General features: G+C 74.6%; 50 protein-coding genes and 1 pseudogene (1 of these 51 running past the window's edge). 24 read left to right on the top strand and 27 right to left on the bottom strand.

The genetic code is table 11. The features are described from left to right. Positions 1-195, bottom strand: the beginning of a protein-coding gene (locus ACIQ9P_RS15075; RefSeq protein WP_402355086.1) for an FAD-dependent oxidoreductase. 681 nt of this gene lie to the left of the window's left edge; the window shows 195 of its 876 coding nt (coding positions 1-195); its start codon is at positions 193-195; its stop codon lies beyond the left edge, outside the window. Between the two features lie 122 nt (positions 196-317). After that, positions 318-821: a hypothetical protein gene (locus tag ACIQ9P_RS15070; RefSeq protein ID WP_402355084.1), complete on the bottom strand. Its 504-nt coding sequence runs from the start codon at positions 819-821 to the stop codon at positions 318-320. Positions 822-1,147: 326 nt separating this feature from the next. Here ACIQ9P_RS15070 and ACIQ9P_RS15065 point away from each other — a divergent pair, with 326 nt between their 5' ends. Then, on the top strand, positions 1,148-2,809 hold the full coding sequence (locus ACIQ9P_RS15065; protein WP_402355082.1) for a hypothetical protein: 1,662 nt from the start codon (positions 1,148-1,150) through the stop codon (positions 2,807-2,809). Positions 2,810-3,455: 646 nt separating this feature from the next. Continuing rightward, positions 3,456-4,103 carry a PhzF family phenazine biosynthesis protein gene (locus ACIQ9P_RS15060; RefSeq protein ID WP_402355080.1) on the top strand — a complete coding sequence of 216 codons (648 nt, stop codon included), beginning with the start codon at positions 3,456-3,458 and terminating at the stop codon, positions 4,101-4,103. A gap of 12 nt (positions 4,104-4,115) precedes the next feature. Here ACIQ9P_RS15060 and ACIQ9P_RS15055 read toward each other — a convergent pair whose 3' ends face one another. The 4 genes from ACIQ9P_RS15055 to ACIQ9P_RS15040 form a co-directional block, all read right to left on the bottom strand. Then, entirely contained in the window at positions 4,116-4,757 is a 642-nt protein-coding gene (locus ACIQ9P_RS15055; protein WP_402355078.1) for a VanZ family protein, read from the bottom strand. A 311-nt stretch (positions 4,758-5,068) separates the two neighbouring features. Next, positions 5,069-5,473 carry a hypothetical protein gene (locus ACIQ9P_RS15050; RefSeq protein WP_402355076.1) on the bottom strand — a complete coding sequence of 135 codons (405 nt, stop codon included), beginning with the start codon at positions 5,471-5,473 and terminating at the stop codon, positions 5,069-5,071. Next, on the bottom strand, positions 5,470-6,984 hold the full coding sequence (locus ACIQ9P_RS15045) for an ATP-binding protein (RefSeq protein WP_402355074.1): 1,515 nt from the start codon (positions 6,982-6,984) through the stop codon (positions 5,470-5,472). The genes ACIQ9P_RS15050 and ACIQ9P_RS15045 overlap by 4 nt, the downstream gene beginning before the upstream one ends. An 89-nt stretch (positions 6,985-7,073) precedes the next feature. Then, entirely contained in the window at positions 7,074-7,751 is a 678-nt protein-coding gene (locus ACIQ9P_RS15040; protein ID WP_045938110.1) for a response regulator transcription factor, read from the bottom strand. Positions 7,752-8,430: 679 nt separating this feature from the next. On the opposite strand from ACIQ9P_RS15040, the gene ACIQ9P_RS15035 reads away from it, so the two are divergent. Next, entirely contained in the window at positions 8,431-9,045 is a 615-nt protein-coding gene (locus ACIQ9P_RS15035) for a SigE family RNA polymerase sigma factor (RefSeq protein ID WP_402355821.1), read from the top strand. A gap of 258 nt (positions 9,046-9,303) precedes the next feature. Here the strand turns inward: ACIQ9P_RS15035 and ACIQ9P_RS15030 are convergent, their stop codons facing one another. The 5 genes from ACIQ9P_RS15030 to deoC form a co-directional block, all read right to left on the bottom strand. Then, the gene (locus ACIQ9P_RS15030) at positions 9,304-9,942 is read right to left on the bottom strand and encodes an ATP-binding protein (RefSeq protein ID WP_402355072.1); all 639 of its coding nucleotides are present in this window, start codon (positions 9,940-9,942) and stop codon (positions 9,304-9,306) included. Positions 9,943-9,989: 47 nt separating this feature from the next. Next, positions 9,990-10,433 (bottom strand): hypothetical protein, encoded by a 444-nt coding sequence (locus ACIQ9P_RS15025; protein ID WP_402355070.1) that lies wholly within the window; start codon positions 10,431-10,433, stop codon positions 9,990-9,992. 332 nt (positions 10,434-10,765) lie between these two features. Beyond that, positions 10,766-11,668, bottom strand: a complete 903-nt coding sequence (locus ACIQ9P_RS15020; protein ID WP_402355068.1) for an aldehyde dehydrogenase family protein — start codon at positions 11,666-11,668, stop codon at positions 10,766-10,768. Beyond that, positions 11,661-13,175, bottom strand: a complete 1,515-nt coding sequence (locus tag ACIQ9P_RS15015) for an aldehyde dehydrogenase family protein (protein WP_402355067.1) — start codon at positions 13,173-13,175, stop codon at positions 11,661-11,663. Before ACIQ9P_RS15015 ends, ACIQ9P_RS15020 begins: the two co-directional genes overlap by 8 nt. Positions 13,176-13,180: 5 nt before the next feature. After that, positions 13,181-14,173: a deoxyribose-phosphate aldolase gene (gene deoC / locus ACIQ9P_RS15010; RefSeq protein WP_402355065.1), complete on the bottom strand. Its 993-nt coding sequence runs from the start codon at positions 14,171-14,173 to the stop codon at positions 13,181-13,183. A gap of 134 nt (positions 14,174-14,307) precedes the next feature. Here deoC and ACIQ9P_RS15005 point away from each other — a divergent pair, with 134 nt between their 5' ends. After that, on the top strand, positions 14,308-14,991 hold the full coding sequence (locus tag ACIQ9P_RS15005) for a PH domain-containing protein (protein WP_402355063.1): 684 nt from the start codon (positions 14,308-14,310) through the stop codon (positions 14,989-14,991). 66 nt (positions 14,992-15,057) lie between these two features. Here ACIQ9P_RS15005 and ACIQ9P_RS15000 read toward each other — a convergent pair whose 3' ends face one another. From ACIQ9P_RS15000 to ACIQ9P_RS14990, 3 genes are all read right to left on the bottom strand, one after another. Then, a complete protein-coding gene (locus ACIQ9P_RS15000) occupies positions 15,058-16,758 on the bottom strand; it encodes a phospho-sugar mutase (protein WP_402355061.1) in 1,701 nt (566 codons plus the stop codon). A 451-nt stretch (positions 16,759-17,209) separates the two neighbouring features. Beyond that, on the bottom strand, positions 17,210-18,031 hold the full coding sequence (locus tag ACIQ9P_RS14995; RefSeq protein WP_402355059.1) for a purine-nucleoside phosphorylase: 822 nt from the start codon (positions 18,029-18,031) through the stop codon (positions 17,210-17,212). A gap of 140 nt (positions 18,032-18,171) precedes the next feature. Further along, on the bottom strand, positions 18,172-18,609 hold the full coding sequence (locus tag ACIQ9P_RS14990; protein WP_030393425.1) for a gamma-glutamylcyclotransferase: 438 nt from the start codon (positions 18,607-18,609) through the stop codon (positions 18,172-18,174). 78 nt (positions 18,610-18,687) lie between these two features. On the opposite strand from ACIQ9P_RS14990, the gene ACIQ9P_RS14985 reads away from it, so the two are divergent. Continuing rightward, positions 18,688-20,142: an NAD(P)H-quinone dehydrogenase gene (locus tag ACIQ9P_RS14985; protein ID WP_402355057.1), complete on the top strand. Its 1,455-nt coding sequence runs from the start codon at positions 18,688-18,690 to the stop codon at positions 20,140-20,142. 236 nt (positions 20,143-20,378) lie between these two features. Beyond that, positions 20,379-21,359, top strand: coding sequence for a DeoR/GlpR family DNA-binding transcription regulator (locus ACIQ9P_RS14980; RefSeq protein WP_402355818.1), 981 nt, complete (start codon positions 20,379-20,381; stop codon positions 21,357-21,359). Between the two features lie 187 nt (positions 21,360-21,546). Here the strand turns inward: ACIQ9P_RS14980 and ACIQ9P_RS14975 are convergent, their stop codons facing one another. From ACIQ9P_RS14975 to ACIQ9P_RS14950, 6 genes are all read right to left on the bottom strand, one after another. Continuing rightward, positions 21,547-23,319, bottom strand: a complete 1,773-nt coding sequence (locus ACIQ9P_RS14975) for an acetyl/propionyl/methylcrotonyl-CoA carboxylase subunit alpha (RefSeq protein ID WP_402355055.1) — start codon at positions 23,317-23,319, stop codon at positions 21,547-21,549. A 251-nt stretch (positions 23,320-23,570) separates the two neighbouring features. Then, a complete protein-coding gene (locus tag ACIQ9P_RS14970; RefSeq protein WP_402355053.1) occupies positions 23,571-24,410 on the bottom strand; it encodes a hypothetical protein in 840 nt (279 codons plus the stop codon). A 348-nt stretch (positions 24,411-24,758) separates the two neighbouring features. After that, the gene (locus ACIQ9P_RS14965; protein ID WP_402355051.1) at positions 24,759-25,358 is read right to left on the bottom strand and encodes a nucleoside triphosphate pyrophosphatase; all 600 of its coding nucleotides are present in this window, start codon (positions 25,356-25,358) and stop codon (positions 24,759-24,761) included. 44 nt (positions 25,359-25,402) lie between these two features. Then, positions 25,403-25,528, bottom strand: a complete 126-nt coding sequence (mmpB, locus tag ACIQ9P_RS14960) for a morphogenic membrane protein MmpB (protein ID WP_255360215.1) — start codon at positions 25,526-25,528, stop codon at positions 25,403-25,405. Between the two features lie 396 nt (positions 25,529-25,924). Beyond that, positions 25,925-26,146: an acyl-CoA carboxylase subunit epsilon gene (locus ACIQ9P_RS14955; protein WP_402355050.1), complete on the bottom strand. Its 222-nt coding sequence runs from the start codon at positions 26,144-26,146 to the stop codon at positions 25,925-25,927. Positions 26,147-26,181: 35 nt separating this feature from the next. Next, positions 26,182-27,771: an acyl-CoA carboxylase subunit beta gene (locus tag ACIQ9P_RS14950; RefSeq protein WP_402355048.1), complete on the bottom strand. Its 1,590-nt coding sequence runs from the start codon at positions 27,769-27,771 to the stop codon at positions 26,182-26,184. Between the two features lie 242 nt (positions 27,772-28,013). On the opposite strand from ACIQ9P_RS14950, the gene ACIQ9P_RS14945 reads away from it, so the two are divergent. From ACIQ9P_RS14945 to ACIQ9P_RS14905, 9 genes and pseudogenes are all read left to right on the top strand, one after another. Then, entirely contained in the window at positions 28,014-28,913 is a 900-nt protein-coding gene (locus ACIQ9P_RS14945; RefSeq protein WP_402355046.1) for a biotin--[acetyl-CoA-carboxylase] ligase, read from the top strand. A gap of 276 nt (positions 28,914-29,189) precedes the next feature. Then, positions 29,190-30,341: an adenylate/guanylate cyclase domain-containing protein gene (locus ACIQ9P_RS14940; protein WP_402355044.1), complete on the top strand. Its 1,152-nt coding sequence runs from the start codon at positions 29,190-29,192 to the stop codon at positions 30,339-30,341. A 601-nt stretch (positions 30,342-30,942) separates the two neighbouring features. Then, positions 30,943-32,100, top strand: a pseudogene (locus ACIQ9P_RS14935) (diguanylate cyclase domain-containing protein); the annotation flags it as partial. An 896-nt stretch (positions 32,101-32,996) separates the two neighbouring features. Further along, positions 32,997-33,779, top strand: a complete 783-nt coding sequence (locus ACIQ9P_RS14930) for a hypothetical protein (protein WP_402355042.1) — start codon at positions 32,997-32,999, stop codon at positions 33,777-33,779. A 251-nt stretch (positions 33,780-34,030) separates the two neighbouring features. Further along, entirely contained in the window at positions 34,031-36,061 is a 2,031-nt protein-coding gene (locus ACIQ9P_RS14925; RefSeq protein WP_402355040.1) for a hypothetical protein, read from the top strand. Continuing rightward, complete coding sequence (locus tag ACIQ9P_RS14920; RefSeq protein WP_402355038.1) at positions 36,058-37,893, top strand: hypothetical protein; 1,836 nt, start codon at positions 36,058-36,060, stop codon at positions 37,891-37,893. Before ACIQ9P_RS14925 ends, ACIQ9P_RS14920 begins: the two co-directional genes overlap by 4 nt. A gap of 57 nt (positions 37,894-37,950) precedes the next feature. Further along, complete coding sequence (locus ACIQ9P_RS14915) at positions 37,951-38,631, top strand: VWA domain-containing protein (RefSeq protein ID WP_402355036.1); 681 nt, start codon at positions 37,951-37,953, stop codon at positions 38,629-38,631. Position 38,632: 1 nt separating this feature from the next. Continuing rightward, complete coding sequence (locus tag ACIQ9P_RS14910) at positions 38,633-39,688, top strand: protein phosphatase 2C domain-containing protein (RefSeq protein ID WP_402355034.1); 1,056 nt, start codon at positions 38,633-38,635, stop codon at positions 39,686-39,688. Continuing rightward, positions 39,685-41,280 (top strand): hypothetical protein, encoded by a 1,596-nt coding sequence (locus ACIQ9P_RS14905; protein WP_402355032.1) that lies wholly within the window; start codon positions 39,685-39,687, stop codon positions 41,278-41,280. The genes ACIQ9P_RS14910 and ACIQ9P_RS14905 overlap by 4 nt, the downstream gene beginning before the upstream one ends. A 20-nt stretch (positions 41,281-41,300) precedes the next feature. Here the strand turns inward: ACIQ9P_RS14905 and ACIQ9P_RS14900 are convergent, their stop codons facing one another. Both ACIQ9P_RS14900 and ACIQ9P_RS14895 read right to left on the bottom strand, forming a co-directional pair. Beyond that, entirely contained in the window at positions 41,301-42,029 is a 729-nt protein-coding gene (locus ACIQ9P_RS14900; protein ID WP_402355030.1) for a Crp/Fnr family transcriptional regulator, read from the bottom strand. A 5-nt stretch (positions 42,030-42,034) separates the two neighbouring features. After that, entirely contained in the window at positions 42,035-42,526 is a 492-nt protein-coding gene (locus tag ACIQ9P_RS14895; protein ID WP_402355028.1) for a Pycsar system effector family protein, read from the bottom strand. A gap of 381 nt (positions 42,527-42,907) precedes the next feature. Between ACIQ9P_RS14895 and ACIQ9P_RS14890 the strand changes: the two genes are divergently transcribed. Continuing rightward, on the top strand, positions 42,908-43,162 hold the full coding sequence (locus ACIQ9P_RS14890; protein ID WP_402355025.1) for a hypothetical protein: 255 nt from the start codon (positions 42,908-42,910) through the stop codon (positions 43,160-43,162). Between the two features lie 12 nt (positions 43,163-43,174). Here the strand turns inward: ACIQ9P_RS14890 and ACIQ9P_RS14885 are convergent, their stop codons facing one another. Continuing rightward, positions 43,175-43,783 (bottom strand): TetR/AcrR family transcriptional regulator, encoded by a 609-nt coding sequence (locus ACIQ9P_RS14885; protein WP_402355023.1) that lies wholly within the window; start codon positions 43,781-43,783, stop codon positions 43,175-43,177. A 142-nt stretch (positions 43,784-43,925) separates the two neighbouring features. Here ACIQ9P_RS14885 and ACIQ9P_RS14880 point away from each other — a divergent pair, with 142 nt between their 5' ends. Continuing rightward, the gene (locus ACIQ9P_RS14880; RefSeq protein ID WP_402355021.1) at positions 43,926-45,125 is read left to right on the top strand and encodes a macrolide family glycosyltransferase; all 1,200 of its coding nucleotides are present in this window, start codon (positions 43,926-43,928) and stop codon (positions 45,123-45,125) included. Positions 45,126-45,175: 50 nt separating this feature from the next. Here the strand turns inward: ACIQ9P_RS14880 and fdhD are convergent, their stop codons facing one another. Continuing rightward, positions 45,176-46,000 (bottom strand): formate dehydrogenase accessory sulfurtransferase FdhD, encoded by an 825-nt coding sequence (gene fdhD / locus ACIQ9P_RS14875; RefSeq protein ID WP_402355019.1) that lies wholly within the window; start codon positions 45,998-46,000, stop codon positions 45,176-45,178. Positions 46,001-46,176: 176 nt separating this feature from the next. Here fdhD and hutH point away from each other — a divergent pair, with 176 nt between their 5' ends. Then, complete coding sequence (hutH, locus tag ACIQ9P_RS14870) at positions 46,177-47,760, top strand: histidine ammonia-lyase (RefSeq protein WP_402355017.1); 1,584 nt, start codon at positions 46,177-46,179, stop codon at positions 47,758-47,760. Between the two features lie 57 nt (positions 47,761-47,817). Here the strand turns inward: hutH and ACIQ9P_RS14865 are convergent, their stop codons facing one another. Next, positions 47,818-48,249, bottom strand: coding sequence for a hypothetical protein (locus tag ACIQ9P_RS14865; protein ID WP_402355015.1), 432 nt, complete (start codon positions 48,247-48,249; stop codon positions 47,818-47,820). Between the two features lie 263 nt (positions 48,250-48,512). On the opposite strand from ACIQ9P_RS14865, the gene ACIQ9P_RS14860 reads away from it, so the two are divergent. Further along, positions 48,513-49,382, top strand: a complete 870-nt coding sequence (locus tag ACIQ9P_RS14860; protein ID WP_402355013.1) for a MurR/RpiR family transcriptional regulator — start codon at positions 48,513-48,515, stop codon at positions 49,380-49,382. 24 nt (positions 49,383-49,406) lie between these two features. On the opposite strand, the gene ACIQ9P_RS14855 is transcribed toward ACIQ9P_RS14860, so the two are convergent. Continuing rightward, positions 49,407-49,886: an SRPBCC family protein gene (locus tag ACIQ9P_RS14855; RefSeq protein ID WP_402355011.1), complete on the bottom strand. Its 480-nt coding sequence runs from the start codon at positions 49,884-49,886 to the stop codon at positions 49,407-49,409. Positions 49,887-49,995: 109 nt separating this feature from the next. Between ACIQ9P_RS14855 and ACIQ9P_RS14850 the strand changes: the two genes are divergently transcribed. After that, a complete protein-coding gene (locus tag ACIQ9P_RS14850; protein WP_360011220.1) occupies positions 49,996-50,346 on the top strand; it encodes a hypothetical protein in 351 nt (116 codons plus the stop codon). 7 nt (positions 50,347-50,353) lie between these two features. On the opposite strand, the gene ACIQ9P_RS14845 is transcribed toward ACIQ9P_RS14850, so the two are convergent. After that, positions 50,354-50,926 (bottom strand): Uma2 family endonuclease, encoded by a 573-nt coding sequence (locus ACIQ9P_RS14845; RefSeq protein WP_402355009.1) that lies wholly within the window; start codon positions 50,924-50,926, stop codon positions 50,354-50,356. Positions 50,927-51,108: 182 nt separating this feature from the next. Between ACIQ9P_RS14845 and hutU the strand changes: the two genes are divergently transcribed. The 4 genes from hutU (at position 51,109) to hutI (ending at position 56,658) form a co-directional block, all read left to right on the top strand. Next, the gene (hutU, locus tag ACIQ9P_RS14840; protein WP_402355007.1) at positions 51,109-52,794 is read left to right on the top strand and encodes a urocanate hydratase; all 1,686 of its coding nucleotides are present in this window, start codon (positions 51,109-51,111) and stop codon (positions 52,792-52,794) included. Positions 52,795-52,823: 29 nt separating this feature from the next. Then, positions 52,824-54,008 (top strand): allantoate amidohydrolase, encoded by a 1,185-nt coding sequence (locus ACIQ9P_RS14835; RefSeq protein ID WP_402355815.1) that lies wholly within the window; start codon positions 52,824-52,826, stop codon positions 54,006-54,008. Continuing rightward, a complete protein-coding gene (locus ACIQ9P_RS14830) occupies positions 53,999-55,375 on the top strand; it encodes a formimidoylglutamate deiminase (RefSeq protein WP_402355005.1) in 1,377 nt (458 codons plus the stop codon). The genes ACIQ9P_RS14835 and ACIQ9P_RS14830 overlap by 10 nt, the downstream gene beginning before the upstream one ends. A gap of 113 nt (positions 55,376-55,488) precedes the next feature. After that, entirely contained in the window at positions 55,489-56,658 is a 1,170-nt protein-coding gene (gene hutI, locus ACIQ9P_RS14825) for an imidazolonepropionase (protein WP_402355812.1), read from the top strand. The last annotated feature ends 184 nt before the right edge of the window (positions 56,659-56,842 follow it).

Raw genomic sequence — 56,842 nt, 5'->3', positions numbered from 1 at the left:
CGCCGCGACGGCGTCGGCGAAGGCGGTGCCGGTCGCGAAGCCGAGCACGTTCTGCACCGCCGGGACGCGCCGCAGGGTGGCACCGGGCTCGCGCCGCTCGACCAGGGCCGACCGCAGTCCGACGCTCGCCGCCATCACCGCCGCCGCGCAGCCCGCGGGCCCGCCGCCCACGATCACCAGGTCGTAGGTCTCCACGGTCCGCCCCCCTCCGTCGTCGGCGGCCGGAATCCGGCCGCACCGCGCAGCGTAGTGCGGACCGAGGAGGGCGGACGGGGGACCGGCCGGCGCCCTGGTGAGTGGCGCCCGGCCGGTGGGGATCAGCCCTGCGGCGGGGCCGGCGGCTGGTACGGCGCGGCCGGGGCGACGGGGGCCGCGGCCTGGTACGGCGAGGCGGGCGCGGCCGGGGCGGCGGCCTGGAACGGAGCGGCCTGCTGCGGGTACTGGCCGCCCTGGGGGTACTGCGCACCCTGCGGGTACTGGCCGCCCTGCTGCGGGTACGGCGCGTTCGCCTGGTACGGCGCGGCGGCGGGCGCGGCCGGCGCCTGGGAGCGCGCGACCAGTGCCTTCACCGCGTTGGCTATCAGCAGCACCGGCAGGATGAACGCCTTGAAGAAGAGCGTGTAGGTGCCGCCCTCGAAGACGAACGCGAGGTAGTACGCGTAGCCGGTGAAGCCGAGGCCGACGAGCACGTTGAAGAGGCGCCAGCCGATCTTCAGGCCGCCGAGGTTGACGGCGCCGATGACCAGCAGGGCGATGCCGCTGACGGCCAGCAGGACGACGTACCAGGAGAAGAGCGGTTCGACGTCGAAGTCGAGGTTCACAAGTGGTTCCTGTTGTTGCCGGGACGGGACGGACGCGAACGGGCGGCCGCCGGGGGACGAGTGGGGACAGTACTGGAGCGGGACGACATCCGTCCTCACGATTTCGTCACGGTGTCATCGCCGAATCCGCCCGGCGAACCTCCCTTCCACCCCTTGAAAACCGCTCAGGAAGCGTCCGCGCGTTCGGATATGATGCGCCCGTCGCTGGTGGTTGGGGGGCGAAGCAGCGACCCGGGTGAGAGTCCCGGAGCGGCCTCCCACCTCGGCGAAACGGCCCGCCGCCGGGTTTCGTCGGGTTCACCCGCCTTTCCTCCGTGAGGTCTCCCTTGCGTACTCAGCACCGCAGATCCCTGGCCCTCGCCGCCGCCGCCACCCTGGTCTCGGGCGTGGCCCTGACCACCGCCCCCGGCGCGGCCGCCCTGCCACGCTCCGAGGGGACCGGCGGTGCGGTCCGCAGCGCCCTCGGTGGGGTGGGCACCCCGGGACCGGTCGGGACCCAGGAGCGGCGCAGCCCGGTGACGATCACCGTCGCGGGCTTCCCCGGCACCCTGACCGGCGGCGGGCCCGCCGCCGAGTTCACCGCCACACTGCGCAACTCCGCCGACCACGCGGTCGACGTCACCACCGGCTTCGTCGTCGCGAACGTCGATGCCGGGATCCACGAGAACCAGCTCACGCTCGACCACCAGTCCCCCGGCGCGGCCTCGTGGAAGGCCGCCGCCCTCGTGCCCGGCGCCGGCGTCGGCGCGACCTGGAACCTCGACACCTTCGCCACCCGGCTGAGCCTGCCCGCAGGCGCCTCCGCGACGTACCGGCTGCGGCTGGGCGTCACCGCCGACGCGCCCGCCGGCCGGGCCACCGGCGGCTTCAGGGCGGTGGTCTCCGACCCGACCCTGCCGCCGGAGACCCGGATCACCGAAGCGGCGAGCCCGCAGCGGGAGTTCACGGTCGCCGCGGCCGGCTCCACCGGGGCGCCGACGACCGCCCCCGCGCCCGGTGTGCCCTACCTCGGTCTGGACGCGGTGCCCGGCGCCTTCACCGCGGGCGCCGAGCCGAAGCCGTTCCGGCTGACGCTCACCAACCGCAGCGGCAAGGACGTCGCCTTCCTGCCCGAACTGACCTTCCGGGGCAAGGCCCTGCCCGCCGCCGAAGCGGTCAGGCTGGAGTTCCGGGCCCCCGACGGCGAGTGGCTGCCGGCCGTGGACAGCGGCCAGGGCGCGCCCGGGCGACTGGCCCTGACGCTGCGCACGGGCGACCGCGAGACCTCGCTGGTACGGCTGCGCGACGGTGAGTCCCGGACGCTGAACGTGCGGCTGGCCTTCGCCCAGGACACTCCGGCCGGGGTGCTGTCGCTGCTGCCGACCGGGAACAGCCTCCCGGCGGCCGGGACCGGCACCGGGGTGCCCGCCGCCGGTTCGGCGGTCGACATCACGGTGGCCGCCGCGGCCCCGGCCACCCCGTCCGCCGCGCCGAGCAGCGCGCCCGCCGAGGCCGGCGGCCCGCCGTCCGCCCCGGCGGCGCCCCCGGCGGCCGAGCCGGCGGCGCCCGCCCCCGCCGCGCCCGGGGTCGGACTGGCGGCGGTCACACCGTCCGCCGACCCGGGTGGCACACCGGCGGCCGTCCCGGCCTCGGAGGTCACGCCGACGCCGTCGGGCGCGGCCGCCGCCCCGGCCCCGGCGGTCACGGTGACCGTGGCGGCGCCCCCGGTGCCGTCCGTGGACCTCGCCTCGACCGGCGGCTCGTCCACCAACACCCCGATGGCGATCACCGGCGCCACCTCGATCGCGATGGGCATCGGCACCCTGGTCGTGGCGCGTCTCCGGCAGCGGAACCGCCCGGCGGCCGCCCGGACGCCGCTCCCCGCCGGGGGCCCGGGCGTGGGACCGCACCCGGCGACGGGCGGTCCGGGCCCGCGTCCGCCGGCGGCGCCGCCCGTCCGGCCCGCACCGGGCCCTGCCGCCGGCCCGGCCGGTCCGGCGGCGCGCTGAGCCGGACGGACCGCCGGTCGGGCCGTGTTGGTCCGTGCCGAGCCGGACGGACCGCCGGTCGGGCCGGGAGCGTGCCTGGGTCGGCGTGACCGCCGGGCCCGCCCGAGCGGAGCGGACCGTCGGACCGGGTTCGCTGTCGGACGGCTGCCGCTGCCCGCCGGCCCCGCGGCGCGCCGGGCCGATCGGACCTGCGGGTCCGGCCGCTGCGACCGGGCGGGCGCGACCGTCGCGCGGGCCCGATCGGACCGGCCCGGCCGGCGTGCTCGGCCGCTGCCCCGCCAGTAGCCGTGCCCGGGACCGGCCCGCAGCCGGTCCCGGGGCGATCCGGATCCCGGCCCGTGACGGTTGTGGCTGTCCGGGCCGTGTCGGGTCCTGCGCCCGGCCGCCGGGGCCGCAGCCGGTCCCGGGCGGCCCCCCGTCGTGGCGGGTGACGGTCGCCGCTCCGGCCTGGGCCCGCGTCGCGCCGAGTCGGCCGGATCCGTGGGTTCGGCCGGGGGCGTGCGCCGGTGCGACCGCCCGGTGGGCCCGAACGGTCGGGGCCGGGGATCGGCCGGCCGTTCCCCGGCGGGTGCGGCCGCCCCCGCCGGGAGGGTGCCAACCGGTCCGCGTGCCGCGCGGGCCCGATCGGACGAGGAGTGACCGCGACATGGCCGACCACGAGGTGCTGTACGTGTTCTGCGACCCCGACGGCGCGCACGGGAACGCGCTGGGCGTCGTCCGGGACGGCGCGGCCGTGCCCGCCGAGGCGGACCGGCAGGCGATCGCCCGGCGGCTCGGTTTCAGCGAGACCGTGTTCGTCGACGACCCGGAGCGCGGCGCGATCGACATCTGGACCCCGACGCTGCGCCTCCCGTTCGCCGGCCACCCCTGCGTCGGCGCCGCGTGGCTGCTGGGGGTGGACCAACTGGTCACCGCCGCGGGCGTGGTCGGGGTGCGGCGGGACGGGGGGCTCACCCGGGTCGCGGCTCCGGCCGCCTGGGTGCCGCCGCGCACGCTCCGCCGGTACCCGACGGCGGCCGAGGTCGACGGGCTGGCGGTGCCGCCTCCGGGTGAGTGGATCTACGCCTGGGCCTGGCAGGACGAAGCGGCGGGCACGGTCCGCGCCCGGGCCTTCCCCGGTCGGGGCGACGGCATCGACGAGGACGAGGCGACCGGCGCGGCCGCGCTCCTGCTGACGGCCGAGCTGGGACGGGGCCTGACGATCACCCAGGGGATCGGCTCCCGGCTCGTCACCGGGATCCCCGGGGAGGGGCTGGTCGAGGTCGGCGGCCGGGTCCGTCGCGCGGACCGGTGAGGCGAGGGACGGTCAGCCCCGGCGGGCGGGGCCCGACGAGCCGAGGCTGAGCAGCGATTCGGCCTTGCGTCCGTGGTGCGCGGCCGGGGCGGCGGCGGTTCTGGGCGGGTGGTTGTCCGGTACGGCGCCGCCCGTGGCCGAAGCCGAAGCCTGGGCCTGGGCCTGGGTCGAAGCCGAAGCCTGAGCCGGTTCCGGAACCGGGACCGGGTCCGGAACCGGGCCGGGGTCCGCCGGAGGAGCCACCGGGTCCCGGAGGATCGCGCCGCGCCGCAGGAGCAGCACCCGCCCGGCCGGGACCAGGGCGAGGTGGGTGGCCGCGACGCCGACGACGGCGAGCAGTATGTGGTCGACGTTGAGCACGTGCCCGGGCGTCCACGAGGAGAGGAACTCCAGCGCCGTGGCCAGCAGCGCCGAGGCGCCGGTGGTGCGCAGGAAGGACGGGAACCAGGGGCTCCCGAGCCGGCCGCCGGCGAGCGGGAGGAGGACGCCGAGCGGGGCGGGCAGCAGCAGCTCGTCGAGCAGCTGGCCCACGGAGGAGAAGCGGAGTGAGGCCAGTGGCGTCAGGTTGGCGTCGTAGACCCAGGCCACCGGCAGTGGTCTCAGGACCAGCCAGCCCATCAGCAGCAGGTGGAGGGAGAGGCCGATCAGTCCCACCGCCCGTAGTCGACGCCGGTGGCGCTGGACGGCCGTCGCCCGTCCGCTCTCGGTCCGCACGTCGGCACGCGCTTCGCGTGTCGTGGTGCCATCTCGCTGCACGGGGGGAAGGACGTGCACCGGCGGCGTGACGGTTCCACGCCCGGTGCGAAGTTTGCGTCGCACGCCGGGGGCGCGTCCGCGCACGAGGACGGAACACGGCCCGGAACGGGGACGGAACGCGGGGCGAAACGCCTGGTGGCCCCGCCGGGGCCCCGCTCCGGCGGGGCCCCGGACCGGACCGGGGGCCCGGCTCCGACCCCCGGCGTCCCCTACCGGCAGGGCGGCGCCGTGGTCGGGGCGGAGGGCGACGGCAGCGCGCCGAACACGTTGTCCGCCGGAGCCGTCGGCGTCGCCGGTGACACCACGGAGGGCGAGGGCGACACCCCCGGCGGGACGGCCGTCGGCGCCGGGCGCGCCGAGGCGGCGGCGGACGCCCCGGGGGTCGGCGTTCCGTGCGCCGCCGCGGCCTGCGGCGGGCCGCCGGCCGCCCCGGACGGTGTGCTCGGGGCCGTCGGTATCCGCGCCACCGTCGGGCAGGCGGTCCGGCTGGCCGGCGCGCCCGCGTCGACCGGGACGGCCGTCGGACGGATGCCGCAGCCGGTGGCCAGCGCGGCCAGCCCCAGCAGCGCGGCGGCGGCGAACGGGCGCCGCAGCGGGCTCGCTCCTCGGGTCACCGGGCACTCTCCTCGGCGGTGTCGGCGGACGGCGGCGGAGGCGGCTGGGTCACCGGCAGGGTCAGCGTGAACACCGCCCCCACCTCGCCGTTCGCGGCCGTGATGGACCCCCCGTGGATCTGCGCGTTGGCCATCGCGATGGACAGGCCCAGACCGCTGCCCTCCGAGCGCGCCCGCCCCTTGTCGGCCTTGTAGAAGCGGTCGAAGACGTGCGGCAGCACGTCCTCCGGGATGCCGGGACCGCTGTCCGACACCGCGACGACCACGGTGTCGCCCTCCCCGCGCACCCGCACCTTCACCGGCGAACCGCCGTGCTTGAGCGCGTTGCCGATCAGGTTGGCGAGGACGACGTCCAGCCGGCGCGGGTCGACCACCGCCAGGATGCCGCGCGGGGCGTCCACCTCGACCGCGTCGTACCAGGCCCGGCCGTCGATGCAGGACATGATCAGGTCGGAGATGTCCATCTCGTCGGCGACGAGCTTGGCGGTGCCGGCGTCGAAGCGGGTCACCTCCATCAGGTTCTCCACCAGGTCGGAGAGCCGCCGGGTCTCGCTGACCACCAGGCGCACGGCCGGTTCGATCATCGGGTCCAGCGACTCCGCCTCGTCCTCCAGGATGTCCGTCACGGCGGTCATCGCGGTCAGCGGCGTGCGCAGCTCGTGCGACATGTCGGCGACGAACCGTCGGCTCTGCGCCTCGCGCGCGCTCAGCTCCTCGACCTGTCCGTGCAGCGACTCCGCGGTGCGGTTGAAGGTCCGGGCCAGGTCGGCGAGTTCGTCCGAGCCCTCGACCTCCAGCCGGGTGTCCAGATGGCCCTCGCCGAGCCGCCGGGCCGCGTCGCCCAGCCGCTTGACCGGCCGCAGCACGGTCGCCGAAGCGGCCTGCGCCAGCAGCGCCGAGCCGATCAGCGCCAGCAGGGTGGCGATCGCCAGCGACCAGCCGAGCGTGTTCAGGTCGGCCCGCTCGTTCTCCAGCGACTTGAACATGTACGCGGTCGGCCCGGTCGTCACCACCTTGGTGCCACCGATGACGAACGGCCGCCCGTCGAGGTTCTGCCGCTGCCAGTACAGGTGGTAGGTGTACGGGTTGGACTCGGTGAGCTCGCGCGGCTTGCCGACCGCCGTCCGCAGCGGGGCCGGCACGGTGGCGATCGTGAACTGCGCCGAACTGGACGAGGCGACGCAGTTCGGCAGCGCGGGATCGGCCACCACCACGTCGTAACTGAGGCCGGAGCTGGCGACGGTGCTCGCGAGCGTGTTCAGGTCCTCGCAGGTGGCGTTCAGCGGCAGGTTCGACACATTGCGGCTGAGCGAGACCCGGAAGTCGTTCAGCGCGGTGTCCTGGGCCCGCTTCAGCACCGCGTCGCGATTGAGCCAGTACGCGATGCCGGACGCCGAGACGGCGGTGAGCAGCGCGACCGCGGCGAACACCGCGATCAGCCGCACGCGCAGCGAGCGCAGCCGGCGCCACGGGCCGGAGGAGAACCGGGCCGTCGTCTGTTGGTCAGTCACAGGAGCCTGTCGTCACGGAAGTCGTCGGCGCGCGGGGCGGGATATCGCCGGCGCGGAACGGAGGCGGGCGGGTGCGTCGGCCGGGCCGGTCACGCCGGCGGGTCCAGCCGGTAGCCGACCCCGCGCACCGTGCGGATCAGCGTCGGCGCCGAGGGCACGTCCTCGACCTTGGCCCGCAGCCGCTGCACACAGGCGTCCACCAGCCGGGAGTCGCCCAGGTAGTCGTGCTCCCAGACCAGGCGCAGCAGTTGCTGCCGGGACAGCGCCTGCCCGGGCCGCCGGCTGAGCTCCAGCAGCAGCCGCAGCTCGGTCGGGGTGAGCTGGAGGTCCGCGCCGTCCTTGGTGACCGTCATCGCCGCCCGGTCGATCACCACGGTCCCGTACACGGAGGAGTCCGAGCTCTCCCGTTCGCCGCGCCGCAGCACGGCCCGGATCCGGGCGTCCAGGACGCGGGGCTGCACGGGCTTCACGACGTAGTCGTCCGCGCCCGACTCCAGGCCGACCACGACGTCGATGTCGTCGGACCGGGCCGTCAGCAGGACGATGGGCAGTTGGTCGGTGCGGCGGATCCGGCGGCAGACTTCGAAGCCGTCGATTCCGGGCAGCATGACGTCCAGCACGATGAGGTCCGGCCGCTGCTCCTTGAAGAGCCTCAGGCCGTCCTCGCCGGACGCGGCGGTGGCCACGCGGTGGCCCTGGCGGGTGAGGGCGAGTTCGAGGCCGGTGCGGATGGCGTCGTCGTCCTCGATCAGAAGGAGGAAAGGCACGGCCTCATTCTGGCTCACCCGGAGCGGTGAATCACCCCCCACCGTCCGCCCGGGGGCCGCACCCCTCCCGCGCGCCGCACGGCCGGGAACCGGAACGCCCGCCACCGGCGTCCGTCAACGGCGGGACAGCGCCCGGGACGAAAGCCCCGGCCCTGTGACAGCCCTGTGACAGTCGACGGACAGCGCCATCACAACCGGCGGGCAGGATTTTCCATGTCGCCGCAGGACAGCGGGCCCATCGGCCCACTGGACGGCGGCAACGGAACCGCTCGAACCGAACCAGAGGGGGCGCACGATGAACGCCACGCTTCAGACCCGGACCAACCCGGCCGTCCTGACCGCGCGTTCGTCAGCGACCGCCCACCGGAGCCGGTTCGAGGCCGGGACCGAGGAGACCTCGGGTGCCGTGATCGCACGGGGGTGCGCGCACGGCACCGGTGGAAACACTGTCGCCCGCCGGGTGAGCGGCGGCGGCAGGACGGGGGAGATGTACGGAGTCGGTCGACGGGGGAACGCGGCCGACTCCGCCGCGACCTTGACGCTGCGGGGGATCCTCCCCGTCCGCGTCGAGGGCGCGGACACCCCGGCGGGGAACCGGGGCATCGCGGGAACGGGCCTGCGGAAGGCCGACTCGGGGGAGTCGGCCGGCCGCGAGGCCGCCGGTGCGACGCTGCTGCGGTTGAACCCCGCGGCGGCCCGCACCACCGAGCAGACGGCCGGCGGGGCGGCGTTCACCGGGGCCCAGGGGGAGCACCCGGCGGTCGCGGAGGACCACATCACGGAGTTCACCGCGTACGTGCGGGAGCGCCGCGCCTCCCTCTACGCCACCGCGTACCACCTGACCGGTGACCGCTACGAGGCCGAGGACCTGCTGCAGAGCGCGCTCTTCAGCACCTACCGGGCCTGGGGCCGGATCACCGACAAGGCCGCGGTCGGGGGCTACCTCCGCCGCACCATGACCAACCTGCACATCTCCGCCTGGCGGCGCCGCAAGGTCAACGAGTACCCGACCGAGGAGCTGCCGGAGACGGTCGGCGACACCGACGCGATGGGCGGCACCGAGCTGCGCGCCGTGCTCTGGCAGGCGCTGGCCAAGCTGCCGGAGAACCAGCGGACCATGCTGGTTCTCCGCTACTACGAGGGCAAGACCGACCCGGAGATCGCCGGCGTGCTCGGCATCAGCGTCGGCACCGTCAAGAGCAGCATCTGGCGCGCGCTGCGCCGGCTGCGCGACGACGAGCAGCTGAACACCTCGGGCGACACCGTCCGGGCCTTCGGCGAGCTGGTCGCGTAACGCGACCGGGACAGGGACTCCCGTCGGGGGACGGGTAGCAGGACGGACGCGGAATCGGCGGCGCCGGCTCGGGGGAGCGGCGGCGCGGGGGGACCGTGACCGTCCGGGGTAGGCGGCGGGCCCGGTGCGGGGGAGACGCACCGGGCCCGCCGTTCCGCGTGTCCGGGCGGGTCCGGGCCGTTCTCCGGGTCCTTGCTCCGGGCTGCCGTTCCGGGCCGTCGCGCGGGCCGCTGCTCCGGGTCGTCGTTCCGGCCCTGCTCAGACCGCCGAGAGCTCCCCGGCGCGGGCCGCCGCGCGGATCCGCCGCTCGGCCTCGGGCCCGGCGCACGGACGCGCCCCCAGCGCGACCTGGCGGCCCACGATGCCCCGCTCGGCCCGCATCAGCCGCCAGCCGCGCCGCACCAGCACGGGCAGCGACTTGCGGCCCTCGCGGACGTCCCGGCGCAGCCGCCACCAGGCGGTCGTCAGCGCGCCGTTGCGCAGGCACAGCGCGTCGCCCAGCAGCTCGGCGGTGGCGCAGTCGGCCGTGATCTCGGCCGCGAAGATGCCCTCGGCGACGAACGCGGTGGCCCCGTCGAGCTCCAGCACCCTGGTGGAGACCCGGCCGTTGTCCGGGATCGAGTACACCGGCACCTCGGCCCGGCCGGTGTCGCACAGGGCCCGGATGGCCGCCAGGGCCTGGTCCCGGTGCCAGGACAGCGGGGAGTCCCAGTCCACCGCGCCGTCGGGCAGCAGGGGCAGGGTGGGGTCGTCGCCGTCCTTGTAGAAGTCGTCGAGCTGGAGCACGGGCAGGCCGCTGCGCTCGGCGAGCGAGGACTTCCCGGAGCCGGAGGGCCCGGAGAGCAGGACCACCCGGGCAGGGGCTATCGACACGGGGTTCAGCGGGGAGTCACTCACGGGACACCAGTCTGACGCATCGGGGCCCGATGCCGAAACCCCGCGGATCACACCGTCCGCGCGGCCGCCGGGGCGAGGAGCGAGGCGTGCAGCAGCGGCAGGTACCGGCTGTCGACCTGGAGGTACACCGGGTGACCGGCGCCGGGTGCCCGGTACGCGGTGGCGGCCCAGTCCTGGTCGTGCCAGGCGTCCGGCTCGGGGGCCTCGAAGGTGCCGCCGACGGCCAGGTCGAGCGGTTCGTGGCCGCGCGCGGTGAAGGCGACGGCCGTGGCGCCGGGGGTGAGCCGCAGGTGCCCCGTGACGTATCCGGGCCGCCCGTCGGCGTGGCCGCCGGACTGTTCGCCGGACCGGTCCGGGCCGGCGGAGCGGGCCGAACAGGGGATCCGGACCGGCCGCCCGGCGGCCAGCCGGCGCCTGGTGCGGGCCACCCGCAGGGTGCGCAGGAACCCGTCCGCGAACAGGGCCATCAGCTCGCCGACCAGCTCTCCCACGGACGTTCTCCCCCTCGGTGCGCGGTGTCGCCCCAGTCTGCGCGGCCGCCCCGGGGACCGGCAGCGTCGAACGGCTCGACCGGGCGCGACGAAAGTCGACGGTCGCGGCCGCCGACGGCGGCCCGGCAGCGGTGGACCCGGCCCCGGACGGGCCCCGGGCGGGCCGCGGAGCGGCCCCGGACGTACGACGGACCCGCGCCAGGGGGGGAGAGGCGCGGGTCCGTCCTGTGACCGTCCGGGCCCTGGGGGGGTGAGGGCACGGGGGACGGCCAGTCTGTGGAGTTGTCACCGACTCGCGGTCACGGAGCGTAGCCGCTCCGGGGATCCGGCGGTCAGATACCCATCGGGTGCCAGACCGTCTTGGTCTCCAGGAAGGAGAGTAGCCGGTCCGTGCCGGGAGCCTTGGTCCAGTCCTGCGCGAACGGGTCCGGCTCCGGGCGGAGAACCCTCTTCAGGGTATCCGCGGCCAGGGCCTCCAGGCCGCCCGCCGCGCCGGGACCGTCGGCGGCGATCGCGCCGGTCAGGTCCAGCGCGTTGACGTCCTGGTGCGAGGCCAGGGTCGGCGCGATGTCGGCGGTCCGGCCGGACAGGATGTTGACCACGCCGCCCGGGACGTCCGAGGTGGCCAGCACCTCGCCCAGGGACAGCGCGGGCAGCGGCGCGTCGGCCGCGGCCGCCACCACCACGGTGTTGCCCGTGGCGACGGCCGGGGCGATCACCGAGACCAGCCCGAGCAGCGAGTGACCGTAACCGGCCTGCGGCGCGACGATCCCGACCACGCCGGTCGGCTCCGGGGTGGAGAGGTTGAAGTACGGACCGGCGACCGGGTTGGCGCCGCCCGCGATCTGGGCCACCTTGTCGGTCCAGCCCGCGTACCAGACCCAGCGGTCGATCGCGGCGTCCACCAGGGCGGCGGCCTTCTTCGCGCCGACGCCCTCGGAGAGCGCCACCTCGGCGGCGAACTGCTCCCGCCGGCCCTGCAGCATCTCGGCCACCCGGTACAGCACCTGGCCGCGGTTGTACGCGGTGGTGCCGGCCCAGCCCTTGACCGCCGCGCGGGCGGCGACGACCGCGTCGCGGGCGTCCTTGCGGGTGCCGAGCGGCGCGTTGGCCAGCCACTCGCCCTTCGCGTCCGTCACCTCGTACACCCGCCCGCTCTCGGAGCGCGGGAACTTCCCGCCGACGTACAGCTTGTAGGTCTTGAGGACATCAAGACGGCTCACGACATCAGACATCGAGGTATGCCTCCAGACCGTGCCGGCCGCCCTCGCGGCCGTAGCCCGACTCCTTGAAACCGCCGAACGGCGAGGTCGGGTCGAACTTGTTGAAGGTGTTGGCCCAGACCACGCCGGCCCGGAGCCTGCTCGCCGCCCAGAGGATGCGCGAGCCCTTCTCCGTCCAGATGCCGGCGGAGAGGCCGTACGGGGTGTTGTTGGCCTTCGCGACCGCCTCGTCGGGGGTGCGGAAGGTCAGCACCGACAGGACCGGGCCGAAGATCTCCTCCTGGGCGATCCGGTGGGCCTGGCTGACGCCGGTGAACAGCGTCGGCCGGAACCAGAAGCCGGTGCCCGGCAGCTCGCACGCGGGCGACCAGCGCTCGGCGCCCTCGGCCTCGCCGGCCTCGGTCAGCGCGGTGATCCGGGCCAGCTGCTCGGCGGAGTTGATCGCGCCGATGTCGGTGTTCTTGTCCAGCGGGTCGCCGACCCGCAGGGTGCCCATCCGGCGCTTCAGCGCGTCCAGCAGCTCGTCCTGGACCGACTCCTGGACCAGCAGGCGCGAACCCGCGCAGCAGACGTGGCCCTGGTTGAAGAAGATGCCGTTGACGATGCCCTCGACCGCCTGGTCGAGCGGCGCGTCGTCGAAGACGATGTTGGCGGCCTTGCCGCCCAGCTCCAGCGAGAGCTTCTTGCGGGTGCCGGCCACCTGCTTGGCGATCGCGCGGCCGACCGGGGTGGAGCCGGTGAACGCGACCTTGTTGACGTCCGGGTGCGCGGTGAGCGCCGCACCGGTGCCGCCGTCGCCGGTGACGATGTTGACGACGCCCTTCGGCAGACCCGCCTGGCGGCAGATCTCGGCGAAGCGCAGCGCGGTCAGCGGGGTGGTCTCGGCCGGCTTCAGCACGACCGTGTTGCCGGTGGCCAGCGCCGGGGCGATCTTCCACGCCAGCATCAGCAGCGGGAAGTTCCACGGGATGACCTGTCCGGCCACGCCCAGCGGCTTCGGGTTCGGGCCGTAGCCGGCGAAGTCCAGCTTGTCGGCCCAGCCCGCGTAGTAGAAGAAGTGCGCGGCGACCAGCGGCAGGTCGACGTCGCGGGTCTCGCGGATCGGCTTGCCGTTGTCGATCGACTCCAGCACGGCCAGCTCGCGGCTGCGCTCCTGGATGATCCGGGCGATCCGGAACAGGTACTTGGCGCGCTCGCTGCCCGGCAGCGCCGACCAGTCGGCGAAGGCGGCCCGGGCGGCGGCGACCGCGCGGTCCACGTCCTCGGCGGTGCCGCGGGCGAACTCGGCGAGCACCTGCTCGGTGGCCGGGTTGACCGTCTTCAGCGCCTCGTTGCCGGAGGAGTCGACGAACTCGCCGCCGATGAAGTGGCCGTAGGAGCTGGCGATGTCGCCGGCCGCGGCGGGCGACTCGGGGGCCGGGGCGTAGCCGAAGAGGCCGCCCGCCGGCTTGCCGGCCGGCTCGGCCGGGGCCTGCGGCGCGGCCGCGGGCGCTTCGGTCTTCTTGGTGTTCTTGGCCATGATTCTCAGTCCACCGTCACGTAGTCGGGACCGGAGTACCGTCCGGTGGTCAGCTTCTGACGCTGCATCAGCAGGTCGTTGAGGAGGCTGGAGGCGCCGAAGCGGAACCAGTGCGGGGTCAGCCAGTCGTCGCCGAGGGTCTCGTTGACCATCACCAGGTACTTCATCGCGTCCTTGGTGGTCTTGATCCCGCCGGCGGGCTTCACGCCGACCTGGACGCCGGTGGCGGCGCGGAAGTCGCGGACCGCCTCCAGCATCAGCAGGGTGACCGGCGGGGTCGCATTGACGGCGACCTTGCCGGTCGAGGTCTTGATGAAGTCGGCGCCGGCCAGCATCGCCAGCCAGGAGGCGCGACGCACGTTGTCGTACGTCTGCAGCTCGCCGGTCTCGAAGATCACCTTGAGGTGGGCGGAGCTGCCGTCGGGGCGGCGGCAGGCGGCCTTGACGGCGACGATCTCGTTGAAGACGTCCAGGTAGCGGCCGGAGAGGAAGGCCCCCCGGTCGATCACCATGTCGATCTCGTCGGCTCCGGCCGCGACCGCGTCCGCGGTGTCGGCGAGCTTGACCGGGAGCGCGGCGCGCCCGGCGGGGAAGGCGGTGGCGACGGAGGCGACCTGGATGTCGGTGCCCCGGAGCGCCGCCTTCGCGGTGGCGACCATGTCCGGGTAGACGCAGATCGCCGCGACGCGGGGGGTGGTCGGGTCGGTGGGGTCGGGGGTCCTGCCCTTGGTGCACAGCGCGCGCACCTTGCCGACCGTGTCCGCGCCTTCGAGCGTGGTCAGGTCGATCATCGAGATGGCCAGGTCGATGGCGTACGCCTTGGCCGTGGTCTTGATCGAGCGGGTACCGAGAGTGGCGGCACGCGCCTCCAGGCCGACCTGGTCGACACCGGGCAGGCCGTGCAGGAAGCGACGGAGCGAGGTCTCGGACGTCGCGACGTCCTCGAGACCGCTGCCCGCGACGCCGGGGGCATTGGCTGCAAGAGTGGACATAGTCACCACACCAGCATATCTACGCGCGTAGTCAATCGCCAGAGGCGCCACGCATCGATGCCGGACCGAGACCTCCGCGCCCCGGGAACCCCGTCCGTCACCCCTGTGGATCGCGCGGGCCATGGGGCAGAATCGTCGACATGACCGAATCCCACGGCGGGCCCCGACCGGGCCCGGCCGGTTCCGATGGGGAGCCCGTGTACGCCGACCGCGTGTACCGCTCCGTTCCCGGCGTGATCTCCGGGGTGCTCCTGCTGGCCGTCGCGGCCTGGCTGATCGGGGACGCGGCCGTCAACGGCAGCGGCAAGACACCGTGGGTGTCGCTGGCCGCCGTCCCGGTGTTCGTGCTCCCGGTGATCGCCTACACCCTGCGCCCGGCCGTCCGGGCCGACGAGCGCCGCCTGGTCGTTCGCAACCCGCTGCGCACGATCGTCGCGCCCTGGGCCGCCGTGGACGCGCTGCGCGCCGGGTACTCGGTCGAACTCCTCGCCGAGGGCAAGAAGTACCAGGTGTGGGCGGTGCCGGTGTCGCTGCGCCAGCGCAAGCGGGCCGCCCGGGCGCGCGAGCGCGGCGGTCAGACGCACAGCTCCCGGCTGGGCATGGTCTTCGGCGCGGGCGGCACGCCGTCCGGCGCCGGGGTGCAGGGCTCCACGGACCCGAACCGGGCCTGGTCCGACCAGGTGGTCGGCGTCCTCCAGGACATGGCCGAGCGCAACGCCTCCCGCCCCGACGCCGCCGGGTCGATCGAGGTCCACTGGTGCTGGTGGATCATCGCCCCCACGGTGGCCGGCCTGATCGCCCTGATCACCGTGATCGCGGTCTGACCGGACCCCCGGCGTACGAGGAGGGGCCCGCCGTGCCGGCGGGCCCCTCCGTCGTCCCCGCCGCTGTCAGCCGGCGATGCCGGCCGCGGCCGCGAGGTCCCGCTTGACGGTGGCGAGCAGCTCGGCGGCCCGGGCGCGGGTGTCCGCGAGGTCGGCGGCCGAGGCGACCGGGAGGACGACCTCCAGGTAGCACTTCAGCTTGGGCTCGGTGCCCGAGGGGCGGACCACGATCCGGGCCGAGCGGACGGCGTCGCCCGCCAGGTAGTAGCGCAGGCCGTCGGTCGGCGGCAGCTCGGCCGACCCGGCGGTGAGGTCGTCGGCGCGGGTGACGGTGAGCCCGGCCAGGACCGTCGGGGGCCGCTCGCGCAGGGTGCGCATGGCGTCGGCGATCAGCGAGAGGTCCTCGACCCGGACCGACAGCTGGTCGGTGGCGTGCAGGCCGTGCTCCAGCGCGAGGTCGTCCAGCAGGTCGGTCAGGGTGCGGCCGGAGCGCTTGAGGGTGGCGGCGAGCTCGGCGACCAGCAGGGCGGCGGTGATGCCGTCCTTGTCGCGCACGCCCTGCGGGTCGACGCAGTAGCCGAGCGCCTCCTCGTAGCCGTAGCGCAGGCCCCCGGCGCGGGAGATCCACTTGAAGCCGGTGAGGGTCTCGGCGTAACCGAGCCCGGCTGCCTCGGCGATCCGGCCGAGCAGGGTGGAGGAGACGATGGTGGTGGCGAAGGTGCCGGCGGCCCGCTTGGAGACCAGGGCGGCGCCCAGCAGCGCGCCGACCTCGTCGCCGCGCAGCATCCGCCAGCCGTCCGCGCCCTCGGCGGGGACGGCCACCGCGCAGCGGTCGGCGTCCGGGTCGTTGGCGACGACGATGTCCGGGCGGGCCGCGGCGGCGGTGCGGAAGGCGAGGTCCATCGCCCCCGGCTCCTCCGGGTTGGGGAAGGCGACGGTCGGGAAGTCCGGGTCCGGCTCGGCCTGCTCGGCCACCACGGTGGGCGCCGGGAAGCCGGCCCGGTCCAGGGCGGCGAGGAAGGTGTCGCGCCCGACGCCGTGCATCGGGGTGTAGACGATGTCGAGCTCCCGCGGGCTGTGCGGGTCGACGATCGACGCGGCGCGGTCGAGGTACGCCTCGACGACGGACTCGTCCACCGTCTCCCAGCCGGCCGCGGCGAGCGGGACCTCGGTGAGGGAGCCGATCGCGTCGATCTCGGCGGCGATGCCCGCGTCCGCCGGCGGCACGATCTGCGAGCCGTCGCCCAGGTAGACCTTGTAGCCGTTGTCCTGCGGCGGGTTGTGGCTGGCGGTGACGGTGACGCCGGCGGCGGCGCCGAGGTGGCGGACCGCGAAGGCGAGCACCGGGGTGGGCAGCGGGCGCGGGAACAGCAGCGCGCGCAGACCGGCGCCGACCACCACGGCGGCGGTGTCGCGGGCGAAGTCGTAGGACTTGTGGCGGGCGTCGTAGCCGATCACGACCAGGTCGCCGAGGCCCTGCCGCTTGACGTAGGCGACCAGGCCGGCGGCGGCGCGGATCACCACGGCGCGGTTCATCCGCATCGGCCCGGCGCCGAGCTCGCCGCGCAGGCCGGCGGTGCCGAACTGGAGGCGGTCGGCGAAGCGGTCGGCCAGCTCGGACCAGGCGAGCTTGGCGTTGGCGTCGGCGTCCGGGGTCTCGGCGACGGCGAGCAGCGCGGCGAGCTCCTCGCGGGTCTGCGGGTCCGGGTCCTCGGCGAGCCAGGTGCGGGCCCGGGCGAGGAGGTCGGTGGTGGTTGCCTGCGTCATGGCTGCAGCTCCATCGGGAAGTGCGTCGGTGGTCGGCCTGGGGGTGCTCCGGGCCGGGCCGGGCCCGGGACCGGCGGGTCGGGCGGGCCGGCGGCGGTGGCCGGGGCGTGCCGCGGGGCGTCCTCGGACGGGGACGCCGGGCGCGGGGCGTGGCGTGGTGGCTCGGACGGGCGTACCGGCGGTCGAGGGTGGTGCGGTGGGTACGGGTGGTGCGGTGGGTACGGGCGGTGGCGGGACGGGTGGTGCGGCGGTGGCGGTACGGGCGGTGCTCGTGGTGCGGGACGAAACGTACGCGCGGTGGCGGCGGGACGCGGTGTCCGGCGCCCCGGGAGGCGGCGTGTCGGCCGGGCCCCGGGGGGCCGGAGCGCACGGACGGGGCCCGCGGGCGGCTGTGATCACCCGATCACGCCCGTCCGCGGGCCCCGTCGCTCATGCCGTCGTCACCGAGGCGTCAGATCCGTTCGAGGACCTTGGCCAGCAGCGCGCCCATCCGCTCGGCGGACGCCTTGCCGGCCTCCAGCACCTCGGCGTGGTTGAGCGGCTCGCCGGTCATGCCGGCGGCCAGGTTGGTGACCAGGGAGATGCCCAGCACCTCGGCACCGGCCTCGCGGGCCGCGATGGCCTCCAGCGTGGTGGACATGCCGACCAGCTCGCCGCCGATCACCCGGGCCATGTTGACCTCGGCCGGGGTCTCGTAGTGCGGGCCGCGGAACTGGACGTAGACGGCCTCGTCGAGGGTCGGGTCCACCTCGCGGCAGAGCGCGCGCAGCCGCTTGGAGTAGAGGTCGGTGAGGTCGACGAAGTTGGCGCCGACGATCGGCGAGTCCGCCGTCAGGTTGATGTGGTCGCTGATCAGGACCGGCTGGCCGGGGACCCAGGTGGGGCGCAGACCGCCGCAGCCGTTGGTCAGCACGATGGTCTCGCAGCCGGCCGCGGCGGCGGTGCGCACGCCGTGGACGACGGTGGCGACCCCGTGGCCCTCGTAGTAGTGGTTGCGGCCCAGGAAGATCAGGGCCCGCTTCTCACCGATCCGCACCGAGCGGATGGTGCCGGCGTGGCCGGCCACGGCGGGGGCGGGGAAGCCCGGGAGGTCGGTGACCGGGAACTCCGCCACGGTCTCGCCGAGGGCGTCGGCGGCCGGCACCCAGCCGGAGCCCATCACCAGGGCGACGTCGTGGCGCTCGGCGCCGGTCAGCTCGCGCAGGCGCTCGGCGGCGGCCTGGGCGGCGGCGTAGGGGTCGGCGGAGACGACCGACTGAGGAGATGCGTTCACGCGTCCGAGGATAGACGGGAAATGGCTACGCGCGTAGAAAATCCTGGTACGACGTGCCGGATCGTTACCCGGATGGCGTGAACGTACAGCTCCGGGGCGGCCGGAGCGGGCCGCGACCCGGAGCAATCTCCAAAGAACTCTCAGCAGGGACGGCGGCGCAGGTCCAGCACGTAGTCGTCGGGGGCGCCGGCGCTCTCCGCCGCGTCCGCGATCAGGCCCAGGTAGCGGGCCGCCGGGAGGCCGCCCTCGTAGTCGTTGAGCACGTACGTCCAGACCGGCACGTCGCCGTCCAGGGTCTGCGCCCGGAGCCTGGTCTTGCGGTAGATGCCGAGCTGGACGCCCTCCCAGCGGTCCAGCCCCTCCTCGTCCATCGGCGACACGTCGTACAGCGAGACGAAGACCTGGTCCTTCTCGTCCTCCACCACGGTGGCCAGCGAGCCCTCCCAGCCGAGGTGCTCGCCGCCGAAGGTCAGCCGCCAGCCGGACAGCCACCCCGTACCGCGCAACGGCGAGTGCGGGGCGCGGCGGGTCATCTGCCGGGCATCGAGGTTGGTGGCATACGCGGCGTAAAGGGGCATGGGGCGAAGCCTACGTTCACCGGCCGATCCGGCAGAAGCCCCGACCCCGGCGTGGCAGTGCTCCCGGCGTGCGGGACAATGGGTCACGTGACTCGGATCGTGATCATCGGTGGCGGACCAGGCGGCTACGAGGCGGCGCTCGTCGCGGCCCAGCTCGGCGCGGAGGTGACCGTCGTCGACCGCGACGGTCTGGGCGGATCGGCGGTGCTCACGGACTGCGTGCCGTCGAAGACGCTGATCGCGACGGCGGAGGTGATGACGACCTTCGACAGCTCGTACGAGGAACTCGGCATCATCGTCGCCGACGACACCCCGCACATCGACTCCCCGGCCCGGGTCGTCGGCGTCGACCTCGGCAAGGTCAACCGCCGCGTGAAGCGGCTGGCGATCGCGCAGTCCCACGACATCACCCAGTCCGTCACCCGGGCCGGCGTCACCGTGCTGCGCGGCCGCGGCCGGCTCGGCACCGGCGGGCAGGCCGCGGACGGCTCCCGCGAGGTGCTGGTCGACGCCCCCGACGGCAGCGTGCAGTCCCTGCGCGCCGACGCGGTGCTGATCGCCACCGGCGCCCACCCGCGCGAGCTCCCCGACGCCCAGCCGGACGGCGAGCGGATCCTGACCTGGACCCAGGTGTACGACCTGGAGGAGCTGCCGCGCGAGCTGATCGTCGTGGGCTCCGGCGTCACCGGCGCCGAGTTCGCCGGCGCCTACCAGGCGCTGGGCTCCAGGGTCACCCTGGTCTCCTCGCGCGACCGGGTACTGCCGGGCGAGGACCCGGACGCGGCCGAGGTGCTGGAAGAGGTCTTCCGCCGCCGCGGGATGAACGTGATGAGCCGTTCGCGCGCCGAAACGGTCAAGAGGATCGGCGACACGGTCGAGGTCACCCTCTCCGACGGCACCGTGATCGAGGGCACCCACTGCCTGATGGCGGTCGGCTCGATCCCGAACACCGCCGGGATGGGCCTGGAGGAGGCCGGGGTCAAGCTCAACGACTGGGGCCAGATCCACGTCGACCGGGTCTCCCGCACCACCGCCCCCGGCGTCTACGCGGCCGGCGACTGCACCGGCGTCTTCATGCTCGCCTCGGTCGCCGCGATGCAGGGCCGGATCGCGATGTACCACGCGCTCGGCGACGCGGTGCAGCCGCTGAACCTCAAGACCGTGGCCTCCAACGTCTTCACCGACCCCGAGATCGCCACCGTCGGCTACACCGCGGCCGACGTGAAGTGCGGCAAGATGGACGCCGTCGAGGTCAAGCTCCCGTTGCGCGGCAACCCGCGCGCCAAGATGCAGGGCATCCGGGACGGCTTCGTGAAACTGTTCTGCCGCCCCGGCACCGGCATCGTGGTCGGCGGCGTGGTCGTCGCCCCGCGGGCCAGCGAACTGATCCACCCGATCGCGCTCGCGGTGGACGCCAATCTGACGGTCGAACAGGTGGCCAGCGCCTTCACCGTCTACCCGTCGGTCTCCGGCTCCACCGCCGAGGCCGCCCGCCAGCTCCACATCCGCAAGCGTGACGCGGGTGAATCCTGAGCCTCAAGTGCTCAGTTGAGGGCGGTCGCCGTTCGGCGGCCGCCCTTCGCGCATCCGGGGGCTTCACCCGGACGGCGGGCGCAGCCCCGGCGTGCTGACGGCGCGTATTGTACGGTCACGCGCCGCTCGGGCGTGAGCAATTCCCGCTACTAGCAGCAAACGCCTGAAAGCAGACGGTCACGCAGGTTACCGTCGGTTCTGTGTTTGCAGCAGAACGTCGCCAGTTGATCCTCGAAATGGTGCGCGCCAACGGAGCCGTCTCGCTCCGGGAGTTGGCCCGCGTCGTCCAGACCTCCGAAGTGACCGTGCGCCGCGACGTACGGGCCCTGGAGGCAGAAGGGCTCCTCGACCGCCGGCACGGCGGCGCGGTGCTCCCCGGCGGCTTCAGCCGCGAACCCGGCTACCCGCAGAAGACCCACCTCTCCGCCGCCGAGAAGAGCGCCATCGCCGATCTCGCCGCCGGACTGGTGGAGGAAGGTGACGCCGTGGTGGTCGGCGCCGGCACCACCACCCAGGAACTCGCCCGCCGACTCGCCCGGGTGCCCGGGCTGACGGTGGTCACCAACTCCCTGCTCGTCGCCCAGGCGCTGGCCCACGCCAACCGGGTCGAGGTGGTGATGACCGGCGGCACCCTGCGCGGGTCCAACTACGCCCTGGTCGGCAGCGGCGCCGAACAGTCGCTGCACGGGCTGCGGGTGACCAAAGCCTTCGTCTCGGGCAGCGGGCTCACCGCCGAGCGCGGACTCTCGACCACGAACATGCTCTCCGCGAGCGTGGACCGGGCACTGGTGCAGTCGGCCGCCGAGGTGATCATCCTCGCCGACCACACCAAGCTCGGCGCGGACACCATGTTCCAGACCGTGCCCACCGACACCATCACCCGGCTGGTCACCGACGAGCACGCCACCGCGGACGACGCCACCGCCCGCGAACTGGACGCGCTCGCCGACTGCGGGGTGCAGATCGACCTCGCCCCGCTCGGTGCCCCGCCGTCGGGGGACGCCCCGGTGCACGGCACCGGCAGCGGCCCGGTCCACCAGACCCAGCCCGGTCCGATGGCCCGCCGCGGCGCGCCGCCGCCCGGCGGGGCCCCGCTGCCCGGCCAGCGGCGCCCGGGTACCCACGGCGGCCCCGGCGGCCCCGGCGGGCCCGGCGGGCCGGGTGGCCAGATGCCGGTCAGACTCGCCGAACTGGGCGGCCTGCAGCGCGGGCGCTGAGGCCCGTGGGGGCGGGGGCCGGCATCCTGCCGCGCTGCCCCATGGGCTTCGCCGCGCCGCCGGACCGTCGCACCGTTCCACCGCCGCATCACCGCACCGCCGCATCACCGCCGAAACGCGACCGGTCCGCACACCCGAAGGTGTACGGACCGGCGGCGGACCTCTCGGCGCCCGATCGGGCCCCGGCTCAGTCCTTGATCTCGCAGAGCGCCGCGCCGCTGGAGACGCTCGCACCCACCTCGGCCTTGAGGCCGACGATCGTGCCCGCCTTGTGCGCGTTCAGCGGCTGCTCCATCTTCATCGCCTCCAGGACGACGATCAGCTCGCCCTCGGCGACGACCTGACCCTCCTCCACCGCGACCTTCACGATGGTGCCCTGCATCGGCGAGGCCAGCGTGTCACCGCTGACCGCCGAACCGGCCTTCTTGGCACCGACCCGACGCTTGGCCTTCGCGGCCCCCGCGCCGGCCGCCGGAGCCGCGCCGACACCCAGCGAGGACGGCAGCGAGACCTCGATCCGCTTGCCGCCGACCTCGACGACCACCGTCTCCCGGCCCTCGGCCTCCTCGCCGTCGCCGGCCGCACCGGCGAACGCGGGAATCGTGTTGTCGAAGTCGGTCTCGATCCACCGGGTGTAGACCGTGAACGGCCCTTCGCCGCCGTGCACCTCGGGCGCGAACGCCGGGTCGGTCACGACCGCCTGGTGGAACGGGATGGCGGTGGCCATGCCCTCGACCTTGAACTCGGCCAGCGCGCGCCGGGCCCGCTCCAGCGCCTGCTTGCGGTCCCGGCCGGACACGATCAGCTTGGCCAGCAGCGAGTCCCAGGCGGGGCCGATGACCGAACCGCTCTCCACGCCCGAGTCCAGCCGGACCCCCGGGCCCGACGGCGGCGCGAACAGCGTCACCGTGCCCGGCGCGGGCAGGAAGTTGCGGCCCGGGTCCTCGCCGTTGATCCGGAACTCGAAGGAGTGACCCCGCACCTCCGGGTCGCCGTAACCGAGCTCCTCGCCGTCCGCGATCCGGAACATCTCCCGGACCAGGTCGATCCCGGTGACCTCCTCGGTGACCGGGTGCTCCACCTGCAGACGGGTGTTGACCTCCAGGAAGGAGATCGTGCCGTCCACCGCCACCAGGAACTCGCAGGTGCCGGCACCCTCGTAACCGGCCTCCTTGAGGATGGCCTTCGACGCCCGGTACAGCTCGGCGTTCTGCTCGGGGGTGAGGAACGGCGCGGGCGCCTCCTCGACCAGCTTCTGGTGCCGGCGCTGCAGCGAGCAGTCACGGGTGGAGACGACCACCACGTTGCCGTGCTTGTCCGCGAGGCACTGGGTCTCGACGTGCCGCGGGTTGTCCAGGTAACGCTCCACGAAGCACTCGCCGCGCCCGAAGGCGGCGACCGCCTCCCGGACCGCCGAGTCGTACAGCTCCGGGATCTCCTCCAGGTTGCGGGCGACCTTGAGGCCGCGACCGCCGCCGCCGAAGGCCGCCTTGATGGCGACCGGCAGGCCGTGCTCCTGGGCGAACGCGACGATCTCCTCGGCACCCGAGACCGGGTCCGGCGTACCGGCGACCAGCGGGGCACCGGCGCGCTGCGCCACGTGCCGGGCGGTCACCTTGTCGCCCAGGTCCCGGATGGCCTGCGGGGGCGGGCCGATCCAGGTGAGGCCCGCGTCGAGCACGGCCTGGGCGAACTCGGCGTTCTCCGACAGGAAGCCGTAGCCGGGGTGGACGGCGTCCGCACCCGAGTCGGCGGCGGCCTGGAGGACCTTGGCGATGTCCAGGTAGCTGGTGCCGGGGGTGTCGCCGCCCAGCGCATAAGCCTCGTCGGCCGCGCGGACGTGCAGCGCATCCCGGTCCGGCTCGGCGTAGACGGCGACGCTGGCGATACCGGCGTCCGAGCAGGCCCGGGCGACGCGGACAGCGATTTCCCCGCGGTTGGCGATGAGCACCTTGCGCACTGTGGCTCCCTTCTTGAACCTCGTTGAGTTTATGGATTCCTGGGCAGTACCGGCGAGTAGCCCCAGGTTGTGAACTATCCCACACAGAGGGTGATGCGCCCGGGCGGGCTGTGGGCGGCCCGACGGGAGTCTGTGCAGGTGATGGCGCATGCGGCCCGGGTGGTGCGGCGACTGCGCTCGGTGACGGGGCGGCGTGGCGGCGCGAGGGGTACGGCGGGCCGGGTGGCACCTGCCGTCGGTGCGCGTGCCGTTCAAGGAATGGGGGCGGATGCGGGGGCCGGGTCTGGCGTCCGTGCGGGTGCCGCCGCGGGTGCGACCGCGGGGGTGGTTCCGGGTGCGGTTCCGGCGAGGTTGTCCGGACCGCCCGGAGGGGTCGGCGCGCGCTCCAGGGCCAGGGCGGTGACGTCGGCGATCCGCTCGACCACGTCCGGCCCGTAGGCGCCCGGGTTGACCACCTTGAGCAGCAGGGCGAAGGTGCCGTCGGTGCCGTACCGGCGGACCAGCCGGCGGTGGTGGGCGACCAGGTGGCGGACGCCGGCGTGGTTGGCGATGCCGGTCTGGCCCGAGATCAGGAAGACCGGGCGGCCGTGCCCGGGAGTGGCCAGCCGGGCGAGCAGGACGTACTCCCCGGCCCGGAGGTCGGCGGCGTACGAGCGGCCGCCGATGGTGATGGTGTTGTCCCGCACCACCCGGTCGTCGGAGATCACCACCCCCGGCAGGCCCCAGGCGAGGTGGGCGGCCATCCGGTCGTTGGAGACGGGGCCGCCGAAGCAGAACTCGGTCCTGGTGCCGAGGCCGCGCGGGGCGGCGTCGTGCGCGACCAGGTCGGTGTGCGCGCCGCATTCCTTCACCAGGGCGGCCAGTTCCATCAGCGCGTAGGCGTCGCGCCGGGTGACCGTCCGGGGGTGCGCGCCGGTGCCGATGCTGCGGTTGACCACGATCAGGCACTCGCTGCCGGCGGGCAGACCGAGGAAGGCCCTGGTCCGTTCCAGCCGGCGTCTTCGGCGCAGGCTCTGGCCGAGCCAGCCGAGGACGGCACTGATCGCGCTGGCCGTCAGGCCCAGCAGGACGTTGAGCAGACTGTCGGCCATCCGCTCGCCATCTCCCCCGTCGGTTTGGAGCGTCGGCGCCTTTCGGGCGCTCCTCTAGCGTGCATCACATCGGATTGTCGGCGGGGGAGATGGCGACAATTGTGCCGCTCTTTGGCGCGTGGGCGACACCCCGGCGGCGCTCCGGTGGCCGACGCCCGGCGCGTGGACGACACCCCGCCACGACCGGATCCGCGGCTCGCGCGGGCCCGTCGTACGCGCAGGGCCCGGGTGGGTGCGGGCCTGTGGGCGCCGCGGGTTCGTCGCACGGGCTTCTTGCGCGGGTGCGGGTCCGTCGGCGGACGCGGGTCCGTGGCGAGGGTCCGTCGAGCGGGTCCCTCCGTCGGTCTGTCAGACCCAGAGATCGGTGATCCGCACACCGAGTTCGGCGAGCAGTCCGCGCAGCAGCGGCAGCGAGAGCCCGATGACATTGCCCGGGTCGCCGTCGATGCCCTCGACGAACGGGGCCGAGCGGCCGTCCAGGGTGAACGCGCCGGCCACGTGCAGCGGTTCGCCGGTCGCGATGTACGCGGCGACCTCGGCGTCGTCCGGGGTGCCGAAGCGGACGGTGGTGGAGGCGGTGGCGGAGACCTGCCGGCCGGTGGTGGTGTCGATCACGCAGTGGCCGGTGCGCAGCACGCCGGCCCGGCCGCGCATGGCCTGCCAGCGGGCCAGCGCCTCGGTCTCGTCGGCGGGCTTGCCGAGGGCCTGGCCGTCCAGCTCCAGCACCGAGTCGCAGCCGATCACCAGTTCGCCCTCGGTGAGGGTGGCGGCGACGGCCTTGGCCTTGGCCTCGGCGAGCACCAGGGCGAGTTCGGCGGGGGTGGCGGCGCTGAGGGCGTCCTCGTCGACGCCGCTCACCACCACGCGCGGGTCGAGGCCCGCCTGGCGCAGCAGTCCGAGCCGGGCGGGGGAGGCGGAGGCGAGCACGAGGGAGCGACGGTCGGTCATGCCACCAGGGTAGAGGGCGGCCCGGGGCGGTCGTCCGACGGTCGTCAGACCATCAGCAGGACGGCGATCACCAGGGCGAGGACGGCGAGCACATGACCGGCCCGGTGCAGCCGCCGCTGCATGCGCCGGGCTTCCGGGGAGGGCTCGTCGCGGGGGTCTGACCAGAGCATCGGTCCAGGGTGCGCCTCCGGGCCGGTGGGGCGCCTGAGTACGCGTACTCAGCTTTCGGGGCAATCCGGGCTTCGCGGGTGCTCCGGCCGCCGCATTCTGCAAAGCAGCCACTTTGCAGAATGCGGATGCCGCGTCGGGCCGCCCGCACCGCCGCCGGTGCGGGCGGCCCGACGCGGTCCGGTGCGTCCCGGGCGGGTGGACGGGGCGGCGAGTGGGTGGGCAGGCATTTTGCAAAGTGCCCACTTTGCAAAATGCCGCACGTACCTGCACCCGCGTCCGTACCCGCATGCGGACACGGACACGGACACGGGCACGGACACGGAGCCGGAGCCGGAAGAGGCCGCTCGGCACCGCGCGAAGCGGTGCCGAGCGGCCGGAGCGTACGTGGGTACCGGTTAGCCGGCCCAGCCGGAGGTGCGCCAGGCGTTGGCGCCCGGGCGTGGGGTCGCGCGCAGCCGGCGCGCGCGGTCGTTCCAGGCGGAGTCCGGGCCGGCGCCCGCGCGGCGGGCCGCCTCGGCGGCGGCCTGCGCGGCGGCGGCCCGGGACTGGACCACCGCCAGGACGGTGGCCAGCTCCTCGGGGGTCGGCTGCCCGTGCAGCACATGGATCGGGGCCATGCTCAATCCTCTCGCGATCCTCCTGCGAGGAGCCACTACAGCGGAATGTTGCCGTGCTTCTTCGGGGGCAGCACCTCGCGCTTGCCGCGCAGCGCGCGCAGGCCGCGGACGATGTGCCGGCGGGTCTCGCTCGGCGCGATGACCGCGTCCACATAGCCGCGCTCGGCGGCCAGGTACGGGTTGAGCAGGGTGTCCTCGTAGGAGGCGATCAGTTCGGCCCGCTTCTCGTCGGCGAGACCGGCCGCCTCGGCCTCGGCGATCTCCCGCCGGTGCAGGATGTTGACCGCGCCCTGCGCGCCCATCACGGCGATCTGCGCGGTCGGCCAGGCCAGGTTGAGGTCGGCGCCGAGGTGCTTGGAGCCCATGACGTCGTACGCGCCGCCGAACGCCTTGCGGGTGATCACGGTGATCAGCGGCACGGTCGCCTCGGCGTAGGCGTAGATCAGCTTGGCGCCGCGGCGGATGATGCCGTCCCACTCCTGCTCGGTGCCGGGCAGGAAGCCGGGCACGTCGACGAAGGTGATGACCGGGATGTTGAACGAGTCGCAGGTGCGGATGAACCGCGCGGCCTTCTCGCTGGCGGCGATGTCCAGGCAGCCCGCCAGGTCCATCGGCTGGTTGCCGACGATGCCGACCGGGTGGCCCTCGACCCGGCCGAAGCCGGTGATGATGTTGCCGGCGTAGAGCGGCTGGGTCTCCAGGAACTCGCCGTCGTCGAGGACGTGCTCGATCACCTGGTGCATGTCGTACGGCTGGTTCGCCGAGTCCGGCACCAGGGTGTCGAGTTCGAGGTCCTCGTCGGTGACGGCCAGGTCCGCCTCCTCGGGGAAGGCGGGCGGGTCGGAGAGGTTGTTGGAGGGCAGGTACGAGAGCAGGCTCTTGACGTACTCGATCGCCTCCTTCTCGTCCGCCGCCAGGTAGTGCGCGTTGCCGGACTTGGTGTTGTGGGTGCGCGCGCCGCCCAGTTCCTCCATGGCGACGTCCTCGCCGGTGACGGTCTTGATCACGTCGGGGCCGGTGATGAACATGTGCGAGGTCCGGTCGGCCATCACCACGAAGTCGGTGATCGCGGGGGAGTAGACCGCGCCGCCCGCGCAGGGACCCATGATCAGCGAGATCTGCGGGATCACTCCGGAGGCGTGCACGTTGCGGCGGAAGATCTCGCCGTAAAGGCCGAGCGAGACGACGCCCTCCTGGATCCGGGCGCCACCGGAGTCGTTGATGCCGATGACCGGGCAGCCGGTCTTCAGCGCGAAGTCCATGACCTTGACGATCTTCTCGCCGAAGACCTCGCCGAGCGAGCCGCCGAAGACCGTGAAGTCCTGGGCGAACACCGCGACCTGACGACCGTCCACGGTGCCGTAGCCGGTGACCACGCCGTCGCCGTACGGCCGGTTCTTCTCCTGGCCGAAGTTGATCGAGCGGTGGCGGGCGAACTCGTCGAACTCGACGAACGAGTCCTCGTCCAGCAGCTCCACGACGCGCTCGCGGGCCGTCAGCTTGCCCTTGGCGTGCTGCTTCTCGACCGCCTTGGCGGAGCCGGAGTGCACCGCCTCGTCGATCCTTCGCCGGAGGTCGGCGAGCTTGCCGGCGGTGGTGTGCGGGTCGTGCGACGCCTCGGTCATTCCGGTGGCTCTCCCTGATCCTGGGCCGCGACCTGTTTTCGGTGGCGCGGGCCGGGTGGGGGCGGCGCGGACGAGGGGTGCAGGGCGGCACAACGAACTACCGTTGGGTAGCGTAGCCAGCGCGGAGGGCCGACGTAATGTCCGGCCGTTATGGCCAGCGCCACAGTGTCGCCGGTGCCCGTTCCGGGAGACGATGGGACGGCGTACGGCCTCCCGGCCGCTGTCGCCCTAGGGTGGGCCGCATGACCTCCGACTCCCCCCGCCGCAGCGGACTGCGCGGCCTCGGCCACGCCGGACCGTCGCCCTGGACCGACCTGGACCGCCCGCCGCTGGACGCCGCCACGCTCCGCCGGGACCTGGTGCGCCCCGGTGGGCTCTGGACCTCGCTGGACGTCGTCGAGGAGACCGGTTCCACCAACACCGACCTCGCCGCCCGGGCCCGCGCCGGCGCCCCGCAGGGCGCGGTGCTGATCGCCGAGTCGCAGAACTCCGGCCGCGGTCGGCTGGAGCGGCAGTGGACCGCGCCCGCCCGCTCCGGTCTCTTCCTCTCCCTCCTGCTTCGCCCGGACGAGGTACCCGTCGAACGGTACGGCTGGTTGCCGATCCTGGTCGGCGTCGCCGCCGCGAGCACCCTGAGCCGGGTCGCCGAGGTCGAGGTCGGCCTGAAGTGGCCGAACGACCTCCAGGTGGAGGTCGACGGCGCCGAGCGCAAGATCGGAGGCATCCTCACCGAGCTGGGCGGTGGCGCGGTGGTCGCGGGCCTGGGGCTCAACGTGTCGCTGCGGGCCGCCGAACTGCCCGTCCCCACCGCCGCCTCGCTCGCCCTGGCCGGCGCCGCCGTCACCGACCGGACCACCCTGCTGCGCGCGCTGCTGCGCGACTTCGCCGAGCTGTACGGGGAGTGGACGGCCGCCGGCGGGGACCCGCACACCAGCGGCCTGCTGCGCGCGTACGCGCAGCGCTGCACCACGCTCGGCCGGCCGGTGAAGGTGCTGCTGCCCGGCGACAGCGAACTGAGCGGCGAGGCGGTCGCGGTGGACGGGGCCGGGCGGCTGGTCGTCCGCACCCCGGACGGGGGCCGGCGGGCGGTCGGCGCGGGGGACGTCGTCCACGTGCGCCCGGAGCCGCGCGACGGCCGGTAGTACGGCTGGCCCTGCCGGTGCGGGGCGGTACCGGCCGGGGCGTGCGCCGGACCCCGCGCCGGACCCCGCGCCGGGCGGGTCGCGCGCCGTGCGCCGGGCGGGTCACCGTGCCTCTCCTTACCTCCCCTTGACTCGGGCGGATGCCCCGGATCGCGCGATTCCGTGCGAACATTCCACCTGGCAGCAGTGTGAGGCGCGCCACTGCCCGAACGGAGGCGGCCGCGCCCGCACTGGCACGACACGAGGCGAGTGCGGCGACCGCACGGGGACGGACCGGTGGCAGAGGACGGCAGCAACGGCGGCGGCCACGGCGCCGACGGCAACGGCGCCCCGGCGGGCTCCGACGACCAGACCGTCGCCCTCGACCTCGAACGCCTGATCCTGGACGCGCCCCGCCGCTACACCCCGTACCAGGCCGCGCGGGCCGCCGACGTCCCGATGGAACTGGCCACCCGCTTCTGGCGGGCGATGGGCTTCCCGGACATCGGCCAGTCCCGGGCGCTGACCGACGGCGACGTGATCGCGCTGCGGCGCCTGGCCGGCCTGGTCGAGTCGGGCCTGCTGAGCGAGTCGATGGCGATCCAGGTGGCCCGGTCCACCGGACAGACCACGGCCCGGCTCGCGGGCTGGCAGATGGACACCTTCCTGGAGAACCTCACCCAGTCCGTCGAACCCGGTCTGACCCGGGCCGATGTCGCCTACCCGCTGGTCGAGCTGCTGCTGCCGGAGCTGGAGCAGTTCCTGGTGTACGTCTGGCGGCGGCAGCTGGCCGCCGTCACCGGCCGGGTGGTGCAGGCCGCCGAGGACAACGAGATCACCAGCGGCCGGCTCGCGGTGGGCTTCGCCGACCTGGTCGGCTTCACCCGGCTGTCCCGGCGGCTGGAGGAGGAGGAGCTCGGCGAGCTGGTCGAGACCTTCGAGAACACCTGTTCCGATCTGATCGTCGGGCGTGGCGGCCGGGTGATCAAGACGCTCGGTGACGAGATCCTCTTCGTCTCCGAGGACCCGGTGATCGCCGCCGGGATCGCGCTCAGCCTGGTCGAGGCCCTGGCCGAGGACGACACCATCCCGGCACTGCGGGTCGGGATGGCCTTCGGCACGGTCACCTCGCGGATGGGCGACGTGTTCGGCACCACGGTCAACCTGGCCAGCCGGCTCACGTCGATCGCGCCCAAGGACGCGGTGCTGATCGACGGCGAGTTCGCGGGCGCGCTGGAGCAGTACGGCAGTGTCGCGCTGGCCGGGGAGGACGCGTCCGGGCTGGCGGACGCCCTGTCGGTGGCCGCGGGGCTGCCGCCCGGCGGGCATTCCGGGCCGCTGCCGGAGGCGGGGCACCGGTTCAATCTGCAGCCGATGTGGCGCCGCCCGGTGCGGGGGCTCGGGCTGGTCGAGCCGTGGCTGCTCTCCCGGCGGTCGTACGGCGAGTAGCGCGCGGCCGGGGCGGGCCGGAGGGCCGTCCGGAGCCGTCCGGCCGAAGCCCTGCCACTGATCCGCCACCGCGTTGCCGCCGCACCGCCACCGCTTCCGTCGCCGCCCCGCGGGTGCCCGTCGCCGCCCCGTCGCCGCCCCGTCGCCGTCCGCCGGTCGGCCCGCCGCGCCACGCCGAACGGTTGAAGGCCGCCCGGTCCGGCGAATCCCGGCCCCGAAACGGGGCATAACCGAACGAAACCGCCATAGTCTTGGTGCAGGCGCTCCGGTCCGGGCGGCCGGAGTAGCGGACCGTCGGGCGGGTAACCGATGTCGGACGGGTAGGACGGGTAGGACCTTCGGGAGCCTTCGGTGGTCAGGCCGGCACGGACGGTGCGGGTGCGGCGGTCCTCCGCCGACCACCAGTGGGTCCGGGCACAGGGAGCGAGGCGAACCGGTGAGCAGTGAGGCGATCATGACGGACCGCGACTGCGACCGGACGCCGGCGCGGCAGCCGGCGGCCCCCGATCCGGCGGCGCCCGTTCCGGCGGTGCCCCGGACCCCCGTCGGCGGTGCGGCCACCGACGCCCGGTTGGCGGCCGTGGTCGAGCTCGCCCAGGACATGGCGGGGGCGCTCACCCCGCTGGAGGCCGTCCGGGCCGCCGCCGCGCGGGCCACCGGGGCGCTGGACGCCGCCATGGCCGCCGTCTCGGTCTGGGACCGGGAGTCCGGTCGGCTGAGGGTCCTGGTCAACCACGGCGAGCTCTCCCCGGGGGAGGAGGAGCTGCCCGAGGACGAGTCCTACCCGGTCGCGGACTTCCCCGAGATCGTCACCTATCTGGAGGAGCGCTGGACCACCGGGCGGCTGCCGCGCGCCTGGGTGCAGTCCGCCGACAACTCCCAGCCGCACGCCGGACACGCCCACCCGACCGCCGGCGCGTACTGCCAGGAACGCGCCGCCGCGCTGCGCCGCCGCGGCCGGGCCTGCTGCGTGGTCGCGCCGATCGTGCTGCACGGGCAGGCGTGGGGCGAGCTCTACCTGGCCCGGACGGCCGGGTCGGCGGAGTTCACCGAGGCGGACGCCGACTACGCGACCCTGCTGGCCGCCCAGATCTCGGCCGGTCTCGCCCAGACCGAGCGCCTCGCCGACCTGCGCAAGCTCGCCTTCTCCGATCCGCTCACCGGCCTCGCCAACCGGCGCGCGGTGGACGCCCGGCTGGACAGCGCGCTGGCCGCCCACAACCGGGACAACACCGTGGTCTCCCTGGTGGTCTGCGACGTCAACGGCCTCAAGCGGGTCAACGACCAGCTCGGGCACGAGGTGGGCGACCGACTGCTGGAACGCTTCGCCCACCAGCTGTCCCTGGCCGCCGCGAAGCTCCCCGGGAGCCTCGCGGCCCGGCTCGGCGGCGACGAGTTCTGTCTGCTCGTCGAGGGCCGCAAGGCGGACGAGGTGGTCGCCGTCGCGGAGGAGCTGTGCGCGCGGGCGCTGGCCCTGGCCGATGGCGAGGGCGTCGCCTGCGGGGTCGCCTCCACCGGGGACTCGATCGGCCCCGTCACCACCCCCGACCGGCTCTTCCGGCTCGCCGACGCCGCCCAGTACCGGGCCAAGGCCGCCCGCGCCGCGCACCCGGTGGTCGCCGGCCGCAGCCACGGGCCCGGTTTCGCCCCCGACCCGACGGTGATGCTCGCCGACGCCGCCGACCCGCAGTACCGGACCGACGGGCGCCCCCGGTCCGGCGGCCGGTCGGGCACCGGCGACCGCCGCCGGTTCCGCGGCGCCGCGCACAGCGCCGATCCCGGGCAACTGCTCACCTCGGTGCTCGCCGCGCTCGACCGGCAGGGCGCCGCCCGCGCCGTCCACCCGGCCGACACCATGGGCAAGCTCGCCGTCGTCGCCGAGACCGCGGCCCGGCTGCTGGACGCGGTCGGCTGGTGGATCTCCTACGTGCCGCCCGGCTCGCAGCTGATGCACACCGCGCGGCACGCCGTCTACCGGATGACCAGCGGGCCGAGCAGCACCCGGGCGGAGACCCAGCGTGCCCAGATCGAGGCGCCGGACGCCGTCTTCGACCTCCGCCACTACCCGCTGACCCGGACCGCCGTGCGCGGCGGCGCCTTCGCGCTGCGCGCCGGGGCGGCGGGCAACGACCCGGCGGAGGAGGCCATGCTGGTGGTCTCCGGCTACCGCGGCATGGTCGCGGCCGGCGGCCAGAACCCGGCGGGCGGCTGGCTCCTCGAACTCTTCGCCGACGACGCGACCCTCCCGCTCGGGCAGGTCACCTCGGCCCTCCGGGCCCTCGTCGCGGTCGCCCTGGCCGGCCCCGCCTCCCCGCCGGCGGCCTGACCCGGCGACCCGGCCCGGGAGCCGAAGCCGGTGGACCGGTGGACCGGTGGAGGAGCGGACCGGCCCCGCACCCGCTCCCGGGCCGGGTCGAGCGGGCCCCGTTGAGCGCGGTCCGTTCGGGTACGTGCGGCCGAGCGGTCGGATAACGATCCGGACAAGGCCCCGGCCGCTCTCCGGCACGCTTCGTAGCCTTGCTCCCGCTTGCGGTGACCACCCTGGGGGGCGGGGGTCTGCCGTTGTCGCGCTGTGCGCCATCTGGCGTAGAGGCCCGCCCCGGAGTGGCGTACCACAGAGCTACTGGAAACCGTGCGGAGCCCGGAGGGGGCGCAATGGCGTTGGCCGCCGTGCATCACTGGATCGTGGTGCTCGACATCGAGGACTTCAGCTCCCGGCCCGATCCGATCCAGCGGTCACTGCGGCGGGCGATGTACGAGGTCCTTCGCGAGGCCCTGGAACAGGCGGGCATACCGGCCGCGGCGGTGACCACCGAGGACCGGGGCGACGGCGTCCTGATCCTGGTCGGGGCGAGGGTCCCGCCGGTACTGCTGGCCGGTCAGCTGCTGCGGGCACTGGACGACGGACTCCGGGAGAAGACCGCGTTCTTCAGCGCCGCCCACGCGATGCGGTTCCGGGTCGCCCTGCACCAGGGGGTGGTGGGCCGCGATGCCGATGGCTGGTCCGGTGACGCGGTGAACCGGGCCTTCCGGCTGGTCGACGCGCAGCCCCTGCGCTTGGTGCTGGCGGCGGCCGAGCGGGCGCGGCTGGTGTTCATCGTCTCGGACGAGGTCCACCAGGGGGTGATCAGGCACGACCACCGGACGATCGACCCGGCGGCGTATCTGCCGGTCGATTTCGAGGCCAAGCACGGGGTGGCGCTGCGGGGCTGGATCACCGTCCCCGGCTACCCGTCCCCACCGGGCCTGGACGCCCCGTTCGAGGAGCCGGTCGTGCGCGCGCCGCACGTCGCCGGTGCCGCCGGGGGCGACCGGAGCGCCCCGTCCACGGCCGGCTCGGTGCCGTCGGTGGTGTTCCACGCGGGCGTCGTGCGCGGGGACCAGGTGGCGGGCGACAAGCACGTCCACCACGCGCCGGGCCGTCAGGACCGTCGATGACGACGCCCGGGCCGGTGGGGCCGGCGGCGCCCACGGGGGGCGCAGCCGGCGCCGGGGGAGCGGGTCCGGCGGTTCCCGGGGCAGCCCCGGGCGCGGCCGGGCCGGGGGGAGGCCCGCCGCCGGCCGGCCCACCCGCCGACGGCGGGCCGGCCGGCGGCGGCGAGGGCGCGGGCACGGGGGACGGCGGCTCGTCCGGGCGTGGCGGGGAGGGCCGGGAGGCGGCCGCGGCCACCGGTTTCGCCGAGGGCGCGGTGCGGCACGACACCGTCCGGCACGCGATCGCCAGCATCGACGGCGACATGGTGGCGGGCGACAAGAACGTGTTCCTGGTGGGCGGTGCCAAGGAGCCGTTGCGCCTGGTCTCGCCGCTGGTGCTGGAACGGGTGCGGGGCGCGTTCGAGGAGCCCGCGAAGTGGGCGGAGACCCGCGCCGCGTTCGGCACCCAGCACGTGGCGGTGCTGCGCGCCCCGGCCGGGACGGGGAAGACGACGGCCGCGCTGCGACTGCTGCTCGGCTGCTCCGTCACCCGGATCTTCCACCTGGACCGGAACACCGACCTCGGCGCGCTCGCGGCCCGGTTGGAGGCCACGGCGGTCGAGGGCACCGCGGATCGCGCCGGCTTCCTGGTGGATCAGCCGGTCGACGCCGGGGCCCTGCGCGGCCGGGTCCTGGAGGGCTTGCAGGGGGCGCTCTACCGGACCGGGGCCCGGCTGGTCCTGACCGTCGACCAGGACTTCGGGCTCCTGGACGCCGACCTCCTGGACTACGTGCTGGAACTGCCGGAGGCGCCGACGCGGCGGGGGATCGTCCGGCGCTACCTGGACTGGCGGCTCGGCGATGGCGCCAGTTCGCTGCTCATGGCCCGGGCCGAGGTGGCGGCCCTGCTCGACGAGCGCCTCACCGCCGACTCGTCCTGCAAGGCGGCGGCGGACCTGGCCTCGGCCCTGGGGGACGCGGCCGAGGCCGCGCCGTCGGGCGGTCCCGACCTCGGTTCGGTCCGGGAGCGGCTGGCGAGGCGCGGGGCCGAGGACTTCGATATCTGGTCGGAAGGTCTCGACGACCCCTTCGTCCGCAGCTACGCGGTGGCGCTCGCGGTGCTCAACGGGCTGCCGCAGGAGGACGTCGCCGACGCCGCCAGGTCCCTGTACGGGCGCCTGGCCACGACGGACTACACCGTCCTGGCCGCCGCCGACGGCCGGGTGCCGAGGCTGCGCGAGCCCTACGAGGTACCGCGCCGGCGCCGGCTGGCCCAGCTCAGGGCGCAGACCGTGCCGGTGCTGTTCTTCAGCGCCCTCGGCCGGGTGCCCGCCGAGGGCCTGCAGTTCAAGGACCCGGGTTATCCGCGCAAGGTGATCACGTACGTCTGGACGGAGTACCCGCTGCAGTCCGTACTCCTGGAGTGGCTCGGTGAGCTGACCGGCGACCCGTCCCCGCAGGTGCGCGCCCATGCCGGGGTGGCCCTGGGTGTGCTCGCGGACCTCTCCTTCCAGTACCTCTCCGCCCGGGTCTTCCACCCCTGGGCCGGCGGCCCGGACCCGCTGCGGCGCGACGCCGTGGCGTACGCGCTGTCGGTCAGTGCCAAGAACCCGGTGCTGCGGGGCATGGTCACCGCTCTGGCCGCCGGCTGGATCGCCGACCCGGGCAAGCCGATGGCCCAGGCCACCGCGGCCCGGGTGTACGCGGTCAGCCTGGGCGGTTCCGAACCGCTGGCCGCCGTCGACGCGCTCGTCCGGCTGGCGGTCGTGGACCACGTCCAGGTGGCGATGGCGATCGGGAACAGCCTGGTGGACATCCTCGCCGAGGCGGAACCGCTGACCGGTTTGGTACTGGCCCGGCTCTGCTCGGAGCTGGCCGACCACCGGGCCCGGCCCTCCGTCCTGCTGGCCTTCCTGGCCGTCGCGGCCCAGCTGGTGGTCGAGACGGCCGATCTCGGGGTGACGGCCGCCGTGCCGAACTGGCCCGCCCTGCTGGTGTCGGCGGACCAGGACCCGGCCCTGCGGCCCCGGTTCGTGCTCCTGTGGCGCGCCGCGCTGAACGAGGCCGTCTACCGGGTGGAGGCGGAGGACGTCCTGCGGGTCTGGGCGAGCCTGGCCGAGGCCGACCCCGGGCTGCGGGAGGTCTTCCTCCGCCTGGTCGCCGCGCTGGTCCACGACGATCCGCGGACCGCGACCGTGCTTCGCCGGCAGGCGGCGGACTGGACCGCGCCGTACACACCCACCCCACTGCCGCGCACCGCCGCCGCGGTCGTGGCCGAGCTGGAACGACAGGAGAGCCCCTCATGACGCCGCCGACGCTGCCGCTGATCCTGAGCGAGGAACCGGTCCCGCGGGGCCAGCTGGCCCCGGTGAAGCCATCGCGGCCGAGCACTGCGGCGGTCTACGCCACGGTCGGCGGGGAACTGGCCTGCTTCGACGGCCGCCCGCTGTCCTGGACCCGGCAGGTCTTCTCGCGCTACCGCACCCGCTACGAGGTCGACCTCGGCGACCACCGGAGGACGGCGAGGCTGGAGAGCTGGCCGCTGCCCTCCTCGGACCAGGTGCACCGGTTCGAGGCCACGGTCGACGTGGGCTTCCGGGTCCACGACCCGGTCGAGGTCGTCCGGAGGAACGTCAAGGACGCGCTGATCGTCGTCTACGGGCACATCGCCGCCGTCCTGCGGACCCAGGCCCGGGGGTTCGCGATCGACGAAGCGGCGCGGGCCGAGGCGTACATGAACCACGAGTGCGCGGCCGGGATGGTGCTGGCCGAGGGCATCACCGTCTATCGCTGCGTGGTGGAACTGCACCCGGACTCCGCCGCGCGCGGCTATGTGGAGAGCCTCGTCGCGGCCGGCCGGCAACTGCGGCTCGGTACCGCGGCCCATACCGCCGCGGTGGCCGAGGCCCGCAGCAGGAAGGTGCTCGAGGACCTGGAGCAGGAGGCCCGGCTGCGCCGGGAGAAGGCCGAGCAGGAGGCCCGGCTGGAGCTGGAGAAGGCGCGGAGCGCGGCCCTCGGCACGACGACCTTCGACTTCGAGGGGCTGATCAGGCGGCATCTGCTGATGCACCCGGAGAGCACCGCGGAGGCGATCGAGATGCGGGGCCGTTGGGAGCTCGCGCTGGCCGGCCGCCAGGAGCAGTTCGACGAGCGCTCGGTGGAGGTCTTCAAGTTCATGGTCGCGAACGACCTGATCCAGCCGGCCGATGTGGAGGTGATCCGGCAACAGGCGCTGCACCGGGTCCAGGGGGCGTCCCTGCCGGGGGGCGGCTCGGCGCTGCCGCCGGTGTACTGGGGCGGCCGCGCGGCGACCCCGCCCGGGTTGCAGCCCGCCCCGCCGCCGCAGCCACAGCCGTCCCAGCCGCAGCCGTCCCAGCCGCAGCCGTCGGACGGTGCGTCCGGTCCGGGGACGCCGCTCCAGGGCACGGTCGTCACCGGGGGCGGGGGCGGGCCGGTCCCGGCGGGTGGGAACGACGGCGGGATCCTGCCGGTCTACCTGTTGGTCGACGAGTCCGCCGCCGTGGCGGGCTGCGTCACCGCGCTCAACAACGCGCTGCGCGCCCTGCACGCCGCGCTGCTCACCGCGGACGGCACGACCCGCGGGCTGCGGCTCTCCGTGCTCGGGAGCGCCGGGGACACCGTGGTCCACCTGGCGGCGACGGAGGTGGAGTGGACGACCCGGATGCCGGAACTGGCCGTGCGCGCCGGAGCCCGCCACGATCTCGCCTTCGACCGGCTGCGCGAGGTGATCCCCGCCGATGTCGCCACGCTGAAGTCCGAGCACGCGGTGGTGCGCCGGCCGGTCGTGTTCGCCCTGTTCGGCGGACCCTGCGACCCCGGGGCTCCCCGGGCGGAGGCCCTGCGGCGACTCACCGACCCGGCGGCCAACCCGCTGCACCCGACGATCGTGGCGGTGGGGATCGGGAGGGCCGACGAGGCCGAGATCACGGCGGCGGCGACCCGCCCCGAACTCGGCTTCGTCGCCGATCCCGGACTCGACCCGACGTCGGCGGCGGAGCGGTTCGCGTCGCTGCTCCAGGACACCGTGCTCCACCTCGGCCGCGGACTGGCGGCCGGTCGGCTCGACCTGCTCGTCGAGTGCCCGCCCGGACTGCGTCGCGTGGCCGCCGTCGGCTGACCGGCCGATTGCCGCCCGAAGGCGTCCGAACACCTTGGGAAACGAAAGGACTTCACGATGGCCGACAATCGCGGAAACCTCCTGCCGATGTATGTGATGGCGGACGAGTCCGGATCGATGTCCTCCTACCTCGGCGAGCTGAACACGGGGCTCTCCTCGCTGCACCGGGCCCTGCTGGGCGAGCCGATGGCGGCGGCGAAGGTCAGGTTCTCCGTACTCGGGTTCTCCAACGACGTGCAGGTGAGAATGCGGCTGGCCGACCTGCGGCAGGAGAACGAGCTGCCGGTCCTCTCCAGCTACGGCGGCGGGACGAGCTACCGGGCGGCCTTCCAGGAACTGCTGACCCGGATCCCGCAGGACATCGCGGAGCTGAAGCGCGACGGCTACACGGTCTACCGGCCGACCGTCTTCTTCCTGAGCGACGGTCAGCCCAGCGGCAACGAGGACTGGAACGGGGTGCACCGGCAGCTGACCGACCGGGCGGCCACCACGGGTGCGCCGAACATCGCGGCCTTCGGTATCGGCGAGGCCGACGCGGCCACGATCCTGAGTGTCGCGACCGACCGGAACTACGCGTTCGTGGCGATCCCCGGCGCTGACATCGGGGCGGCGATCACGAAGTTCTGCTCGGCACTGACGACCAGCATCGTGTCGTCGGGGCTGGCGCTCGCCTCCGGACAGGCCGAGCTGGTCGTCGACCGGCCGGAGGGTTTCCGCATGGCGATCGACGTGGTCTGACGTGGAACCCGACCAGGTCAATCCGGGGCTGCACTGCCCCACCACCGATTCCGTACCCGGTGCCGCCGTGGTACCGGCTGCCGACCCGGAGCCGCCGCGTCCGCCCGCTCCGACAGCCCCGGTCGGGACGGTCGGCCGGGACCGGGCGGATTCGGTGTACCGGGACGACAGCCGTGCGCGCTGGGAACCGATCGTCGTCGACCGCCCGGTGGTGTCGTTCGAACCGGCCCCGCCGTCGGGCCCGTCGTACCGGCCGGACACCGTGTTCGACGGCTGGTCCAGTGAGTACCTGACCGTTCGGCTGGCCTCCGTCCGGGGCTACGCCCACCGCTTCCACGGCCGGCCGCGCGAGGACGACGTCGCGGTGGCGCTGCACCGGCCGAGCGGCGCCCTGGTCTTCGCCGTCGCGGACGGGGTGTCGGCCGCCGAGCAGCCGCACATCGGCGCCACCCTCGCCTGCCGGGCGGCGGTCGACTTCGTCCTGGCGCAGTTGGACGTGGTGGGCGGTCCCGAGGAGGTGGCCTGGGAAACGCTCACGGACCACGCCGCCTGGCAGTTGGCCGAGCATGCCGCGCGGGTCCGCGGATTGCCGACGGCCGACGTGGCGCAGGCCGAGCGGCTGCTGGCCACCACCCTGCTGGCCGGGGCGGCCGTGCGGGCCCGGGACGGTCTGGACGTTACCTTGGTGCCGGTCGGCGACTCGGGTGCCTGGGTGCTGTCCGGGGGGCGTTTCACCGCTGTCCCCGGGGTGGCCCCGGCGGAGCGGGGGGACGTGGCCTCCGCCGCGGTGGTCGCGCTGCCGCGACGGCCCAGGAATGCCGTGGTGGTTCGCCACCAGCTCCTCCCGGACCAGGCGCTGCTGCTCGGTACGGACGGCTTCGCCGGCCCGTTCGGGGACGGGACCGGGAAGGTCGGCGAGCTGTTCGCCGAGCACTTGGCCGTCGTTCCCGAACCCCGGGCCCTCGCCCATCTGCTGGACTTCTCCCGGGAGACCTTCGACGACGACCGGACCCTGTTGGCGATCTGGTCGCGTGCGGTGCCGGGGGGTCCGGAGTGACCGGGGCCGTGCCCGGCGACCTGCTGCCGCGGGTCACCCGGCTCGGCCATGGCGGTCAGGGCACGGTCTGGGACCAGCCCGGCCTGCGGATCAACGACCGCTGGCCGGTCGTGTTCAAGGAGTACTCGGCCGAGTGCCGACGGGGGCTCGACGGTCCGGCGCTCGGGGCGATGGTGGACTTCGTCCCGGCGTTGCCCCCGGAAACGGGGCGTTGGCTGTGCGACCGGCTTGCCTGGCCGGTCGCCGCCGTGGTCGACGGCGGCGGGGACCCGCTCGGCTTCCTGATGCGGCGGGTCCCGGAGGAGTTCTTCCTGAGCTCGGAGGCTGTCGGGCTCCGCCCGGCCGGCTTCGAGTTCCTCCTCAACGACCAGGGCTACCTCGATCGGGTGGGCATCTCCGTCACGCCCGGTCAGCGGCTCCGGCTGGCGCTGGACTTCGCGGTGACGCTCGGCCGGCTGCACGCGCTCGGCCTCGTGGTCGGTGACCTGTCGCCGAAGAACGTGCTGTTCCGGCTGGAGCCGGAGCCCGGGTGCTTCCTGATCGACTGTGACTCCATGCGGCTGCGGGGCCGCGATGTGCTCGTCCAGCGGGAGACCCCGTCCTGGGAGGTGCCGGAGGGCGAGCAGCCGGCGACCGAGGCGTCCGACGCGCACAAGTTCGGGCTGCTGATGGTCCGTCTGCTCGCGGGGGAGCAGGACACCCGCGATCCCGGTGCCGCGGCCCGGGTCTCCGCGGAGTTGGGCGCGCTGGCCGGGGCGGCCCTGGACGCTCGCCCGGAAGTCCGCCCCGGGGTCGCTGCCTGGGAGGGACCGCTCCGACGGGCCGTCGACGCCGCTGTCGACCCGGAGCCCCCACCGGCCGTGGCGCGGCCGGGCCCGTCGGTCGTGCTTCCGACGGTTCGGCCCGCGCCGCCGAGCGGGCCCGGCCGGCAGGTCGGCCGTCCGGCACCCGGTCGGCCGGGACGGGTCCGGCGGCGTCTCCTCGTGCTGCTGGCGATCTCTCTGCTCGGGTACGGCGCGGTCAGGGTCGGCCCGGCTCTCGTCCGGGCCGACGCCGCCGCACCCGGGGCCGGGCGGTCCGCCGAGGTGGCGCCCGCGGCGGACTCAGGGGCGCAGGGCGCCGCCGCCGACCCGGCCCGCGGACAGGCGGCCGGGCTCGACGGACTGCTCGGCCGCAACGACGGGACCAGGCGGCAGGTCACCTCGGCCGTCGACGCGGTGGCGTCCTGTTCCGGCCCGGCTTCGGCGCGGTCCGCCGGGCGCACGCTGCGGACCGCCGCCGGTGAGCGGGACGAGCTGCTGCTCGCGCTGCGGTCGGCCGACCTGTCGGCCGTCCCCGGCGGTTCGCGGCTGGCGGACCGGTTACGGGACGCGTGGACGGCGTCGGCGCTGGCCGACCGGGCCTTCTCCCGCTGGGCGGACGGGGTGGCGGCCGACGGCTGTGCGGCCGGAGCGGTGCCGCGGGGCGCGGACTGGGACGAGGGGGTGCGGCAGAGCGCCGCGGCGACGGCGGCCAAACGCGCGTTCGTCGCCGACTGGAACCCGCTGGCCACGTCGTTCGGTCTGACCACCCGCGACGCCGACGCGATCTGATCGGGCCGGTCAGGGGCCGGTCAGGGGTCGGCCCCGGGGCGGGACGGAGCGACGGCCGGATCGTCGGCCGGATCGGCGCGGGCCAGTTGCTCCAGCTCGGCGAGGTCGTGGAGTTCGATCAGACAGCGACCGGTGCGCAGCCAACCGGCCTCCCGCCACTGCTCCAGCAGCCGGACGACAGTCCGCCGGGAGCTGAGGACGAGACCGGCCAGGTCGTCCTGGGAGAGCGCCAGGGTGATCCGCAGTGCTCCTCCGTCGGTCCGGTGGCCGTACTGTTCGGCCAGCTTCAGCAGCAGGCCGGCGAGCCGGGTCCGGACGTTCCCGGAACCGGTGTCCGTACGGTGCCGGTCCGCCTCGCGCAGTCGGCCGGACAGGACCTGCTGCAGCGCCCGTGCCACGGCGGGACGCGATTCCTTGAAGGTGCCGAACCGGCTCAGCGGGACGACCAGCGCCGTCACGTCGGTGAGCGCGTACACGCTCGCGGAGCGGGAGCCGCCGTCGAGGCCGGCCTGCTCGCCCACGAGGTCGCCCGGGCCGCGGATGGCCAGGATCGCCCGGTACCCCGTGTCGGACTCGACGACCACCTTGACGCAGCCGTGCCGCAGGACGAGGAGGTGGTCGGACCGGTCGTGCTGCTGGAGGATCGGGTCGCCGCGCGGAAATTCCACCAGCCGGCCCAGTCGCTCGATCTCGGTCCGCGCGGAGCCGTCGAGGAGCTGCCAGAAGGGAACGCGCCCGTCGGGAGCCATCGGTGTCAGCCCAGCAGTCCCGCCAGGGCGACCATGGCGCACCCCAGCACGGCGAGGACGAGGGACTGCCGGACCCGTTGGTGTTTGACCCAGACGATGCGGCTCATCTCGACCAGCTGCCAGGTGAGGACGGGGAGCAGATCGGACTCCTCCAGCCTGGTGGCGAGCCGGTCGGGGCTCCAGTGCCGCAGTTGGCCGTAGTAGACGAAGTTGGACGGTCCGGTCCGGGCGGAGGCGTCGCCGCGGGGGATCACGACCGACACCGCCGCGAGTGCCGCGCAGCCGAGCAGTGCGGCGCCGAGCCAGAACAGGGAGGCGGGGAGGGGGCCGGAGAGTCGGCCGAGGCGGACGCCGGCACCGGAGAGCGCGACGATCGCGCCGAGTGCCGCCGACTCGATGGTCAGGGCGAACGATGCCTTGGCGTCGACGCGTCCGGTCACCTCGGTCAACGAGGCGTGGATCTGCCAGGCGGTCCTGACCGCCTCTTCGTTCGACACAGGCTCCCCCCGGGCTGTCGGCAGAGCTGAACTCCCCGGCAGCCGCCCGGGGTCGGGCCCGAAACCGAGGGTCAGCATAGCGGGGCCCCGGCGGTCGGGACCGGCCGTCGGGCGGGGGAGTGTGGCGCTTCGGTGACCGGTTGGTCCCGAGCGGGTCGCGGTCCGGTCGTGGGGGTGGGCGGGGCGGGGTGGGCGTGGGATGGTGTCGGCGGTCGGCGGGCCGTCGGGGTCGCGCCGGATCGATGACGGGGGTTGATTCCTGTGCGTGCTCGGGTGACGGGCCTGGTGCTCTCAGCGGTGCTCGCGTTCGGCGGGACGGCGTTGGCGGCCGCGCCGGCGGCCTCGGCGGCCTCGGGGACCTCGGCGGTTTCCGTGGCGTCGGTGGCCGATTCGGGCGGTGCCGTCCGGCAGGTGTCGGCGGGGCAGGGGGTCCAGCAGGCCGCCGGGCAGGTCGGGGCGGCGGCGGAGCGCCACGACACCGCGCGGCTGGCCGCGTCCAAGGACAAGTCGAAGAAAAAGAAGAAGAAGGGCCTCGGCAAGATCATCGGGCTGGTGATCGGCATCGGCGTGGTGCTGGTCGTGATCGCGGTGGTCGTGGTGCTGGTGCTGGTGCTGCGCCGCCGCAACCGGTCCTGAACCCGGGCGCGCTCAGTCCCGGACGGGGCCGAGGGCGCCCAGGGCGGCCGCGACGACCCGGTCGGCGTAGTCCGGGTCGAGCGGGCCGAGGCCGTGCAGCCAGCGGTAGTACAGCGGGCCGTAGAGGAGTTCGACCGCGAGGTCGAGGTCCGCGTCGGCCCGCAGCTGTCCGGCGTCGCGGGCGGTGCGCAGACGTTCGCGGGTGACGTCCAGCAGCGGGTCGAGGAGGCGTTCGCGGTAGTCGCGCAGCAGGGCGGCGTCGGTGAGCACCTCGGCGGTGAGGGCGCGTCCGGTCCGGTCGAAGGCGGGGTCGGCGAGTTCGAGGGCGGTGAGCCGCAGGACGGTCCGCAGGTCCTCGCCCAGGTCGCCGGTGTCGGGGAGGGCGAGGCCGCCGGAGGGGTTCTCGTTGGCGGCGAGGAAGGCGTCGAAGACGACGGCGCCCTTGGAGGGCCACCAGCGGTAGATGGTCTGCTTGCCGACGCCGGCGCGGGCGGCGATCTTCTCGATGGTCAGCTTGCCGAAGCCGAGTTCGGCGACGAGTTCGGCGGCGGCGGTGAGGATGGCCGCGCGGCTCTGCTCGTTGCGGCGGCTCGGGTCGGGGGCGGTCTGGGGTCCGGTCATGGGCGCCATTCTACCGAGATGGCGAGACGGTCCGTATCGTCTTGACAGGAAGAGCGCGTCGGCGCATCCTGGTGACACGTCAACGAGACGAACCGTCTCGTCTCGACGAATCCGAGGCGCACCCTTTCGAGAGGACCCCGAGATGACCCGCTCCGCCCATGTCGCCATGGTCTCCATCCCGGCCCACGGCCACGTCAACCCGAGCCTCGCCCTGATCGCCGAGCTCGTCGCCCGGGGCCACCGGGTCAGCTACGTCAACGCGCCGTCCTTCGCCGACCCGGTCGAGTCGGCCGGCGCCACGCTCGTCCCGTACGACACCGCGCTGCCGCTCGACGGCGACCCCGCGGGGTGGCCGGAGGACGCGGTCGCGGTCCAGGACGTCTTCCTCGACGACGCCCTCGCGATGACCCCGGTGCTGCGGAAGCTCTTCGCCGAGGGCCGGCCCGACCTCGTGCTCTACGACATCGGCGCCTACGCCGCCCGGGCGGTGGCCGAGGCGCACGGCGTGCCGGTGGTGCAGCTGTCGCCCACGATGGTCGGCTGGGAGGGATTCGAGGAGGACATGGCCCCGATGTTCGAGGCGCTCCGCACCGGGCCCGGCGGGCCCGGGCACTACCGGCGGTTCGCCGACTGGCTGACCGGCAACGGCCTCGCCGTCCAGGACGTCGAACGGGACGTCGAACGGTTCAAGAACCGCCCGGACCGCGCGCTGGCGCTGATCCCCCGGGCCCTCCAGCCGCAGGCGGACCGGGTCGACACCGACCGGATCACCTTCGTCGGCCAGTGCTTCGGAGACCGCTCGCACCAGGGCCGCTGGCAGCGGCCCGCCGGGGCGGAGAAGGTACTGCTGGTCTCGCTCGGCTCGGCCTTCACCGACCGGCCGGCCTTCTACCGGTCCTGCGTGGAGGCTTTCGGAGGTCTGCCCGGCTGGCACGTCGTGCTGCAGATCGGCCGGCACACCGACCGGGCCGCGCTGGGCGAGGTGCCCGCCAACGTCGAGGTGCACCGCTGGGTGCCGCAGTTCGACGTGCTGGCGCAGGCGGACGCCTTCGTCACCCACGCCGGCACCGGCGGTGCGAGCGAGGGCCTCTTCCACGGGGTGCCGATGATCGCGGTGCCACAGGCCGTCGACCAGTTCGCCAACGCGGACTCGCTGGTGGCGCTCGGCGTGGCCCGGCGGCTGGACACCGAGGACGCCACCGCCGGGGCGCTGCGCTCCGCGCTGCTGGAGCTGACCGGGGACCCGGAGGTGGCCGGGCGGCTCGCGGCGGAGCGGGCCGCGGCCCGGGCCGAGGGCGGCACGGCGCGGGCGGCGGACCTGGTGGAGGCGGAGCTGCGGTGAGGGGGTCCCGGACGCGGGGCCCGGTTCGGGGCGGAGTCCGGGGTGGGGGCTCAGGCGATCCGGTCGGGGCGGGTGTAGACGTTGGCGCCCTCGCCGCGCAGGAAGCCGACCAGGGTCAGACCCAGCTCCTCGGCGAGGTCCGCGGCCAGCGAGGACGGCGCCGAGACGGCGGCCAGCAGCGGCACCCCGGCCAGCGCCGCCTTCTGGGTCAGTTCGAACGAGGCCCGGCCGCTGACCAGGAGGACGTGACCGGTCAGCGGCAGTCGGCCCTCCCGCAGCGCCCAGCCGACCACCTTGTCCACGGCGTTGTGCCGGCCGACGTCCTCGCGGGCGCACAGCAGCTCGCCGGTCCGGCCGTCGAACAGGCCGGCCGCGTGCAGGCCGCCGGTGGACTCGAAGGTGCGCTGGACGGCGCGCAGCCGGTCCGGCAGCGCGTAGAGCAGCGCGGGCGGGACACTCAGCGGATCCTCGCCGACCGGGTGCCGGACGTGGGTGCGCACGGCGTCCACGGTGTCCCGGCCGCACAGTCCGCAGGCGCTGGTGGTGAGCAGGTTGCGGTGTGCGGAGAGCGGCAGCGGGCGGGAGGGGTCGCGCAGCGTCGCGTCCACCACGTTGTAGGTGTTGGCGCCGTCCGCGTCGGTGCCGGCGCAGTAGCGCAGCGCCGCCAGTTCCTCGCCGGTGCCGACGAGTCCCTCGCCGACCAGGAACCCCGCGACCAGGTCGAAGTCCTGGCCGGGGGTGCGCATGGTGACGGTGAGCGGTTCGCCGCCGAGCCGGATCTCCAGCGGTTCCTCGGCGGCCAGCGCGTCGGGCCGGGTGCTCCGCCCGTCCCCGCGCAGCCGGAGCACCCGCCGCCGTGCCGTCGCCCGCGTCATCCGTCCCGCCCGCCTTCCCGTCCGCCGCGCCCGGCGTTGAGCCGTCCGCCTCCCCACAGCGTGCGGCACCGGCCCGGGTATTCGAAAATCCTGGTGACCGGCCCGGTCCGACGGTGGAGGTGTCGACTGGGCCGAGATGGTTGTCATATCTCCATTCACCTGCTGAGATGATGCATATGGATATGCACAGTGCTGCGGCCGCCCACGCGCCGCTGGTCCAGGTCGGCAAGGCCGACGTCGGCGCCGAGGACGTGCTGGCCGTCGCCCGGGGCAACGCCCGGGTCGAGATCGGCCCCGACGCGATCGCCGAGATGGCGACCGCGCGCGCCCGGATCGACGCCCTCGCCGCGGAACCGCGTCCCGTCTACGGCGTCTCGACCGGCTTCGGCGCCCTCGCCGTCCGGCACATCAGCCCCGAGCTGCGCGCCCAGCTGCAGCGCTCGCTGGTGCGCTCGCACGCCGCCGGGATGGGCCCGGTGGTCGAGCGCGAGGTCGTCCGCGCGCTGATGTTCCTGCGGATGAAGACCCTCGCCAGCGGTCGCACCGGTGTCCGCCCGCTGGTCGCGCAGACCATGGCCGCCCTCCTCAACGCCGGCATCACCCCGGTGGTCCGCGAGTTCGGCTCGCTCGGCTGCTCCGGCGACCTCGCGCCGCTGTCGCACTGCGCGCTCGTGCTCATGGGCGAGGGCGTGGCCACCGGCCCCGACGGCGTCGAGAAGCCCGCCGGCGAGCTGCTCGCCGCCGCCGGCATCGAGCCGGTCGAACTGCTGGAGAAGGAGGGCCTCGCCCTCATCAACGGCACCGACGGCATGCTCGGCATGCTGGTCATGGCCATCGCGGACCTGCAGCGGCTGTTCACCACCGCCGACATCACCGCCGCGATGACCCTGGAGGCGCTGCTCGGCAGCGACAAGGTGCTCGCGCCCGAACTGCACGCCCCGATCCGCCCGCACCCCGGCCAGGCGGCCGCCGCGGCCAACATGCTGGCCGTGCTCCAGGGCTCCGGCCTCACCGGCCACCACCAGGACGACGCGCCGCGGGTCCAGGACGCCTACTCGATCCGCTGCGCCCCGCAGGTCGCCGGCGCCGGCCGCGACACCCTCGCCCACGCCCAGCTGGTCGCCTCCCGGGAGCTGGCCGCCTCGGTCGACAACCCGGTGGTGCTGCCCGACGGCCGGGTCGAGTCCAACGGCAACTTCCACGGCGCCCCGGTCGCCTACGTGCTGGACTTCCTCGCCATCGCCGCCGCCGACCTCGGCTCGATCTCCGAGCGCCGCACCGACCGGCTGCTCGACAAGGCCCGCTCGCACGGCCTGCCGGCCTTCCTGGCCGACGACCCGGGCGTGGACTCCGGCCTGATGATCGCCCAGTACACCCAGGCCGCGCTGGTCAGCGAGAACAAGCGGCTCGCGGTCCCGGCCTCGGTCGACTCGATCCCCTCCTCGGCCATGCAGGAGGACCACGTCTCGATGGGCTGGTCCGCCGCGCGCAAGCTGCGCCAGTCCGTGGAGAACCTCGGCCGCGTCCTGGCCGTCGAGCTCACCGCCGCCGCCCGGGCGCTGGAGATCCGCCAGCAGGCCGGCGCGGGAGCCGAACCGGCCCCCGCCACGGCCGCGGCGATGGCCGCCGCCCGGGCCGCCGGGGTCGGCGGCGCCGGCCGCGACCGCTTCCTCTCGCCGGACCTGGAGGCCGCCGCCGCGCTGGTCGCCTCGGGCGAGCTGGTGGGGGCCGTCGAGCGGGTCACCGGCCCGCTGGCCTGACGACCGCGCCGCACCCGAGGGACGGGGCGGGTGACCGGTGGCGCGGGACGCCGCCGGTCACCGGTCCCAGTCGCTCTTCGGGGCCGCCGGGCCGCGCTGGTCCTGGATCCGTTCGGCGAGCGAGGCGGAGACGTTGACGCCGACGATGCCGGCCCAGCACACCAGCAGGCCCCAGAAGCCGCCCTGGTCGGCCGCGATGCCGGACAGCGGGATGCCGAGCACCAGCGAGATGATCGGGAGCCGGGTCGCCGACCGGCGGCCGAAGCGGCGCGGCCCGTACCCCGGACGGGCGTACTCCCCGGCCGGGCCGTAGCCGTTGGCCGGGCCGAGCCGCTCCGCCACCCGGCGCTCCACCCGGGCGTCGAGGCGGGCGTCGAGCCGGGCGAGGAAGGAGTCGACGAGTTCCGCCTCGTACTCCGGGCCGAGCTCCTTGCGGGCCTGCAGCGAGGCGTCCAGATCGCGCCGCAGGTCGTCCTGACGAGTGTCCATACGGTCAGCCTGCTCCCTCCGGAGGCCGCCGGTCCATCGGTCCGACGGGGATTCAGGGCGGTCTCAGGGAGAATTCAGGGTCACCCCGAGACGGCTCCCGCACCCTCCGCGCCCGACCGCGCGCCGACCGCGCGCCGACCGCGCGCCCGCCCCGGGGCCGTACCGGGAGGTCTCGTCCGATGTCCCGTCGGGCGAGACGTCTTTGCCAGCGGCGGCCCGCTGCTGCACAGTCGTCCGAACAGCTCGCATCCGGAGGTACTGCCATGACCGCCACCGACGACGCCGGCCCGGTCGGTCCCTCCGCCCGGCTGCTCCAGCTCTTCGAGGGTCACCGGCTCACCCCCACCCAGCGGCGGATCGCGCACTCGCTGGTCCGGCACGCCACCGAGGCGCCGTTCCTCTCCAGCGTCGAGGTCGCCGAACTCGCCGGCGTCAGCCAGCCCTCGGTGACCCGGTTCGCGGTGGCCCTCGGCTACGACGGCTACCCGGCGCTGCGCAAGCAGCTGCGCGAACTCGGCGCCGGCGAGGCCGCCGCCCCCGAGACCCCGGCCGACGCCGTCCGCAACGAGCACCAGCAGGCAGTCCTCGCCGAGATCGAGCACCTGCGCCACCTGGCCGAGCTGCTCGCCGACCCCGAGCCGATCGCCCGCGCCGCCCGGCTGCTCGCAGCCTCGCGCCCGCTGCCGGTGCTCGGTCTGCGGGCCGCCTCGGCGCAGGCGCGCGGCTTCGCGTACTTCGCCGCCAAGGTGCACCCGGACGTCCGGCTGCTGGACGAGGGCGGCAGCATGCTCGCCGACCGCCTCGAACAGGCCGCCGCGGCGGGTGCGAGCGTGCTGCTCTGCTTCGCCCTGCCGCGGTACCCGCGCGAGCTGATGGACGCCCTGGCGGTGGCCCGGGAGTGCGGTCTGACCGTCGTCACCGTGGCCGACAGCGTCTTCGCGCCGGTCGCCAAGCTGTCCGACCTGATGCTGCCGGCCGCCGTCGGCACCGGGCTGGTCTTCGACACCGCCTGCGCCCCGATGATGCTCGGCCGGGTGCTGCTGCAGACCATGTGCGACGAACTCCCGGGCGCCGAGGCGCGGCTGGAGTCCATCGAGCAGTCGGCGACGGCCCGGGGACTGTTCCTGGAGTAGCCCCCGCGGGTCGGGGATCGCGGGTCAGGCTTCCAGGGTCTGCCGGATCCGCCGCAGCGTCGCCCGCATGCCGGCCCGGTTGTGCGCGGCCCGCCGCTCCGGGGCGACGCCGCTGAAGACCTTGCCGAGCAGTTCGGCGGCGGGCGCGCTCCGCCCGGTCCGCAGGTCCCGCCAGTACTCGGTGAGGTTCGTGCCGCCCGCGCCGTCCGGCGCGAACCGGTAGCCCCACTCGGCGATCGGCAGCCCGAAGGCGTCCACCCGGAACGCGAACTCGCTGCCGGGCCGGGCCGTCGTCACCCGGCAGGTGGTGAACCAGACGAACAGGCCGCGCCGGTTCCAGCCGACGAACCGGTCCCCGGCCCGCAGCGGCCCCCGCCGGGCCCACACCGCCCGGCACTCGGGGCTCCACTCGCCGGTCCGGCGGACGGTGCTGACGGCGCGGTAGACCTCCGTCGGCGTGGCGGCCACGCCGATGCTCTCCTCGATGCCCCATTCGCGGTCCATGCCCGCCCTCCCGGTTCGTCCGCGCGGCCCGGAACGCCGCCCCGGCGACCGTACCCGCAGGTTGGCGATCCGCCCAGGGTGGGCATCATTCCGGTCAGGGGGTGCCGCCATGCGTGTGATCCACGAAATGAAGTTCGTCGGCCGGCTCGCCTCCGGAGCCGACGAGTGGTCCTGCCCGACCTGCGGACGGCGCGTCACCCTGCGCCGTCTGCCCGATCCCGAACTCACCGTGCTCGACCCGGGCGACGAGAGCGTCGTCCATGTCGGCGTGATCGAACCCGACGCCCGCGCCGCCGCGGCCGCCGCCGAGCAGTACGGCCTCGGCCCGGTCCAGGAGATCCCCCGTCCGCCCCGGACCCCGGCCCCGCCCGGCGCCCGGTCCGCCGACGTCCCCGACGACGCCGACCGCCGCTGGCTCGCCGAGATCGGCATCGACTGGGACGGCGACGCGGCGGCCTGAGGAGAGGTCAGTGTCGAGGTGCGTACAACTGCAGGTCCACTGTCGGGAGTTCACTTGACAGCGGTGCGGTGAGCGGCACCGGCTCGCCGTACTTGCCGTGCAGCACTCCCTGGTAGGCGCCGTCCCGGGGGTGGGTGTAGAGCGTCCAGACGCCCTTGCGGGGGTCGACGGTCAGGAGCGCCGACACCCCGGCGGTGGCGTACCAGTCGGTTTTGGTGGCGACGGACCTGACGCCCTCGGAGTTCGAGATCACCTCGATCGCGAGAGCCACATCGCGTGGATCTGCCAGCCATTCGTCGTCGTCCTCCCATTCGACGGGGAGCACGACGAGGTCGGGAGTGGCGTAGTCGTCCCTGTTGTCCGGCATGGCGATGGACGAGACCTCGTAGGTGTCGAGGCCCGCGGGAAGCAGTGGGGCGAGCCGGCGATTGAGTCGCTTGATGGTCCCCGCGTGCTTTCCGCGAGGAGGCGGGGACATCACCAGGGTTCCTCCGATGATCTGAACTCGGAGGCCGGTGCTCCGCTCGATCTCCTCCGCCGCGTCCCGGAGTCTCCCCGGCCGCACGGTGATGGCCGTCATCGCGTCCTCCATTCGTCGGCGCCTGGGCCGATCGGCTGGTGTTCGCCGGGTTCAGCGTAGCGCGGGGGGTACCGGTCGTACGGGCGCTGATCGGATGTGCCCAGGTCTGGCCGAAGGCTGAATGTTTGGATATATTCAGCCGAGTCGAGCCTGAATGAATTCATCCGCAAGGAGACCGTGACATGGTGCAGCAGGCGAGTGGGCCGCGTGAGGTGCGGGCGGCACGGGGGACCGGGCTGACCACGCAGGGCTGGCAGCAGGAGGCCGCCCTGCGGATGCTCATGAACAACCTCGACCCCGAGGTGGCCGAGCACCCGTCGAAGCTGGTCGTCTACGGCGGCACCGGCAAGGCCGCGCGCGACTGGCGCTCCTTCGACGCCATGGTGCGCACGCTGGAGGGCCTGAAGCAGGACGAGACCATGCTGGTCCAGTCCGGCCGCCCGGTCGGCGTCATGCAGACCCACGAGTGGGCGCCGCGCGTGCTCATCGCCAACTCCAACCTGGTCGGCGACTGGGCCAACTGGGAGGAGTTCCGCCGCCTGGAGAGCCTCGGGCTCACCATGTACGGCCAGATGACGGCCGGCTCCTGGATCTACATCGGCACCCAGGGCATCCTCCAGGGCACCTACGAGACCTTCGCCGCCGTCGCCAACAAGCGCTTCGACGGGACGCTCGCAGGCACCATCACCCTCACCGCCGGCCTCGGCGGCATGGGCGGCGCCCAGCCGCTGGCCGTCACCATGAACGGTGGCGTGGCGATCTGTGTCGACTGCGACCCGTCCCGGATCTCCCGCCGGATCGAGCACCGCTACCTGGACGTCGAGGCCAAGAACCTCGCGCACGCGCTGGAGCTGGCCACCGAGGCCCGCGACAAGAAGCAGCCGCTCTCCATCGGCCTGCTGGGCAACGCCGCCGAGGTGTTCCCGCAGCTGCTGGCGATGGACGCGCCCATCGACATCGTCACCGACCAGACCAGCGCCCACGACCCGCTGAGCTACCTGCCGGTCGGCGTCCCCTTCGACGACATGGCCACCTACGCGGCCGAGAAGCCCGCCGAGTTCACCACCCGCTCGCGCGAGTCGATGGCCAGGCACGTCGAGGCGATGGTCGGCTTCCAGGACCGCGGCGCCGAGGTCTTCGACTACGGCAACTCGATCCGCGGCGAGGCCCAGCTGGCCGGCTACGACCGCGCCTTCGCCTTCCCCGGCTTCGTCCCCGCCTACATCCGGCCGCTGTTCTGCGAGGGCAAGGGCCCGTTCCGCTGGGCCGCCCTGTCCGGCGACCCGCAGGACATCGCCAAGACCGACAAGGCCGTGCTCGACCTCTTCCCGGAGAACGAGTCGCTGCACCGCTGGATCAGGATGGCCCAGGAGAAGGTGCACTTCCAGGGCCTGCCGGCGCGGATCTGCTGGCTCGGCTACGGCGAGCGCGACAAGGCCGGCGAGCGCTTCAACGACATGGTCGCCTCCGGCGAGCTGTCCGCCCCGATCGTCATCGGCCGCGACCACCTGGACTGCGGCTCCGTCGCCTCCCCCTACCGGGAGACCGAGGCGATGCTGGACGGCTCCGACGCGATCGCCGACTGGCCGCTGCTCAACGCCATGGTCAACGTCGCCTCCGGCGCGTCCTGGGTCTCGATCCACCACGGCGGCGGCGTCGGCATCGGCCGCTCGATCCACGCCGGCCAGGTCACCGTCGCCGACGGCACCGCGCTCGCGGGCGAGAAGATCCGCCGGGTGCTCACCAACGACCCGGGCATGGGCGTCATCCGCCACGTCGACGCCGGCTACGACCGGGCCGACGAGGTCGCCGCCGAGCGCGGCGTGCGGGTCCCGATGAACGAGCACGGCTCGACGGGCGAGCTGTGAGCGAGCAGGGCTCCGCGAGCTTCGAACGGATGTGGGCGGAGCTGCTCCCCGTGGGCCGCTCCGCCGCGTCCGGCGGCTACCGCCGTTTCGCCTGGAACCGCGCCGACGCCGAGTGCCGGGCCTGGTTCGAGCAGCAGGCCCGCGACCGGGGCCTGCACTACGAGCTGGACCGCAACGGCAACCAGTGGGCCTGGCTCGGCGACCCGGCCGGCGAGGGCGCGGTGGTCACCGGCTCGCACCTGGACTCCGTGCCCGACGGCGGCGCCTTCGACGGCCCGCTCGGCGTGGTCTCCTCCTTCGCGGCGCTCGACGAGCTGCGCGACCGGGGGACCGCGCTCACCCGGCCGCTGGCGATCGTCAACTTCGGCGACGAGGAGGGCGCCCGGTTCGGGGTGGCCTGCATCGGCTCCCGGCTCACCGCCGGGGTGCTCGCCAAGGAGCAGGCGTACGAGCTGCGCGACGCCGACGGCGTCCGGCTGCCCGACGCGATGGAGCGGGCCGGCCAGGACCCGACCGCGATCGGCGCGGACGGCGACCGGCTGGCCCGGATCGGCGCCTTCGTCGAGCTCCACGTCGAGCAGGGCCGCTACCTGACCGAGGAGCACCCGGTCGGCGTGGCGAGCGCGATCTGGCCGCACGGCCGCTGGCGGTTCGACTTCCGCGGCGAGGCCAACCACGCCGGCACCACCCGGATCGAGGACCGCCGCGACCCGATGCTGACCTACGCCAACACCGTGCTCGCCGCGCGGAAGAAGGCGAAGCTCGCGGGCGCGCTGGCCACCTTCGGCAAGGTCGCCGTGGAGCCCAACGGCACCAACGCGATCGCCTCGCTGGTGCGCGGCTGGCTGGACTCCAGGGCGGCCGACGAGGCCACCCTCACCGCGCTGGTCGAGGAGATCGGCCGGGCCGCCGCCGAACGCGGCGAGCGCGACGGCGTCGAGGTCGGGCTCACCCGCGAGTCCTACACCCCGGTGGTGGACTTCGACGGCCCGCTGCGCGACCGGCTCGCCGCCCGGCTGGGCGGCGTCCCGGTGCTGCCCACCGGCGCGGGACACGACGCCGGGATCCTCGCCTCGGCCGTCCCGACCGCGATGCTGTTCGTGCGGAACCCGAGCGGCGTCTCGCACTCCCCGGCGGAGCACGCCGAGCCGGCCGACTGCCTGGCCGGTGTCACCGCCCTCGCCGACGTACTGGAGGACCTGGCGTGTCAGTGAGCAGTGCCGGAGACGCGCGACCGACGACGTACTGGGCCCAGTACGCCTGGCTGCCGCACGCGAACGGGCCGGTGGTCGAGCAGGACGTGCTGATCAGCACCGCGGCCGGCGGCCGGATCGCCCGGGTGCAGCCGGACAGCGGGCCCTGCCCGCCCGGCGCCGTCCGGCTGGAGGGACTGCTGCTCCCGGGGCAGGCGAACGCGCACTCGCACGCCTTCCACCGGGCGCTGCGCGGCCACGTCCAGGTCGGCTCCGGCACCTTCTGGACCTGGCGCGACACCATGTACCGGTTCGCCGGAGCGCTCGACCCGGACCGCTACCTGGCCCTCGCCACCGCCGCCTACGCGGAGATGGCGCTCGCCGGGATCACCGCCGTCGGCGAGTTCCACTACCTGCACCACGCGCCCGGCGGCGCCCGGTACGACGATCCCAACGCGATGGGCGAGGCGCTGATCGAGGCCGCCGCCCGGGCCGGCATCCGGATCACCCTGCTCGACACCTGCTACCTGTCCTCCGGCTTCGGGACCGAGCCGACCAGGCCGCAGCTGCGGTTCAGCGACGGCGACGCGGACGCCTGGGCCGAGCGGGCCGACCTGCTGAAGGCCCGCGAGCACGCCCGGATCGGCGCCGCGATCCACTCGGTGCGCGCCGTGCCCGCCGAGCAGCTCGGCACCGTCGCCGACTGGGCGTCCTCGCGCCGGGCGCCGCTGCACGTCCACCTGTCCGAGCAGACCGCCGAGAACGACGCCTGCCTCGCCGCGCACGGGGTCACCCCGACCCGGTTGCTCGCCGACCGCGGCGCGCTCGGCCCGCGCACCTCGGTCGTGCACGCCACCCACCTCACCGAGGACGACGTCGAGCTGCTGACCGGCTCCTCCACCACCGTCTGCATGTGCCCCACCACCGAGCGGGACCTCGCGGACGGGATCGGCCCGGCCCGGCAGCTGGCCTCCGGGGGGTGCCCGATCACCCTCGGCAGCGACAGCCACGCCGTCGTCGACCCGTTCGAGGAGGCCCGGGCGCTGGAGCTGAACGAGCGGCTGCGCACCCGTACCCGCGGCCACTGGACGGCGAACGCGCTGCTCCGGGCCGGGACGGAGGACGGCCACGCCTCGCTCGGCTGGCCCGAGGCGGGGCGGATCGAGGCGGGCGCGCTGGCCGACTTCACCGTGATCGCCCTGGATTCGGTGCGCACCGCGGGCCCGGCGCCCCGGCTGGGCGCGGAGGTCGCGGTGTTCGCGGCCGCCGCGGCCGACGTCCGGCACCTGGTGGTCGGCGGCCGGCACGTGGTCAAGGACGGCGCGCACCTGCTGGTGCCGGACGTGCCGGGCGCGCTGCGCTCCTCGATCGCCGCGCTCGGCTGCTGAGTTCCCGGCCGCCGCGGCCGCCCCGGACCCGTCCCCCATCCCCGTTCCCGTTCCCGTTCCCGAAAGGTTCCGACGTGAGCAGCTCGAACAGCACCCCGAGCGGCAGCCCGACCATGCCGAGCACCCTGATCACCGGGATCGGCACCCTGGTCACCAACGATCCCGCGCACGGGACCGGGCCGCTCGGCGCGCTCACCGACGCGGCGGTGGTGATCGACGGCGGCACCGTCGCCTGGGTCGGCCCGGCGGTCGAGGCCCCCGCCGCCGACGAGCGGTTCGACGCGGCGGGCCGCGCCCTGCTGCCCGGCTGGGTGGACTCGCACGCCCACCTGGTCTTCGCCGGCGACCGCACCGCCGAGTTCAACGCCCGGATGTCCGGGCAGTCGTACTCGGCCGGCGGCATCCGCACCACGGTGGCCGCCACCCGGGCCGCCGCCGACGCCGAGCTGGACGCCAACCTGGCCCGGCTGGTGCGGGAGGCGCTCCGCCAGGGCACCACGCTGGTGGAGTGCAAGTCCGGGTACGGACTCACGGTGGAGGACGAGTCGCGGGCGCTGCGGATCGCCTCCTCGTACACGCCGGAGACCACCTACCTGGGCGCGCACGTGGTGGCCCCGGAGTTCGCCGACGACCCGGCGGCCTACGTCGAGCTGGTCACCGGTCCGATGCTGGACGCCTGCGCGCCGTACGCGCGCTGGGTGGACGTGTTCTGCGAGAAGGGCGCCTTCGACGGCGACCAGGCCCGGGCGATCCTCACCGCGGGGATCGCGCGCGGACTGGTCCCCCGGGTGCACGCCAACCAGCTCACCTACGGGCCCGGTGTGCAGCTGGCGGTGGAGCTGGGCGCGGCCTCGGCCGACCACTGCACCCATCTCACGGACGAGGACGTGGCCGCGCTGGCGGGTTCGTCGACGGTGGCGACGCTGCTGCCGGGGGCGGAGTTCTCCACCCGGGCGGTCTACCCGGACGCGCGCCGGCTGCTGGACGCGGGGGCGGTGGTGGCCCTGTCCACCGACTGCAACCCGGGCTCCAGCTTCACGAGTTCGATGGCGTTCTGCGTCGCGGTGGCGGTGCGGGAGATGGGCATGACGCCGGACGAGGCGGTCTGGGCCGCGACGGCGGGCGGCGCGCGGGCGCTGCGGCGCGACGATGTCGGCACGGTGCGGGTGGGGGCCCGGGCGGATCTGCAGCTGCTGGACGCGCCCTCGCCGGTGCACCTGGCCTACCGGCCGGGTGTGCCGCTGACGGCGGCGGTCTGGCGGGCCGGCGTCCGCGAGGTCTGACCGGATTCTCCGGGCGGTGTCCGGCGGCGGGGGGGGGGGGGGGGGGGGGGCCCCCCCCCCCCCCCCCCCCCGCCCCCCCCCCCCCCCCCCCCCCCCCCGCGCGCCCCCCCCCGGGGGGGGGGGGGGGGGCCCCCCCCCCCCCCCCCCCCCGCCGGGGTGACCCCCACCGCCGCCTTCCTCCCCG

The sequence above is a fragment of the Kitasatospora sp. NPDC094019 genome, assembly GCF_044764505.1.
Taxonomy (GTDB): Bacteria; Actinomycetota; Actinomycetes; order Streptomycetales; family Streptomycetaceae; genus Kitasatospora.
This window is presented reverse-complemented; position numbering and strand designations above follow the sequence as displayed.

Coding starts and splice junctions, on each gene's coding strand:
- ACIQ9P_RS15060 (WP_402355080.1), top strand. CDS start 3,456: ATGGCCGACCACGAGGTGCTGTACGTGTTCTGCGACCCCGACGGCGCG.
- ACIQ9P_RS15020 (WP_402355068.1), bottom strand. CDS start 11,668: ATGTCTGATGTCGTGAGCCGTCTTGATGTCCTCAAGACCTACAAGCTG.
- ACIQ9P_RS15015 (WP_402355067.1), bottom strand. CDS start 13,175: ATGGCCAAGAACACCAAGAAGACCGAAGCGCCCGCGGCCGCGCCGCAG.
- ACIQ9P_RS15005 (WP_402355063.1), top strand. CDS start 14,308: ATGACCGAATCCCACGGCGGGCCCCGACCGGGCCCGGCCGGTTCCGAT.
- ACIQ9P_RS15000 (WP_402355061.1), bottom strand. CDS start 16,758: ATGACGCAGGCAACCACCACCGACCTCCTCGCCCGGGCCCGCACCTGG.
- ACIQ9P_RS14990 (WP_030393425.1), bottom strand. CDS start 18,609: ATGCCCCTTTACGCCGCGTATGCCACCAACCTCGATGCCCGGCAGATG.
- ACIQ9P_RS14985 (WP_402355057.1), top strand. CDS start 18,688: ATGGGTCACGTGACTCGGATCGTGATCATCGGTGGCGGACCAGGCGGC.
- ACIQ9P_RS14980 (WP_402355818.1), top strand. CDS start 20,379: ATGGTGCGCGCCAACGGAGCCGTCTCGCTCCGGGAGTTGGCCCGCGTC.
- ACIQ9P_RS14970 (WP_402355053.1), bottom strand. CDS start 24,410: ATGGCCGACAGTCTGCTCAACGTCCTGCTGGGCCTGACGGCCAGCGCG.
- ACIQ9P_RS14965 (WP_402355051.1), bottom strand. CDS start 25,358: ATGACCGACCGTCGCTCCCTCGTGCTCGCCTCCGCCTCCCCCGCCCGG.
- mmpB (WP_255360215.1), bottom strand. CDS start 25,528: ATGCTCTGGTCAGACCCCCGCGACGAGCCCTCCCCGGAAGCCCGGCGC.
- ACIQ9P_RS14955 (WP_402355050.1), bottom strand. CDS start 26,146: ATGGCCCCGATCCATGTGCTGCACGGGCAGCCGACCCCCGAGGAGCTG.
- ACIQ9P_RS14950 (WP_402355048.1), bottom strand. CDS start 27,771: ATGACCGAGGCGTCGCACGACCCGCACACCACCGCCGGCAAGCTCGCC.
- ACIQ9P_RS14945 (WP_402355046.1), top strand. CDS start 28,014: ATGACCTCCGACTCCCCCCGCCGCAGCGGACTGCGCGGCCTCGGCCAC.
- ACIQ9P_RS14930 (WP_402355042.1), top strand. CDS start 32,997: ATGGCGTTGGCCGCCGTGCATCACTGGATCGTGGTGCTCGACATCGAG.
- ACIQ9P_RS14920 (WP_402355038.1), top strand. CDS start 36,058: ATGACGCCGCCGACGCTGCCGCTGATCCTGAGCGAGGAACCGGTCCCG.
- ACIQ9P_RS14915 (WP_402355036.1), top strand. CDS start 37,951: ATGGCCGACAATCGCGGAAACCTCCTGCCGATGTATGTGATGGCGGAC.
- ACIQ9P_RS14900 (WP_402355030.1), bottom strand. CDS start 42,029: ATGGCTCCCGACGGGCGCGTTCCCTTCTGGCAGCTCCTCGACGGCTCC.
- ACIQ9P_RS14885 (WP_402355023.1), bottom strand. CDS start 43,783: ATGACCGGACCCCAGACCGCCCCCGACCCGAGCCGCCGCAACGAGCAG.
- ACIQ9P_RS14880 (WP_402355021.1), top strand. CDS start 43,926: ATGACCCGCTCCGCCCATGTCGCCATGGTCTCCATCCCGGCCCACGGC.
- fdhD (WP_402355019.1), bottom strand. CDS start 46,000: ATGACGCGGGCGACGGCACGGCGGCGGGTGCTCCGGCTGCGCGGGGAC.
- hutH (WP_402355017.1), top strand. CDS start 46,177: ATGGATATGCACAGTGCTGCGGCCGCCCACGCGCCGCTGGTCCAGGTC.
- ACIQ9P_RS14865 (WP_402355015.1), bottom strand. CDS start 48,249: ATGGACACTCGTCAGGACGACCTGCGGCGCGATCTGGACGCCTCGCTG.
- ACIQ9P_RS14860 (WP_402355013.1), top strand. CDS start 48,513: ATGACCGCCACCGACGACGCCGGCCCGGTCGGTCCCTCCGCCCGGCTG.
- ACIQ9P_RS14855 (WP_402355011.1), bottom strand. CDS start 49,886: ATGGACCGCGAATGGGGCATCGAGGAGAGCATCGGCGTGGCCGCCACG.
- ACIQ9P_RS14850 (WP_360011220.1), top strand. CDS start 49,996: ATGCGTGTGATCCACGAAATGAAGTTCGTCGGCCGGCTCGCCTCCGGA.
- ACIQ9P_RS14845 (WP_402355009.1), bottom strand. CDS start 50,926: ATGACGGCCATCACCGTGCGGCCGGGGAGACTCCGGGACGCGGCGGAG.
- hutU (WP_402355007.1), top strand. CDS start 51,109: ATGGTGCAGCAGGCGAGTGGGCCGCGTGAGGTGCGGGCGGCACGGGGG.
- ACIQ9P_RS14835 (WP_402355815.1), top strand. CDS start 52,824: ATGTGGGCGGAGCTGCTCCCCGTGGGCCGCTCCGCCGCGTCCGGCGGC.
- hutI (WP_402355812.1), top strand. CDS start 55,489: ATGCCGAGCACCCTGATCACCGGGATCGGCACCCTGGTCACCAACGAT.